This is a genomic window from Acrocarpospora phusangensis, from assembly GCF_016862995.1.
Lineage (GTDB): Bacteria > Actinomycetota > Actinomycetes > Streptosporangiales > Streptosporangiaceae > Acrocarpospora > Acrocarpospora phusangensis.
Genome location: NZ_BOOA01000029.1, coordinates 56,346 through 98,206, shown reverse-complemented (window position 1 = coordinate 98,206; position 41,861 = coordinate 56,346). Strand labels below are relative to the sequence as shown.

At 67.3% G+C, this 41,861-nt stretch carries 45 protein-coding genes; 3 read left to right on the top strand and 42 right to left on the bottom strand.

Going from position 1 to position 41,861, the window contains the following annotated elements:
- Positions 1–107 precede the first annotated feature (107 nt).
- Positions 108–2,015 carry a hypothetical protein gene (locus Aph01nite_RS19050; protein ID WP_204042261.1) on the top strand — a complete coding sequence of 636 codons (1,908 nt, stop codon included), beginning with the start codon at positions 108–110 and terminating at the stop codon, positions 2,013–2,015.
- A 52-nt stretch (positions 2,016–2,067) separates the two neighbouring features.
- Here the strand turns inward: Aph01nite_RS19050 and truA are convergent, their stop codons facing one another.
- From truA to Aph01nite_RS18850, 40 genes are all read right to left on the bottom strand, one after another.
- Positions 2,068–2,874 (bottom strand): tRNA pseudouridine(38-40) synthase TruA, encoded by an 807-nt coding sequence (gene truA / locus Aph01nite_RS19045; RefSeq protein WP_204042260.1) that lies wholly within the window; start codon positions 2,872–2,874, stop codon positions 2,068–2,070.
- Positions 2,875–2,945: 71 nt separating this feature from the next.
- On the bottom strand, positions 2,946–3,491 hold the full coding sequence (rplQ, locus tag Aph01nite_RS19040; RefSeq protein ID WP_204042259.1) for a 50S ribosomal protein L17: 546 nt from the start codon (positions 3,489–3,491) through the stop codon (positions 2,946–2,948).
- Between the two features lie 84 nt (positions 3,492–3,575).
- Positions 3,576–4,592, bottom strand: coding sequence for a DNA-directed RNA polymerase subunit alpha (locus tag Aph01nite_RS19035; protein WP_204042258.1), 1,017 nt, complete (start codon positions 4,590–4,592; stop codon positions 3,576–3,578).
- Positions 4,593–4,696: 104 nt separating this feature from the next.
- Complete coding sequence (gene rpsD, locus Aph01nite_RS19030) at positions 4,697–5,323, bottom strand: 30S ribosomal protein S4 (RefSeq protein ID WP_204042257.1); 627 nt, start codon at positions 5,321–5,323, stop codon at positions 4,697–4,699.
- Positions 5,324–5,340: 17 nt separating this feature from the next.
- Positions 5,341–5,745: a 30S ribosomal protein S11 gene (gene rpsK / locus Aph01nite_RS19025; protein ID WP_020542285.1), complete on the bottom strand. Its 405-nt coding sequence runs from the start codon at positions 5,743–5,745 to the stop codon at positions 5,341–5,343.
- A gap of 34 nt (positions 5,746–5,779) precedes the next feature.
- Positions 5,780–6,160 carry a 30S ribosomal protein S13 gene (gene rpsM, locus Aph01nite_RS19020; protein ID WP_155351297.1) on the bottom strand — a complete coding sequence of 127 codons (381 nt, stop codon included), beginning with the start codon at positions 6,158–6,160 and terminating at the stop codon, positions 5,780–5,782.
- Between the two features lie 212 nt (positions 6,161–6,372).
- Positions 6,373–6,486, bottom strand: coding sequence for a 50S ribosomal protein L36 (gene rpmJ / locus Aph01nite_RS19015; RefSeq protein ID WP_003956441.1), 114 nt, complete (start codon positions 6,484–6,486; stop codon positions 6,373–6,375).
- 42 nt (positions 6,487–6,528) lie between these two features.
- On the bottom strand, positions 6,529–6,750 hold the full coding sequence (infA, locus tag Aph01nite_RS19010; RefSeq protein ID WP_030451477.1) for a translation initiation factor IF-1: 222 nt from the start codon (positions 6,748–6,750) through the stop codon (positions 6,529–6,531).
- 250 nt (positions 6,751–7,000) lie between these two features.
- Positions 7,001–7,426 carry a hypothetical protein gene (locus tag Aph01nite_RS19005; RefSeq protein WP_204042256.1) on the bottom strand — a complete coding sequence of 142 codons (426 nt, stop codon included), beginning with the start codon at positions 7,424–7,426 and terminating at the stop codon, positions 7,001–7,003.
- A 211-nt stretch (positions 7,427–7,637) separates the two neighbouring features.
- On the bottom strand, positions 7,638–8,108 hold the full coding sequence (locus Aph01nite_RS19000; protein WP_204042255.1) for a hypothetical protein: 471 nt from the start codon (positions 8,106–8,108) through the stop codon (positions 7,638–7,640).
- A 134-nt stretch (positions 8,109–8,242) separates the two neighbouring features.
- Entirely contained in the window at positions 8,243–8,677 is a 435-nt protein-coding gene (locus Aph01nite_RS18995) for a DUF1707 SHOCT-like domain-containing protein (protein WP_204042254.1), read from the bottom strand.
- A 92-nt stretch (positions 8,678–8,769) separates the two neighbouring features.
- Positions 8,770–9,582: a type I methionyl aminopeptidase gene (gene map / locus Aph01nite_RS18990; RefSeq protein ID WP_204042253.1), complete on the bottom strand. Its 813-nt coding sequence runs from the start codon at positions 9,580–9,582 to the stop codon at positions 8,770–8,772.
- 100 nt (positions 9,583–9,682) lie between these two features.
- Entirely contained in the window at positions 9,683–10,336 is a 654-nt protein-coding gene (locus Aph01nite_RS18985) for an adenylate kinase (RefSeq protein WP_204042252.1), read from the bottom strand.
- Entirely contained in the window at positions 10,336–11,649 is a 1,314-nt protein-coding gene (secY, locus tag Aph01nite_RS18980) for a preprotein translocase subunit SecY (RefSeq protein ID WP_204042251.1), read from the bottom strand. Before secY ends, Aph01nite_RS18985 begins: the two co-directional genes overlap by 1 nt.
- A 209-nt stretch (positions 11,650–11,858) precedes the next feature.
- Complete coding sequence (rplO, locus tag Aph01nite_RS18975) at positions 11,859–12,314, bottom strand: 50S ribosomal protein L15 (RefSeq protein WP_204042250.1); 456 nt, start codon at positions 12,312–12,314, stop codon at positions 11,859–11,861.
- Between the two features lie 2 nt (positions 12,315–12,316).
- A complete protein-coding gene (gene rpmD, locus Aph01nite_RS18970; protein ID WP_030451484.1) occupies positions 12,317–12,499 on the bottom strand; it encodes a 50S ribosomal protein L30 in 183 nt (60 codons plus the stop codon).
- Positions 12,500–12,501: 2 nt separating this feature from the next.
- Positions 12,502–13,134 (bottom strand): 30S ribosomal protein S5, encoded by a 633-nt coding sequence (gene rpsE / locus Aph01nite_RS18965; protein WP_155351289.1) that lies wholly within the window; start codon positions 13,132–13,134, stop codon positions 12,502–12,504.
- 40 nt (positions 13,135–13,174) lie between these two features.
- The gene (gene rplR / locus Aph01nite_RS18960) at positions 13,175–13,552 is read right to left on the bottom strand and encodes a 50S ribosomal protein L18 (protein ID WP_155351288.1); all 378 of its coding nucleotides are present in this window, start codon (positions 13,550–13,552) and stop codon (positions 13,175–13,177) included.
- Complete coding sequence (rplF, locus tag Aph01nite_RS18955) at positions 13,552–14,094, bottom strand: 50S ribosomal protein L6 (RefSeq protein WP_204042249.1); 543 nt, start codon at positions 14,092–14,094, stop codon at positions 13,552–13,554. The genes rplR and rplF overlap by 1 nt, the downstream gene beginning before the upstream one ends.
- Before the next feature lie 18 nt (positions 14,095–14,112).
- Complete coding sequence (gene rpsH / locus Aph01nite_RS18950) at positions 14,113–14,511, bottom strand: 30S ribosomal protein S8 (RefSeq protein WP_204042248.1); 399 nt, start codon at positions 14,509–14,511, stop codon at positions 14,113–14,115.
- Between the two features lie 94 nt (positions 14,512–14,605).
- Positions 14,606–14,791: a type Z 30S ribosomal protein S14 gene (locus Aph01nite_RS18945; protein ID WP_204042247.1), complete on the bottom strand. Its 186-nt coding sequence runs from the start codon at positions 14,789–14,791 to the stop codon at positions 14,606–14,608.
- A 2-nt stretch (positions 14,792–14,793) separates the two neighbouring features.
- Complete coding sequence (gene rplE, locus Aph01nite_RS18940; RefSeq protein ID WP_204042246.1) at positions 14,794–15,363, bottom strand: 50S ribosomal protein L5; 570 nt, start codon at positions 15,361–15,363, stop codon at positions 14,794–14,796.
- On the bottom strand, positions 15,363–15,677 hold the full coding sequence (rplX, locus tag Aph01nite_RS18935; protein WP_204042262.1) for a 50S ribosomal protein L24: 315 nt from the start codon (positions 15,675–15,677) through the stop codon (positions 15,363–15,365). Before rplX ends, rplE begins: the two co-directional genes overlap by 1 nt.
- Before the next feature lie 12 nt (positions 15,678–15,689).
- On the bottom strand, positions 15,690–16,058 hold the full coding sequence (rplN, locus tag Aph01nite_RS18930; protein WP_204042245.1) for a 50S ribosomal protein L14: 369 nt from the start codon (positions 16,056–16,058) through the stop codon (positions 15,690–15,692).
- A 177-nt stretch (positions 16,059–16,235) separates the two neighbouring features.
- The gene (gene rpsQ / locus Aph01nite_RS18925) at positions 16,236–16,520 is read right to left on the bottom strand and encodes a 30S ribosomal protein S17 (RefSeq protein ID WP_204042244.1); all 285 of its coding nucleotides are present in this window, start codon (positions 16,518–16,520) and stop codon (positions 16,236–16,238) included.
- Complete coding sequence (rpmC, locus tag Aph01nite_RS18920; protein WP_204042243.1) at positions 16,513–16,749, bottom strand: 50S ribosomal protein L29; 237 nt, start codon at positions 16,747–16,749, stop codon at positions 16,513–16,515. The genes rpsQ and rpmC overlap by 8 nt, the downstream gene beginning before the upstream one ends.
- Complete coding sequence (rplP, locus tag Aph01nite_RS18915) at positions 16,749–17,168, bottom strand: 50S ribosomal protein L16 (protein ID WP_204042242.1); 420 nt, start codon at positions 17,166–17,168, stop codon at positions 16,749–16,751. The genes rpmC and rplP overlap by 1 nt, the downstream gene beginning before the upstream one ends.
- A gap of 2 nt (positions 17,169–17,170) precedes the next feature.
- Positions 17,171–18,028: a 30S ribosomal protein S3 gene (rpsC, locus tag Aph01nite_RS18910; RefSeq protein WP_204042241.1), complete on the bottom strand. Its 858-nt coding sequence runs from the start codon at positions 18,026–18,028 to the stop codon at positions 17,171–17,173.
- Positions 18,028–18,381, bottom strand: coding sequence for a 50S ribosomal protein L22 (rplV, locus tag Aph01nite_RS18905; protein WP_204042240.1), 354 nt, complete (start codon positions 18,379–18,381; stop codon positions 18,028–18,030). The genes rpsC and rplV overlap by 1 nt, the downstream gene beginning before the upstream one ends.
- A gap of 28 nt (positions 18,382–18,409) precedes the next feature.
- Positions 18,410–18,688, bottom strand: coding sequence for a 30S ribosomal protein S19 (rpsS, locus tag Aph01nite_RS18900; RefSeq protein WP_026214153.1), 279 nt, complete (start codon positions 18,686–18,688; stop codon positions 18,410–18,412).
- A gap of 11 nt (positions 18,689–18,699) precedes the next feature.
- Complete coding sequence (rplB, locus tag Aph01nite_RS18895) at positions 18,700–19,536, bottom strand: 50S ribosomal protein L2 (protein WP_155351281.1); 837 nt, start codon at positions 19,534–19,536, stop codon at positions 18,700–18,702.
- Positions 19,537–19,690: 154 nt separating this feature from the next.
- Positions 19,691–19,993: a 50S ribosomal protein L23 gene (gene rplW / locus Aph01nite_RS18890; protein WP_204042239.1), complete on the bottom strand. Its 303-nt coding sequence runs from the start codon at positions 19,991–19,993 to the stop codon at positions 19,691–19,693.
- Positions 19,993–20,643, bottom strand: a complete 651-nt coding sequence (gene rplD / locus Aph01nite_RS18885; protein ID WP_204042238.1) for a 50S ribosomal protein L4 — start codon at positions 20,641–20,643, stop codon at positions 19,993–19,995. Before rplD ends, rplW begins: the two co-directional genes overlap by 1 nt.
- Entirely contained in the window at positions 20,640–21,293 is a 654-nt protein-coding gene (gene rplC, locus Aph01nite_RS18880) for a 50S ribosomal protein L3 (RefSeq protein ID WP_204042237.1), read from the bottom strand. Before rplC ends, rplD begins: the two co-directional genes overlap by 4 nt.
- Before the next feature lie 14 nt (positions 21,294–21,307).
- Complete coding sequence (gene rpsJ / locus Aph01nite_RS18875) at positions 21,308–21,616, bottom strand: 30S ribosomal protein S10 (RefSeq protein ID WP_090930460.1); 309 nt, start codon at positions 21,614–21,616, stop codon at positions 21,308–21,310.
- Between the two features lie 160 nt (positions 21,617–21,776).
- The gene (tuf, locus tag Aph01nite_RS18870; protein ID WP_204042236.1) at positions 21,777–22,970 is read right to left on the bottom strand and encodes an elongation factor Tu; all 1,194 of its coding nucleotides are present in this window, start codon (positions 22,968–22,970) and stop codon (positions 21,777–21,779) included.
- Between the two features lie 56 nt (positions 22,971–23,026).
- Positions 23,027–25,114 carry an elongation factor G gene (gene fusA / locus Aph01nite_RS18865; protein WP_373872307.1) on the bottom strand — a complete coding sequence of 696 codons (2,088 nt, stop codon included), beginning with the start codon at positions 25,112–25,114 and terminating at the stop codon, positions 23,027–23,029.
- Positions 25,115–25,159: 45 nt separating this feature from the next.
- Positions 25,160–25,630: a 30S ribosomal protein S7 gene (gene rpsG / locus Aph01nite_RS18860; protein ID WP_137245693.1), complete on the bottom strand. Its 471-nt coding sequence runs from the start codon at positions 25,628–25,630 to the stop codon at positions 25,160–25,162.
- Complete coding sequence (gene rpsL, locus Aph01nite_RS18855) at positions 25,630–26,004, bottom strand: 30S ribosomal protein S12 (RefSeq protein WP_030451506.1); 375 nt, start codon at positions 26,002–26,004, stop codon at positions 25,630–25,632. The genes rpsG and rpsL overlap by 1 nt, the downstream gene beginning before the upstream one ends.
- Before the next feature lie 381 nt (positions 26,005–26,385).
- Complete coding sequence (locus Aph01nite_RS18850; RefSeq protein WP_275419253.1) at positions 26,386–27,150, bottom strand: AfsR/SARP family transcriptional regulator; 765 nt, start codon at positions 27,148–27,150, stop codon at positions 26,386–26,388.
- A gap of 403 nt (positions 27,151–27,553) precedes the next feature.
- On the opposite strand from Aph01nite_RS18850, the gene Aph01nite_RS18845 reads away from it, so the two are divergent.
- Together Aph01nite_RS18845 and Aph01nite_RS18840 are read left to right on the top strand one after the other, a co-directional pair.
- Positions 27,554–33,598: a DNRLRE domain-containing protein gene (locus Aph01nite_RS18845; protein WP_204042233.1), complete on the top strand. Its 6,045-nt coding sequence runs from the start codon at positions 27,554–27,556 to the stop codon at positions 33,596–33,598.
- A gap of 80 nt (positions 33,599–33,678) precedes the next feature.
- Positions 33,679–34,005, top strand: a complete 327-nt coding sequence (locus Aph01nite_RS18840) for a hypothetical protein (protein WP_204042232.1) — start codon at positions 33,679–33,681, stop codon at positions 34,003–34,005.
- 149 nt (positions 34,006–34,154) lie between these two features.
- Here Aph01nite_RS18840 and Aph01nite_RS18835 read toward each other — a convergent pair whose 3' ends face one another.
- Both Aph01nite_RS18835 and rpoB read right to left on the bottom strand, forming a co-directional pair.
- A complete protein-coding gene (locus Aph01nite_RS18835) occupies positions 34,155–38,030 on the bottom strand; it encodes a DNA-directed RNA polymerase subunit beta' (RefSeq protein WP_204042231.1) in 3,876 nt (1,291 codons plus the stop codon).
- A 14-nt stretch (positions 38,031–38,044) separates the two neighbouring features.
- Positions 38,045–41,509 carry a DNA-directed RNA polymerase subunit beta gene (rpoB, locus tag Aph01nite_RS18830; RefSeq protein ID WP_204042230.1) on the bottom strand — a complete coding sequence of 1,155 codons (3,465 nt, stop codon included), beginning with the start codon at positions 41,507–41,509 and terminating at the stop codon, positions 38,045–38,047.
- Positions 41,510–41,861 lie beyond the last annotated feature (352 nt).

The following is a 41,861-nucleotide window of genomic DNA, read 5'->3' as shown; positions in this document are numbered from 1 at the left end:
AGGCCACCTGGCCTGCGACGGAGTCCGTGGGCGATCCAGCCGGGTGGCCGCGAGCCGGGTCTGCCGGCGGGGGCGCAGCGGAATCGGCGGAGGGGTCTCGGTCGGGGATGCCGCCGCTGCCGGCCTGGCCCGCGAGTGCCGCCGCCGAAGCCGACGCCGAGCCGGTACGCGAGCCGGTGCGGACCGGGGAACCCGGAGATGTGCCGGTGTGGCCGCCGCGGCTGCCCGGCGAGGCCGCGCACGCTGAGGACGGCATGGGCGACGACCCGCCGGTGGTTCCCCGGCACTGGCCCACCGCTGAGACAGAGAGGGCCGGGCGGACGCTGCGCCCGTGGTCGGCGCCCGGCAGGGTGCCCGCCACTGTTGCCGAGTCGCAGGCGGAGTCCATTCCCGAGCCGCAGACGCTGGAGACGCCGCTGTGGCCGTCCTCGGTCGGCGCGCACGCGACCTCCGAGGCCGAGGTCGCTGATCTCCCTGAGGCTGCCGCCGCCGCGCCTGCCGAAGCCGGGGCTCCGGCTGCGTCCGACAGCGAACCGGCCGGGGCGCAGTGGCCGGCTTTCGGGTCGTGGCCTTCGGCGCCGGTCATCGGCAGCCAGGCCCAGGGCGTACCGGCGGAGGAGGAGACGGCCGCGCAGCTGCCAGAGACGCTTCCCGAGACGAGCGCCGGGGTGCCTGCCTGGTCGCAGGAACAGGACGGCCGGGACGAGCAGGACCATCTCGGCGGGCAGGACTATCGGGACGGACAGGGCGGCCCAGAAGATCGGGGCGGCCCGGACAGCGCGGACGGTCCGGACGCGCGGGGAGGCCCGGACAGGCTGAGTGGGCGCGAGGCTTCGGATCACGAGGCTTCGGATGAAGCTGAGGCGGCCGAGGACGACCGTGACCAGGTCACCGTGCCCGGGGAGCGGGAAGGCGGCCTCAACTGGCCAGAGGAGCGAAAAAGCAACCTCAACATGCCCGGGGAGCGGGAAAGCGGCCTCAACTGGCCAGGGGAGCGGGAGAGCAACCTCAACATGCCCGGGGAGCCTGCCGAGTGGCCGCCGGGACCGGGCAGGTGGCGGTCCGTGGAGCCGCTGCCGCCGCTGCCCGAGGAGACCGTGGCGGAGACCACGATCCCCCGCCGGGACGTGCTGTACCCGATCAAGGACGCGTCACCCGGGCCGTTGCGACGCCTGCACGGCGAGAACACCCCGGCCGAGGGCATCGTCCTGCCGCCCGTACCGCAGCAGCAGGCCTACCGTCAGCCGCCGCCCCCGGCCAGGATCGAGCAGCCCCCGGCGAGGGTCGAGGAGCCGCCTGCGTCCGGCGGCGCGGGACGCAAGGTCGTGCTCGCGATCTGCTCGGTGATCGTGGTGGGCGCGATGGGCGCGGCGGCCTACTTCGCCTACACCGACGCGGGCGACCCGCTGGCGGCCAGCTCCGCCCCGGCGGCCGCCGAGCCCTCGGCCGTACCGGAGGAGGGCCCGGACCCCGCCCCGGTGACCGCCGCCGTGCTCGACTCCGAAGCCACCGACCCACGCAAACTCACCCTGGCCGAAGCGTTCCCCGACTCGCGGATCAGCGTCGAGGGCCGCACCTTCCGGCGGGTCAAGGTGAACATCACCGACAAGTGCGAGGACGCCGCCGCCGGCGCGTTCGCCGAGGCCCTGGCCCAGCACCAGTGCCGCCGCGTGCTCCGCGCCACCTACGTGGACAGCCGCAAACAGTACGCGATCACCACCGGCATCGCCGTCCTGCCCACCAAGGAAGCCGCCCTGGAGGTCGACAAGACCAAGAACCTGGGCGGCAACCTCTGGTTCCGCGGCCTGGACGGCGAACCCGAGAGCGGCGCCGAGCGGGTCTCCATCTCCGGCGGCTACGCGGCGGGCATGGTCTGGGGCCGCTACATCGTCTTCAGCTACGCCACCTACGCCGACGGCCACACCCCGGTCGAAAAGGAAAAAGACCTAGGCCCGGTCAGCGGCGCCTTCCGCGACCACACCGCCGCCATCATCGAAAAACGCATCACCAGCTGACTCGGTAAGGGCACCGCGGCGGCCACGGGCAGCCAGCTCGACTGACGCTGCGTCAGCTCTTGGCGAGGTCGCGTACCCGGCGGGTCTGGAGGGCGCGCGGCGCCAACTCCTCGTCCGGGGGGTAGCGGACCTCTTCCAGGGTGAGGCCGAGGGCGGGTGCCACGTGGATGCCGGAGTCGCGTTCCGCGCGGGCCAGCGCCTCGGCGGGCCACTCGACCGGGCGGCGGCCCTCGCCGACCGCCAGCAGCGAGCCCACCAGGGCCCGCACCATCGAATGGCAGAAGGCGTCCGCGACCACGGTGGCCACCAGGATGCCGTCAGGCCCGCGCTCCCAGTCCAGCCGCTGGAGCTCCCTGATCGTGGTCGCGCCCTCCCGCTTCTTGCAGAACGCGGCGAAGTCGTGCTCCCCCAGCAGCCCCGCGGCGGCGGCGTTCAGCGAATCCACGTCGAGCGGCCGATTGTGCCAGAGCACGTCCCGCCGCCGCAGCGGGTCCACGCCGCCGGGAGCGTCACCGACCCGGTAGGCGTACCGCCGGGAAAGGGCCGAGAAGCGGGCGTCGAAACCGGCAGGAGCCACGGACAGCCGGTGAACCCTTACATCGGGGCTCAGCACCCCCGCGAGCCGCCGTAAGAGCGCAGAGAGCTCCACATCGGCTTCCAGGTCCACATGCGCGACCTGCCCCCGCGCGTGCACCCCCGCGTCGGTACGGCCCGCGACCGTCAACCCCGGCGGCTCCGCCCGCAGAATCCGGCCGAGCGCCTCCTCGATCTCCCCCTGGACGGTCCGGCGCCCCGGCTGCCGCGCCCACCCGGAGAAATCCGTCCCGTCGTACCCCAGATCCAGCCGCACCCTGACCATCGGAACATCCCCTTCAAAACAAACGGGTCCGGCGCCCTGAGCGGACACCGGACCCATCCACGACCTGAAGATCAGGCGTCGTCCTTCTTCGCCTCGCCGGCCTCGGTGGCCTCCGTGGCCTCGGCCGTCTCGGCGGCCTCGGTCTCCGGAGCCTCCGCGGCTTCGGGAGCCTCGGCGACCTCAGCGGCCTCGTCGGCGACGGCGGGAGCCTCGGGCGCGGCGGCGGCCGGGGCGGCCTTCGCGACCTTGACCGGGTTCAGCGGCTCGGTCACCAGTTCGATGATCGCCATCGGGGCGTTGTCGCCCTTCCGGGGACCGATCTTGGTGATCCGGGTGTAACCACCGGGACGCTCGGCGAACGTCGGGGCGATCTCCGCGAACAGGTGGTGAATGACACCCTTGTCCCGGACGATCGTCATGACCTGGCGACGGTTGTGCAGGTCGCCCTTCTTCGCCTTGGTGATCAGCCGCTCCGCCAGCGGGCGGAGCCGCTTGGCCTTGGCCTCGGTGGTACGGATCCGGCCGTGCTGGAACAGCTGGGTGGCGAGGTTCGCCAGGATCAGCCGCTCGTGAGCCGGGCCGCCGCCGAGACGGGCGCCCTTGGTGGGCTTGGGCATGGAATGCTCCTTGTGGATAACCCGCCCCGGCCGTACCAGGTACCGGGGTCGGGCCGACCGGCGAACCGGTCGTTACGTGATCTTCTAGTACTGCTCGGTCTCGATGAAGCCGCCGTCCTCGTCGTCGTACCCGCCACCGGCGACCGCGGTGGGGTCGAATCCGGGCGGGGAGTCCTTGAGGGCGAGACCCATCTCGTGCAGCTTCTGCTTGACCTCTTCGATGGACTTGGCACCGAAGTTCCTTATGTCCAGCAGGTCCTGCTCGCTGCGCGCCACGAGCTCACCCACGGTGTGGATGCCCTCGCGCTTGAGGCAGTTGTAGGAACGGACCGTCAGGTTCAGCTCCTCGATCGGCAGCGCCAGGTCGGCGGCCAGGGCCGCGTCCGTCGGCGACGGGCCGATGTCGATGCCCTCGGCCTCGACGTTGAGCTCGCGGGCCAGGCCGAAGAGCTCGACGAGGGTCTTACCGGCCGAGGCCACCGCGTCGCGGGGCTTCATGCACGGCTTGGTCTCGACGTCGAGGATCAGGCGGTCGAAGTCCGTGCGCTGCTCGACACGGGTGGCCTCGACCTTGTAGGTGACCTTGAGGACCGGGGAGTAGATCGAGTCGATCGGGATGCGCCCGATCTCCTGGCCCGGCTGCTTGTTCTGCGCGGCGGAGACGTAGCCGCGACCGCGCTCGACGGTCAGCTCCATCTCCAGCTTCGCCTTGCCGTTCAGCGTGGCGATGTGGAGCTCGGGGTTGTGCACCTCGACACCGGCCGGGGGCGCGATGTCGGCGGCGGTGACCTCGCCGGGACCCTGCTTGCGCAGGTACATGACCACCGGCTCGTCGTGCTCCGACGAGACCACCAGGGCCTTCAGGTTCAGGATGATGTCGGTGACATCCTCCTTGACCCCGGGCACGGTGGAGAACTCGTGCAGCACGCCCTCGATGCGGATGCTCGTGACGGCCGCGCCCGGAATGGACGACAGCAGCGTGCGGCGGACCGAGTTTCCGATGGTGTAACCGAAGCCCGGCTCCAGCGGCTCGATGACGAACTTGGACCGGTGCTCTTCGAGGGACTCCTCGACGAGGCTGGGACGCTGTGCGATGAGCATGCGTATCTCCTCTTTCACGGTGGCGCCCGCTATTTGACGCCACTCGCCTACAACCATGATGCCGCACGGCCCCAAATGCGCGGGCCGTGCGGCAAAGACAAGCCTTACTTGGAGTAAAGCTCGACGATGAGCTGCTCCTGGACCAGCGTGTCGATCTGCTGGCGGACCGGGAGCTGGTGCACGAGGATGCGCATGGCCTCCGGCGAGACACCCAGCCACGCCGGGACGGTCTTGTCCCCGGCGGTGGCGCGGGCCACCTCGTACGGCAGCAGGTTGCGCGACTTCTCCCGCACCTCGACGATGTCGTGCTCGCGCACGCGGTACGACGGGATGTCGACCTTCTTGCCGTTCACCAGCACGTGCCCGTGACGGACCTGCTGGCGGGCGGCGTCGCGGGACTCCGCGAAACCGGCGCGGTAGACCACGTTGTCGAGACGGCTCTCCAGGATCTGGAGGAGGTTCTCACCGGTCTTGCCGGCCTTGCGGTTGGCTTCCTCGTAGTAGTTGCGGAACTGCCGCTCGAGGATGCCGTAGATACGGCGGGTCTTCTGCTTCTCCCGGAGCTGGAGCTGGTACTCCGACTCCTTGGGACGGCCTCGGCCGTGCTCACCCGGCGGGTAAGGACGGATCTCGATGGGGCACTTCGCGGACTCGCACTTCTTGCCCTTGAGGAAGAGCTTGGTCTTCTCCCGACGGCAGAGCTTGCAGTCCGCACCCGTGTAACGAGCCATTTCTCTCTATCTCCTGGTCAGACTCGGCGGCGCTTCGGCGGACGGCAACCGTTGTGCGGAACCGGGGTCACGTCCTGGATGGACCCGACCTCGAGCCCGGTCGCCTGAAGCGAACGGATCGCGGTCTCCCGGCCGGAGCCGGGGCCCTTCACGAAGACGTCGACCTTGCGCATGCCGTGCTCCATGGCCCGGCGGGCGGCGTTCTCGGCCGCCATCTGCGCGGCGAACGGGGTGGACTTGCGAGAGCCCTTGAACCCGACGTGGCCGGCGCTGGCCCAGGAGATCACGTTCCCGTTCGGGTCGGTGATCGAAACGATCGTGTTGTTGAACGTGCTCTTGATGTGGGCGTGCCCGTGAGCGACGTTCTTCTTTTCCTTGCGGCGCACCTTCTTGGGCGCGCCCTGGCGGCTCTTCGGCGGCATTTAAGCGCTTCTCCTGAAATGTGGCTGCTAAGGACTACTTCTTGCCCGGCTTCTTCTTGCCGGCCACGGTCTTCTTCTTGCCCTTGCGGGTACGCGCGTTCGTCTGCGTCCGCTGACCGTGGACAGGCAGGCCCTTGCGGTGCCGGATGCCCTGGTAGCAGCCGATTTCGATCTTGCGACGGATGTCCGCCTGAACTTCGCGGCGGAGGTCACCCTCGATCTTGAAGTTCGCCTCGATGTAGTCACGCATGGGCACGAGCTCGGCGTCGCTGAGCTGGTGCACGCGCAGGTCACCGCTGACGCCGGTGGCCTTGAGGATCTCCAGGGCGCGGGTGCGACCGATTCCGAAAATGTAGGTGAGAGCGATCTCCAGCCGCTTGTCGCGGGGGAGGTCGACGCCAACCAGGCGAGCCATGGTCGGGCATTCTCCTTCGTTTGGGCGGAGGTCCTGCGCCTCACTACCCCTCCCCATGCCCGGGGTGAGGGCCCCGGCCTCCGACCGGGGGTCGCCCACGCGGTTCGCCCTCGGACGAGGGCGCCTACGCGGGTGTGACGCGCGTTAACTTTTGCCGACCCACATGCGTCGAGTCCGCCACGACGGACGGACTCATGAGGGCCGGGCGGCGACTAGCCCTGGCGCTGCTTGTGGCGCAGGTTGTCGCAGATCACCATGACGCGACCGTGCCGGCGAATCACCTTGCACTTGTCACAGATCTTCTTGACGCTCGGCTTGACCTTCATAGTCCTTATTCGTTCCTCAGACGGTCACCCGGAAGGGGCGACCTACTTGTACCGGTAGACGATCCGCCCACGAGTCAGGTCGTAGGGGCTCAGTTCGACGACAACCCGGTCGTCAGGAAGGATTCGGATGTAGTGCATCCGCATCCTCCCGCTGATGTGGGCCAGGACCTTATGGCCGTTGTCGAGTTGCACCCTGAACATCGCGTTCGGGAGCGACTCAACCACAGTGCCCTCGATCTCGATGGCGCCGTCTTTCTTGGCCATGTCCCTCGCGTTTCACTGATCGGTCGTCTGAGGCTTCGGAACACTAATCAGCCGCGACCTTCCGCGCTTTCAGAGAGCGGCAGCCGGCCAGGCCGCCTTGCGCAAAGGTCATAGTGAACCGACAGAGCAGTGTACGGCAATCCGCCAGGGAAAGCGAAATGATCGCGCATTCCCCCGTGTTCTGCGGAGCCAGTACACAGCCGTCTAACAGACTACCTCAGTTCGCGAGTCTCCCGTACCTGTCGGCGGTTCAGGGCGCGCGCCGCCGCCGGCGAAGCACGAACGCCGCCACCCCGCCCAGCGCGAGGACCGCGCCGGCCAGCCAGGGTATCCGGCCGCCGGGTGTGCTCCCGCCCGTGCCGACGGTGAACTCCCCGGTGAAGGGCCCGCCCGCGCAGTAGACGTAGACCGTCTTCAGTCCGCCCGCCGAGTACGGGCTGAGCCGGGCGGTGCCGTACCAGGTGGAGCCGGATCTGGTCAGGGTGGTGTAGTCGTCGAACGCGGAGGAGGTGGCGGTCACGCTGGGCGCGCCGGTGGCGCAGCTGCTGGTGCTGACGCGGACCGTGCCGCCCGGTTCGGCCGACACCGGCGAGATCGTCACCCGCCCGATGCCGGGGTCCGCGGCCGGGAACACCGCCACGGCGGCCAGGCAGATCGGCGCGAAATATCCGGACACGCTCCCCTCCTCCTGGCTCGGCACCCTTCGATAGTGATCGTCTACCCGGACCCCGTCCGGGCGACGGCGCGAAGCCGGTAAAGACTCCGTCTGTCCCCCGATATCTGCCCCCGGACATACGGAAGCGGGGCCCGTCCCGAGATTTACGGACCCCGCTGGATTTAGGGATTTAACCCCCCGTTTGTACGGCCTCAGATCAAGTCAGGACGACTTAGAAAGCGTCGCCCCAGCCCCCGCAGTCCTCGAAGCGGTTGTCACCCTCGCAGACCCGGATGTCGAAGTCGTCGAACTTGCCGGACTTGAACTTGGCGAACTTGTTGAAGTCGCCGTGACCCTTGGTCTTGCCGAAGTACTTGGTGTGGAAGCCGCTGCTGTCGTGGTACCGGTACCACACGTAGGAGTACTCGTTGTCGCGGTCGCGGTCGAACAGGTCGCCGTAGAACCAGTAGTAGCCGTCCTTCTTGTACCAGTAGCCCTTGAAGTAGGAGCGGAAGCCGAAGCCCTTGTCCTCACCCGAGTGGTACTTCGAGTAGAAGTTCCCGAAGAAGTGCTTCGTGGGGGCCGACGCCGAGGCGGCGGCGGGAGCGGCGGCGGCCGCGTTGGCCGCGGGGGCGGCCAGGGCACCGGCGGCCAGGGCGCCGGCGAGGGCCGAGCCGACGATGATGCTGCGAAGGTTTCGCATGATGTCCTCCAGGGAGACCCTCCGGGGATGCTGCTCATCTCCGGACACCGCTCAACTTAGGAAGCATCAAGCGAACGTTCTGTGGACGAATACGCATAAGTGGCCGAGGGTGCAATACGGCACATTCAGCCTGGTTAGCGCTTGTCCCCTCCGCCGGACCCGAACAGCGTGCCGACCAGCAGAACCACGCCCCAGGGACCCATCACCCAGAGCGGCCACGGGTAGACCGAGCCGTCCGACGTGGTGCTCACGATCAGCCAGATCACCCAGTTGATGGCGCTGGCCATGGCCCAGATGGCCCAGTTGGCCCGCAGCTCCGCCCGGGCCTTGGCCGGGTCCTTGCGCGGCTCGGGCCGGGGCGTCACCGCGGGCAGCGTGTGCAGGTCGGTGGCCGGCAGATCCGAGGTCAGCCGCTCCAGCTCGCCGTACGTGCGGCTCTTGTAGACCTGCTCCAGGCGCTCGTTGAACTCGTCCACGTCCAGACGCCCGTCGACCATGTGCTCGCGCAGCGCGGCGGCCACCCGCTCCCGATCGCCGTCAGAAGCCCGCATCTCAGGACTAGCCGCCATAGCCATCTCCTTTTACACGGCCGCTTTCCGCCTGTGCCTTCCTTCGTCTCTCAGTCCAGGCACAGGCGCGGCCGAACCAAGACGTGATCCCATTATGTCTCGATTGCGGTGCCGAAACGGGATTCTCCGCCGTCGAGAGCGGTCAGGACCCACGGGCCGTTCTCGGTCACCGCGACGCTGTGCTCGAAGTGGGCGGAGGCCTTGCCGTCGATGGTCACGACCGTCCAGTCGTCGGCCAGCACCCGGGTCTTGTCCGTGCCCAGGTTGAGCATCGGCTCGATGGCCAGGCACATGCCGACCTCCAGCCGGGGGCCCCGGCCGGGCTTCCCGTGGTTGGCCACCCACGGATCCATGTGCATCTCGGTGCCGATGCCGTGGCCGCCGTACTCGTGCGGGATGCCGTAGCGGCCCTGAGAGCGCGCGTAACGCTCGATCTGGTGGCCGATGTCGGACAAGTACCCCCCGGGCCGTAGGGCGCCGATACCGCGCCACATGGCCTCCTCGGTGACCCGCATCAGCTCGGTCAGCTTCGGGTCCACCTCGCCCACCGGCACCGTGATCGCCGCGTCTCCGTGCCAGCCGTCCAGGATGGCGCCGCAGTCGAGGGAGATGATGTCGCCCTCGCGCAGCTCGCGCGCCCGGCTCGGGATGCCGTGCACCACCTCGGCGTTGACCGAGGCGCAGATCGTCGCCGGGAAGCCCTGGTAGCCCTTGAAGGACGGCACGGCGCCCGCGTCCCTGATCGCCTTCTCCGCGATGACGTCCAGATCCAGCGGGGTGAGGCCCGGCTTGACGGAACTCCGCAGCAGCTCCAGCGTGCGGCCCACCACCAAGCCCGCCGCGCGCATGCCGCGCAGCTGCTCGGGGCTCTTGATCTGGATTCCGTGCCTGTTCTTCTTGAACACCTAGCACCCCCTGGGGTGGTTCTCGTGAGTGTGCCCGCAACGACCGAACGCCACCCCACGGAATGGAGTGGCGTTCAGTGTCATCGGTCTGCCAGGGCGCCTAGTCCGCGAACCGGCGCAGTTCCGACATCGCCCGCTGGGTGACCTCCTCGACCGGACCGGTCGCGTCAACCCCGCGGAGAATGCCCTCGTCGGCATAGAAGGAGACTAACGGAGCGGTCTGCTCCTGGTAGACCTCCAGCCGGTGGCGGATGGTCTCCTCACGGTCGTCATCGCGCTGGAACAGCTCTCCGCCGCAGGCGTCGCAGATCCCCTCCGCCTTGGGCGGATCGAAGTCCACGTGCCAGACCTTGCCGCAGGACCGGCAGGTCCGGCGGCCGGCCAGCCGGCGGACGACCTCGTCGTCGTCGACCACCAGCTCCAGCACCAGGTCGAGCCCGGTGCCGAAGTCGGTGAGCATCTTCTTGAGCACTTCGGCCTGAGCCACGTTCCGCGGGAAGCCGTCGAGCAGGAAACCCTCCTGCGCGTCGTCCTCCGCCAGACGGTCGCGAACCATCGCGATCGTCACCTCGTCGGGGACCAGGTCCCCGCGGTCCATGAAGCCCTTGGCCAGCTTGCCGAGCTCCGTGCCCCCCGAGACGTTGGCGCGGAAAATATCACCTGTCGAGATTTTCGGGATCGACAGATGCGATGCGATGAACTGGGCCTGCGTCCCCTTGCCCGCTCCGGGGGGCCCGACCAGGACGACGCGCACTATCTCAGGAAGCCCTCGTAATTACGCTGCTGGAGCTGGCTCTCGATCTGCTTGACCGTGTCCAGGCCCACACCCACCATGATCAGAATGCTGGTTCCTCCGAACGGGAAGTTCTGGCTCGCTCCGGCGAGCGCCAGTGCGAAGATCGGGACCATGGAGATCACGCCCAGATACAACGAACCTGGCGCGGTCAACCGGTTGAGCACGTAGTTCAGGTACTCGGCGGTCGGCCGGCCCGGACGAATGCCCGGAATGAACCCACCGTACTTCTTCATGTTGTCGGCCACTTCAACGGGGTTGAAAGTGATGGTCACGTAGAAGTAGGTGAAGAAGACGATCAGGAGGAAGAACGTCGCCATGTAGATCGGGGTGTCACCCGTGGCGAGGTTCTGCGCGATCCACTCCACCACCACGTTGGGCGTGGTGCTGTTGGCGAACAGCGTGACGACCAGCTGCGGCAGGTAAAGCAGCGAGGAAGCGAAGATGACCGGGATGATGCCGGCCTGGTTGACCTTGAGCGGCACGTAGGTCGAGGTGCCGCCGTACATCCGGCGGCCGACCATGCGCTTGGCGTACTGCACCGGGATACGGCGCTGGGCCTGCTCGACGAAGACGACCGCCGCGACCATGAAGACACCCACGATGAGCACCACCACGAAGGTGAACGCGCCCTTGGTACGGAAGATGTTCATGAGCTCGGACGGGAAGACCGCGATGATCTGGGTGAAGATCAGGATGGACATGCCGTTGCCGACGCCGCGGTCGGTGATGAGCTCGCCCAGCCACATGATCACGGCGGTGCCCGCGGTCATCGTGATGACCATGGTGACGACGGTGAAGACGTCGTCGTTCAGAAGAACGGGAAGATCGGCGCTGTTCTGGAACAGCTGCCCGGACCGGGCCAGCGCGACGAAGGCCGTCGACTGGAGCACCGCGAGCCCGATGGTGAGGTAACGGGTGTACTGCGTGATCTTCGCGGTACCCGCCTGCCCCTCCTTCTTCAGGGCTTCCAAGCGGGGAATGACGACGGTCAGCAACTGGAGGATGATGCTCGCGGTGATGTACGGCATGATGCCGAGCGCGAACACGGAAAGTTTCAGCAGCGCGCCGCCGCTGAACAACTGCACCATCCCATAGATGTTGCCCAGCTCGCCCTGCTGCGCCTGTTCCAAGGCGATACGGACGTTCTCAGCGTTGACACCGGGGGTCGGAAGCACCGAGCCGAGTCGGAACAACGCGATGATGCCCAAGGTGAAGAGCAACTTCTTGCGCAGGTCCGGAGTACGGAATGCCCGGGTGAGAGCGGTTAGCACGGTCCCTCCTGCGCGCCTAAGACGCGTTACGGTCAGCGATGGTCCGGGGGTCGTCCATCAGTCAGGTCTTCTAGTACGTAGTACACACACTGCACTTACTACACAAACTGCACATGTGGGCTGCCAATGCAGCCCACTGTCAGGCGAACTCTAACGCACTACGGGCGCGGAGACTCATTCCGAATCCCCGCGCCTCGTGCCGCGTGTGCCTACAGCTCCGTGACGGAGCCGCCGGCGGCAGCGATCTTCTCCTTGGCGCTGGCGGAGAAGGCGTGCGCCTGCACGTTCAACGCCACGGAGAGCTCGCCCGTTCCCAGCACCTTGACGAGCTGGTTCTTGCGTACCGCGCCCGCCTCGACCAGCGTGTCCACGGAGACGTCGCCGCCGTCCGGGAACAGCTCGCCGAGCCGGTCCAGATTGACGACCTGGTAGGTCGTCTTGAACAGGGAGTTGGAGAAGCCCTTCAGCTTCGGCAGCCGCCGCTGGAGCGGAACCTGGCCACCCTCGAAGCCGAGCGGGACATTCGTCCGGGACTTGGTGCCCTTGGTGCCGCGACCGGCGGTCTTGCCCTTGGAGCCCTCGCCACGGCCCTTGCGGACCTTGGCCTTGTGGGCGCCCGGGGCCGGACGCAGGTCGTGCGGCTTGAGCGGTGCGTTCTCAGTCATGACTAGTCGACCTCTTCAACCTCGACGAGGTGCGTCACCACGGCGACCATCCCGCGGATCTCGGGACGGTCCTCCTTGACGACGACGTCGCCGATCCGCTTCAGGCCCAGCGAGCGCAGCGAGTCCCGCTGGTTCTGCTTGCCACCGATCTTGGACCGGGTCTGGGTGATCTTCAGACGAGCCATGACTAGCTCACCGCCTTGGCCGCCGCGGCGGCCTCGGCCAGGCCCTCGGCGCGAGCCTTGAGCATCGCCTTGGGCGCCACGTCCTCGATCGGCAGACCGCGGCGGGCCGCGATCTCCTCGGGCCGGGACAGGCCCTTCAGGGCCGCCACGGTGGCGTGCACGATGTTGATCGGGTTGTCCGAGCCGAGCGACTTGGACAGCACGTCGTGAATGCCGGCGCACTCCAGCACCGCGCGCACCGGGCCACCCGCGATGACACCGGTACCGGGCGAGGCCGGACGCAGGAGGACGACGCCGGCGGCGTCCTCGCCCTGCACGGTGTGCGGGATGGTGCCCTGGATGCGCGGCACCTTGAAGAAGTGCTTCTTGGCCTCCTCGACACCCTTGGCGATCGCCGCGGGCACCTCCTTGGCCTTGCCGTAGCCGACACCGACGAGGCCGTTGCCGTCGCCGACGATGACCAGCGCGGTGAAGCTGAAGCGCCGGCCACCCTTCACGACCTTGGCCACTCGGTTGATCTTCACGACACGCTCGATGTAAGAAACGCCCTTGTCCTGGGCGCCGCCGCGGCGATCGTCACGACGTTCCCGCCGCTCGCCACCGCCGCCGGCACCGCGACGCGGAGCTCCAGCCATCAGTGGTTCCTCTTCTCGTTGCTCATAAGACGGGTGGTCATCAGAAGTCCAACCCGCCTTCACGGGCGCTGTCCGCGAGCGCCGCCAGGCGACCCGCGTAGCGGTTGCCGCCGCGGTCGAAGACGACCGCGGAGATCCCGGCCGCCTTGGCCCGCTGAGCGAGGAGCGCGCCGACCTGCTTGGCCTTCTCGGTCTTGTCGCCCTCGGCCGTACGGAGCGAGGCGTCCATGGTGGACGCGCTCACCAGCGTGTGCCCGGCGGTGTCGTCCACGATCTGGACGAACATGTGCCGGGTGGACCGGTTGACGACCAGACGCGGGCGCTCGACGGTACCGACGACCTTCTTGCGCACACGACGGTGGCGACGGGCTCGCGAAATGGCGCGAGCGGCGGTGTGCTTGCCGTACTTCGCGGCCATTACTTACCAGCCTTTCCGACCTTGCGGCGAATGACTTCACCCTGGTAGCGCACACCCTTGCCCTTGTACGGGTCGGGCTTGCGCAACTTGCGGATGTTCGCGGCGACCTCGCCGACCTTCTGCTTGTCGATGCCGTCCACGTGGAAAAGCGTGGGGCGCTCGACCCGGAAGGTGACACCCTCGGGTGCGTCGACGATGACGGGGTGGCTGAAGCCCAGAGCGAACTCCAGCTGCGTCGGGCCCTTGGCCTGAACGCGGTAACCCACGCCGACGATCTCCAGCGTCTTGGTGTATCCCTGCGTGACCCCGTTCACCATGTTGGCGATCAGCGTCCGAGACAGGCCGTGCAGCGCGCGGACCTTGTTCTCGTCGTTGGGACGGGTGACGGCGATGGTGCCGTCCTCGGCGCGCGCGACCTCGATGGGTTCGGCGACCGTGTGTGAAAGCGTGCCCTTCGGGCCCTTGACCTGAACATCCCGGCCGTCGATGGCGATCTCGACACCGCTCGGTACGGGGATGGGCAGCCGTCCGATTCGCGACATGCTGTGGTTACTCCCCTCTTACCAAACGTAGGCGAGGACTTCCCCGCCCACTCCGCGCTTGCCGGCCTGCTTGTCGGTCATGAGCCCACCCGACGTCGAGATGATCGCGACGCCGAGCCCACCCAGAACCCGAGGCAGGTTGTCCTTCTTTGCGTAGACCCGCAGGCCGGGCTTGGAAACCCGGCGGATGCCCGAGAGCGAACGCTCCCTGGTCGGCCCGAACTTGAGCTCCACCACGAGGTTCTTGCCGACCTTGGCGTCTTCGACGCTCCAGGCCTGGATGTAACCCTCCTGCTGGAGGATCTCGGCGATGTGCGCCTTGATCTTCGAATACGGCATGCTCACGGTGTCGTGGTACGCCGAGTTCGCGTTGCGCAGACGCGTGAGCATGTCTGCGATCGGGTCGGTCATCGTCATGGCCGGTGGCCCTCCTCACCGCGGTTTCCCTGCGGGACCTACGGTGTGGTCGTGGGCGTTCGAAAGGAACGCCCGGTGAATATGACTTCTTGTCTTACCAGCTGGACTTCGTGATGCCCGGCAGCTCGCCCCGGTGGGCCATCTCGCGGAAGCAGACACGGCACAGGCCGAACTTCCGGTAGACCGCACGCGGACGCCCGCATCGCGTACAGCGAGTGTACGCGCGGACCTCGAACTTCTGCTTACGCGCTGCCTTGACCTTCAGCGACGTCTTCGCCATGATCAGGCCTCCTTGAAGGGGAAGCCGAGGAGCTTCAGCAGCGCCCGGCCCTGTTCGTCGTTGGTCGCGGTGGTGACGACGGTGATGTCCATACCGCGCTGCCGGTCGACCTTGTCCTGGTCGATCTCGTGGAACATGACCTGCTCGGTGAGACCGAAGGTGTAGTTGCCGTGGCCGTCGAACTGCTTGGGCGACAGGCCGCGGAAGTCCCGGATACGGGGCAGCGCCAGCGACAGCAGCCGGTCCAGGAACTCCCACATGCGGTCGCCGCGCAGCGTCACGTGCGCGCCGATCGGCATGCCCTCACGCAGCTTGAACTGCGCGATGGACTTGCGGGCCCGGACCACGGCCGGCTTCTGGCCGGTGATGGCGGTGAGGTCGCGGACAGCGCCCTCGATGAGCTTGGAGTCGCGCGCGGCCTCGCCGACGCCCATGTTCACCTTGATCTTGGTGACACCGGGCACCAGCATGATGTTCTCGATGCCGAACTGCTCGCGCAGCTGCGCCACGATCTCCTCGCGGTAGCGCTGCTTGAGCCGCGGGCTGACCCGCTCTTCCGTCTGGGCAGTCATCAGTCGTCCTCACCCGTCTCGTCCGCAGCCGCCTTCTTGGCCGGCTCCTTCTTGGCGGGCTTGTCGTCGCCGTCCTTAGCGTCATCCTTGAGCTTCTTGACGTTGCTCACGTGGATGGGAGCCTCCAGGGTGGTCACGCCGCCCTCGCGGGCGCCGCGCGGACCGTTGTTGGTCACCTTGGAGTGCTTCTTGATCAAGTTGACGCCCTCGACCACCACGCGGTCCTCACGCGGCAGCGCGACGATCACCCGGCCCTTGGCGCCCTTGTCCTTGCCGGCGATGACCTGGACCAGGTCACCCTTCTTCACATGCAGCTGCTTCGGCATTTACAACACCTCCGGCGCGAGCGAGATGATGCGCATGAACTTCTTGTCACGCAGCTCACGGCCGACCGGGCCGAAAATACGCGTGCCCCGGGGGTCACCGTTGTCCTTGATGATGACCGCCGCGTTCTCGTCGAAGCGGATGTACGAACCGTCCGGCCGCCTGCGCTCCTTGACGGTGCGCACGACGACGGCCTTGACGACGTCGCCCTTCTTCACGCCGCCTGCGGGGATGGCGTCCTTCACCGTCGCAACGATGATGTCGCCGATCCCCGCGTAGCGCCGGCCCGAGCCACCGAGCACGCGGATGCAGAGAATCTCCTTGGCACCCGTGTTGTCGGCGACCTTGAGTCGCGACTCCTGCTGGATCACGTCTAACTCCTGTGTGTCTCGCCGGTTCTCGTGAGGTCACGAGCCTGGCGGAACCAATGTGGTCTTGTTCCCCCGACGTCAGCCCGAGGACCGTCGCCGGAGGCGGGCCCGGGAAGGGCCCCTTGGACACCACCATGGGGGGCGGTCGCCCACCCCCCACGAGGCGCGTCTGTTGTGTTACTTGGCGCGTTCGAGGACTTCCACGACCCGCCACCGCTTGGTGGCGGACAACGGCCGGGTCTCCATCAGGAGCACGCGGTCGCCGACGCCGGCCGTGTTCTCCTCGTCGTGCGCCTTGTACTTGGTGGTACGGCGGATGACCTTGCCGTACAGCGGGTGCTTCACGCGGTCCTCGACGGCGACGACGACGGTCTTCTCCATCTTGTCGCTCACTACCAGGCCCTCGCGGGTCTTGCGGTAGTTGCGGCCGCTCTTCTCGGTGGTCTCAGTTGTGTCAGCCATCGCTCGACTCCTTCTCGACCGTGACGATGCCGAGCTCCCGCTCGCGCATCACGGTGTAGATACGGGCGATCTCGCGGCGGACGGCGCGCAGCCGCCCGTGGCTCTCCAACTGACCGGTCGCCGACTGGAAGCGGAGGTTGAACAGCTCCTCCTTGGCTTCCTTGAGCTTCTGGACCAGGACTTCCTGGTCCTCCACCCGCAGCTCACCAGCGGTCAGGCCCTTAGCCATCACGCCTCACCCACTTCACGCTTAACGAACCGGCACTTCATGGGCAGCTTGTGCATGGCGCGACGCATCGCCTCGCGGGCGATGGGCTCGGCGACGCCGGACAGCTCGAACATGACGCGGCCGGGCTTGACATTGGCGATCCACCACTCGGGCGAACCCTTACCGGAACCCATGCGGGTCTCGGCCGGCTTCTTGGTGAGCGGGCGGTCCGGGTAGATGTTGATCCACACCTTGCCGCCACGGCGGATGTGCCGGGTCATGGCGATACGAGCCGACTCGATCTGGCGGTTGGTCACGTACGAGTGCTCCAACGCCTGGATGCCGAACTCGCCGAACACCACCCTGGTGCCGCCCTTGGCGGCGCCGTGCCGGTCGGGCCGGTGCTGCTTACGGTGCTTGACCCTGCGCGGGATCAGCATGGTCAGCTCCCTTCAGCACCCGGCTGCTCCGCCGGGCCGCTCTCGGGGGCGGCCTGCGAGGCCGCCTCGGTACGGGGTGCGCGTTCGGTACGGCCACCGCCCGCGCCACGACGGGGACGGTCGCCGCCGCCACCGCGACGGGGACGCTCGGCGCCACCGCCACCGCGACGGTCGTCACGCTCGCGACGCTGGCCCGCGCGGGCTCCGGCCGCCGCCGCCTCGCGCTCGGCGCGAGAGGTGGGGGCCTCACCCTTGTAGATCCAGACCTTCACGCCGATCCGGCCGAAGGTCGTCTTGGCCTCGTAGAAGCCGTAGTCGATGTCCGCGCGGAGCGTGTGCAGGGGCACGCGGCCCTCGCGGTAGAACTCCGAGCGGGACATCTCGGCGCCGCCGAGGCGACCGGCGCACTGCACCCGGATGCCCTTGGCGCCGCTCTTCATCGCGGACTGCATCGCCTTGCGCATGGCGCGGCGGAACGAGACACGGCTGGAGAGCTGCTCGGCCACGCCCTGCGCGACGAGCTGCGCGTCGATCTCGGGGTTCTTCACCTCGAGGATGTTCAGCTGGACCTGCTTCTTGGTCAGCTTCTCCAGGTCGCCGCGGATGCGGTCGGCCTCCGCGCCGCGACGGCCGATGACGATGCCCGGCCGGGCGGTGTGGATGTCGACCTGCACGCGGTCGGTGGTGCGCTCGATCTCGACCTTGGAGATGCCGGCCCGCTCCATGCCCTTCTGCAGCATGCGACGGATCGCGACATCCTCGGCCACGTACGCCTTGTACAGCTTGTCGGCGTACCACCGGCTCTTGAAGTCGGTGGTGATGCCGAGGCGGAACCCGTGCGGGTTAACCTTCTGGCCCACTAGCGGGTCCTTCCCTTCGGCTCGCGGGACTCCACGATCACGGTGATGTGGCTGGTCCGCTTGTTGATCCGATAGGCGCGACCCTGGGCCCGGGGACGGAACCGCTTGAGCGTCGGTCCCTCGTCCACCCACGCACGGCTCACGACGAGCGTCTCACGGTCGAGCTTGAAGTTGTGCTCGGCGTTCGCCATCGCGGACGAGAGCACCTTGTAAACGGTCTCGCTCGCCGCCTGCGGGGCGAACTGCAGTACGGCCTGCGCCTCCGAAGCGGGCAGGCCGCGAATGAGGTCCACCACCCGGCGGGCCTTCCGGGGCGTGTGGCGCGCGAACCGCGCCTGTGCCCTGGCTTCCATCGCTGTCTCCTAGTTGCTTATGAAGGCGCTACCGCCGACTGCGGCGGTCTTCCTTGACGTGGCTGCGGAACGTCCGCGTAGGGGCGAACTCCCCGAGCTTGTGACCGATCATCGACTCGGTGATGAACACCGGGACGTGCTTGCGGCCGTCGTGCACGGCGATCGTGTGCCCGAGCATGTCGGGAACGATCATGGAGCGCCGCGACCACGTCTTGATGACGTTCTTGGTGCCCTTCTCGTTCTGGACGTCGACCTTCTTCTGAAGGTGATCGTCCACGAAGGGACCCTTCTTAAGGCTACGTGGCATTTCGGCTGCTCCTACCGCTTCTTCCTCTTGCTCCGACGTCGGATGATCAGCCGGTCGCTGGCCTTGTTCGCCTGCCGGGTCCGGCCCTCGGGCTTGCCCTTGGGGTTGACCGGGTGGCGACCACCGGAGGTCTTGCCCTCACCACCGCCGTGCGGGTGGTCGACGGGGTTCATGGCCACACCGCGGACGGTCGGGCGCTTGCCCTTCCAGCGGTTGCGGCCCGCCTTACCGATGTTGATGTTGGCCTGCTCGGCGTTGCCGACCTGCCCGACGGAGGCCCGGCAGCGCACGTCGACCTGGCGCATTTCGCCGGACGGCATACGCAGCGTGGCGTAGGTGCCCTCCTTGGCCAGCAGCTGGATCTGCGCGCCGGCGCTGCGGCCCAGCTTGGCGCCGCCGCCCGGACGGAGCTCCACCGCGTGGATGAAGGTACCGGTCGGGATGTTGCGCAGCGGCAGGCAGTTGCCCGGCTTGATGTCGGCGCCCGGGCCGTTCTCGATGCGGTCGCCCTGCTTGATCCCGGTCGGCGCGAGGATGTAGCGCTTCTCGCCGTCGGCGTAGTGCAGCAGAGCGATGCGGGAGGTCCGGTTGGGGTCGTACTCGATGTGCGCGACCTTGGCCGGGATGCCGTCCTTGTCGTGCCTCCGGAAGTCGATGATCCGGTAGGCGCGCTTGTGCCCGCCGCCCTGGTGCCGGGCCGTGACCCGGCCGTGGACGTTGCGGCCGCCCTTGCTGTGCAGGGGGGCAAGCAGCGACTTCTCGGGCGTGCTGCGCGTGATCTCGGCGAAGTCCGAGACGCTCGCGCCGCGGCGACCCGGGGTCGTCGGCTTGTACTTACGGATGCCCATCTTTTTCGTTCATCCTTTGTCTATTTGCCGATCCTGCGGATCGGCGGGCTTGGCCGCCTTCAGCCTGTGTCTTCCCTCGTCACGCCGGGCCGCTTCGCGACCCGGCGTTCCTCAGTCCAGACACAGGCGCGGCCAAGCCGCGTGTTACCCAAAATCAGCCGATCTGGCCGAAGATGTCGATGCGCTCGCCCTCGGCCAGGCTCACGATCGCGCGCTTGGTGCTGGGACGCTGGCCATAGCCGAACCGGGTCCGCTTGCGCTTGCCCTGGCGGTTGATGGTGTTGACGCTGGTCACCTTGACACCGAAGATCTGCTCGATGGCGATCTTGACCTGCGTCTTGTTCACCCCCTGCCGAACCAGGAACGTGTACTTGTTGTGCTCGTCGATCAGGCCGTAGCTCTTCTCAGAGACGATCGGCTTGATGATGATGTCGCGCGGGTCGGCGATCTTCTGCATCAGGCCTCTTCCTTCCCGCTCTTCGCGAGCCGGGCCACCACCGTGTCGTACGCCTCCTGCGTGAAGACGACGTCGTCGTGGCACAGCACGTCATAGGTGTTCAGCTGCCCGGCGTCCAGCAGGTGGACCTCCGGGGCGTTGCGCAGGCTCAGCCAGGTCAGCTCGTCGTCCTCGCCGACCACGACGAGCACGCTGCGCGCCTCGGTGATCTTGCGAAGCGCCTGGAGAGCGGTCTTGGTCTTCGGCGTCTCGCCGGTGACCAGCTCGCTCACCACGTGCACCCGGCCGCCGCTCGCGCGGTCGGACAGCGCGCCGCGGAGCGCGGCGGCCTTCATCTTCTTGGGCGTCTTCTGCTCGTACGAGCGCGGCTGCGGGCCGTGCACGGTGCCACCGCCGGTGAACTGCGGCGCCCGGGTCGAACCCTGGCGGGCCCGGCCGGTGCCCTTCTGCCGGTACGGCTTCTTGCCACCGCCGCGGACGTCGCCGCGGGTCTTGGTGGCGTGCGTGCCCTGGCGGCGCGCGGCCAGCTGGGCCACGACCACCTGGTGGATCAGCGGGATGTTGACCTTGACGCCGAAGATGTCCTCCGGCAGGTCCACGCTGCTGCCCGTCTTGGCGCCCGAGGCGTCGAGAACGTCGATCGTGCTCACTTGCCGGCCCCCTTCTTGGCTGCGGTACGGATGAGGACCAGGCTGCCGTTGGCGCCGGGGATCGCACCCTTGATCAGGATGAGGCCCTTCTCGGCGTCCACGGCGTGCACCTTCAGGCTCTGGATGGTGGTACGGACGTTGCCCATCCGACCGGCCATGCGCAGGCCCTTGAAGACGCGGCCCGGGGTGGCGCAGCCACCGATGGAACCGGGCGAGCGGTGCTTGCGCTGAGTACCGTGCGAGGCGCCCAGACCGCGGAAGTTGTGCCGCTTCATGACACCCGCGAAGCCCTTGCCCTTGCTCTTGCCCGTCACGTCGACGTGCTGGCCGGCCTCGAAGGTGTCCGCGAGGACTTCCTGGCCCAGGGTGTAGTCGGAGGCGTCGTCGGTGCGTACCTCGACGAAGTAGCGGCGCGGGGTGATGTCGTGCTTGCGCAGGTAGTCGCCGAGCGGCTTGTTGACCTTGCGCGGGTCGACCTGCCCGTAGCCGAGCTGTACGGCGGAGTAGCCGTCGCGCTCTTCCGTGCGGACCCGGGTCACCACGCACGGACCGGCCTCGACGACGGTCACCGGAACCATCCGGTTGCCCTCGTCGAAGACCTGGGTCATGCCGAGCTTCTTGCCCAGGACGCCCTTGATCTGCTTAGCCATGTCAGTGCGTTCCCTCAGAGCTTGATCGAGATGTCGACACCCGCGGGCAGGTCGAGCCGCATGAGCGAGTCGACGGTCTTGGGCGTCGGGTCGATGATGTCAATCAGCCGCTTGTGCGTGCGCATCTCAAAGTGCTCGCGGCTGTCCTTGTACTTGTGCGGCGAACGGATGACGCAGTACACGTTCTTCTCGGTCGGCAGCGGCACCGGGCCCGCGACCTTCGCGCCGGTACGCGTCACCGTCTCGACGATCTTCTTGGCCGAGGTGTCGATGACCTCGTGGTCATACGCCTTGAGCCGGATGCGGATCTTCTGTCCCGCCATAATGGCCTCGGTGTCCTTCGCTGTCGTCTGAACAAGTAACGTGCGGCAGGTTGCCGCTGTATATCTCCGTGATCCGGCAGCTCCTTCGGACGTGAACCCTCCGAAGGGACTGCGGCATCACGGGGAGCGGCCGGGTCCTGGTGGACCCGGCCGCCGGGTACTACTTGATGATCTTCGTGACTCGACCGGCGCCGACGGTGCGGCCGCCCTCGCGGATGGCGAACTTGAGTCCGTCCTCCATCGCGATCGGCTGGATGAGCTGGACGTTCATCTCGGTGTTGTCCCCGGGCATGACCATCTCGGTGCCCTCGGGGAGGTTCACCACGCCGGTCACGTCCGTCGTACGGAAGTAGAACTGGGGACGGTAGTTGTTGAAGAACGGCGTGTGCCGGCCGCCCTCGTCCTTGGACAGGATGTAGACCTGAGCCTCGAACTCGGTGTGCGGGGTGGTCGTGCCCGGCTTGATGATGCACTGGCCGCGCTCGACGTCCTCACGCTTGATGCCGCGCAGGAGCAGACCGACGTTGTCACCGGCCTGGCCCTCGTCGAGCAGCTTGCGGAACATCTCGACACCGGTGACGGTGGTCGTGGTGTGCTTCTCCTTGATACCGATGATGTCGACGGTCTCGTTGACCTTGACGACACCGCGCTCGATACGGCCGGTGACGACGGTGCCACGACCGGTGATCGAGAACACGTCCTCGATCGGCATCAGGAACGGCTTCTCGGTGTCACGAACCGGCTCGGGGACGTTGTCGTCCACGGCGGTCATGAGCTCGATGATCGAGTCGCCCCACTTCTCGTCGCCCTCGAGGGCCTTGAGCGCGGAGACGCGGATCACGGGCAGGTCGTCGCCGGGGAACTCCTGAGCCGAGAGCAGCTCGCGGACCTCGAGCTCGACGAGCTCCAGGATCTCCTCGTCGTCCACCATGTCGGCCTTGTTCAGGGCCACCACGATGTAGGGCACGCCGACCTGGCGGGCCAGGAGCACGTGCTCCTTGGTCTGCGGCATCGGACCGTCGGTGGCGGCGACCACCAGGATGGCGCCGTCCATCTGCGCGGCACCGGTGATCATGTTCTTCACGTAGTCGGCGTGACCAGGGCAGTCGACGTGCGCGTAGTGGCGCTTCTCCGTCTGGTACTCGACGTGCGCGATGGAGATGGTGATGCCGCGAGCCTTCTCCTCGGGCGCCTTGTCGATCTTGTCGAACGGGGTCGCCTCGTTGAGGTTCGGGTAACGGTCGTGAAGCACCTTGGTGATCGCCGCGGTCAGAGTGGTCTTGCCGTGGTCGATGTGCCCAATGGTGCCGATGTTCACGTGCGGCTTGTTCCGCTCGAACTTGGCCTTGGCCACTGGTCTGTCTCCTTAGAGATTTCTGACTTGACTTTCGTCTTCCAAAAGGCCTGGAGCTACTCGCCCCGGACCTTAGCGACGATCTCCTTGGCGATGCCCGGGGGCACCTCCGCGTAGGAGTCGAACTGCATGCTGTAGCTCGCCCGGCCCTGCGTCTTGCTCCGCAGGTCACCCACGTACCCGAACATCTCGGACAGCGGCACGAGCGCCTTGACGACACGGGCGCCGGCCCGCTCGTCCATGGCCTGGATCTGCCCGCGGCGGCCGTTGAGGTCGCCGATGACGTCACCCATGTAGTCCTCGGGCGTGGTGACCTCGACGGCCATCATCGGTTCGAGGAGCACGGGGTCGGCCTTGCGGGCGGCCTCCTTGAAGGCCATCGAGCCGGCCATCTTGAAGGCCATTTCGGAGGAGTCCACTTCGTGGAAAGCCCCGTCCTGAAGGGTGACCTTCACGCCTACCATCGGGTAGCCGGCGAGAACGCCGAACTCGGCGGCCTGCTGGGCGCCCGCGTCGACCGACGGGATGTACTCCCGCGGGATGCGGCCACCGGAGACCTTGTTCTCGAACTCGTACCCGTCGTTGCCCTCGCCCAGCGGCTCAAGGTCGATGATGACCTTGGCGAACTGGCCGGAGCCACCGGTCTGCTTCTTGTGCACGTAGTCGACCTTCTCCACCTTGCGGCGGATGGTCTCCCGGTACGCGACCTGCGGGCGGCCGACGTTCGCCTCGACCTTGAACTCGCGGCGCATCCGGTCGACCAGGATCTCCAGGTGCAGCTCGCCCATGCCGTGGATCACGGTCTGGCCGGTCTCCTCGTCGCGGCGGACCTGGAAGGACGGGTCCTCCTCGGCCAGGCGCTGGATGGCGGTGCCGAGCTTCTCCTGGTCGCCCTTGGTCTTGGGCTCGATCGCGACGCTGATGACCGGCGCCGGGAACGTCATCGACTCCAGCACGACCTGGTTGTTCGGGTCGCACAGGGTGTCACCGGTGGTGGTGTCCTTGAGGCCCATCACGGCGACGATCTGACCGGCGTGCGCGGACGGGCGCTCTTCGCGCTTGTTCGCGTGCATCTGGTAGATCTTGCCGATCCGCTCCTTCTTGCCCTTGACCGAGTTCACCACGCCGGTGCCGGTCTCCAGGGTGCCGGAGTAGATCCGGATGTAGGTCAGACGGCCCAGGTGCTGGTCGCTCATGATCTTGAACGCGAGCGCCGAGAACGGCTCGGTCACGTCCGACCTGCGCTCGACCACCTGGTCCTCCTTGCCGACCGCGTGGCCCTGGAAGGCCGGGAGGTCGATCGGCGCGGGCAGGTAGGCCACGATCGCGTCGAGGAGCGGCTGCACACCCTTGTTCTTGAACGCGGTGCCGGTCAGGACCGGGTTGATGGCGCTGGACAGCGTGGCGCGGCGGATCGCCGCCACCAGCTGCTCCTCGGTGGGCTCGATGCCCTCGAGGAAGAGCTCCATCAGCTCGTCGTCGTTCTCGGCCACGGTCTCGACCAGCTTGTCGCGCCACTCGCGGGCGATCTCCACGTGGTCGGTCGGGATGTCGACGACGTCGTACATCTCGCCCTTGGCCGCCTCGGCGCTCCAGAGCAGGCCCTTCATCTTCACCAGGTCGATGATGCCCTTGAAGTCGGACTCGACGCCCCAGGGGAGCTGAATGACGGCCGGGGTGGCTCCGAGCCGGCTGACCATCATGTCCACGCAGCGGTGGAACTCGGCGCCGACCCGGTCCATCTTGTTCACGAAGCAGATCCGTGGCACGCCGTAACGGTCGGCCTGGCGCCACACCGTCTCCGACTGCGGCTCGACACCCGCGACACCGTCGAACACGGCGACGGCGCCGTCGAGCACGCGGAGCGAGCGCTCCACCTCGATGGTGAAGTCGACGTGCCCCGGGGTGTCGATGATGTTGATGGTGTGGCCGAGCCACTCACAGGTCGTCGCGGCGGAGGTGATGGTGATGCCGCGCTCCTGCTCCTGCTCCATCCAGTCCATGGTGGCAGCGCCCTCATGAACTTCACCGATCTTGTAGTTGATCCCGGTGTAGAACAGGATGCGCTCGGTCGTGGTGGTCTTGCCCGCGTCGATATGAGCCATGATCCCGATGTTGCGGACCTTGGCCAGGTCAAGAGCCATTTGGGTGGCCACTTCTCTGCGTCCTTTGCTTGGTGGAGCGCCCGACTACCAGCGGTAGTGAGCGAAGGCCTTGTTGGACTCGGCCATCTTGTGGGTGTCCTCGCGCTTCTTGACGCTCGCGCCGAGGCCGTTGCTGGCGTCGAGGAGCTCGTTCATGAGGCGCTCGGTCATGGTCTTCTCACGGCGGGCGCGGGAGTACTGCACCAGCCAGCGCAGGGCCAGGGTGGTGCTGCGCGCGGCGCGCACCTCGACCGGGACCTGGTACGTGGCGCCACCGACACGACGGCTGCGGACCTCGAGGGTCGGCTTGACGTTGTCGAGAGCGCGCTTGAGCGTGACGACCGGGTCGTTGCCGGTCTTGTCCTTGCAGCCTTCCAGGGCGCCGTACACGATCGACTGGGCGATCGAGCGCTTGCCGTCCAGGAGGACCTTGTTGATCAGAGCGGTGACCAGCGGCGAGTTGTGCACCGGGTCGGCCATCAGCTGGCGACGCCCAGGAGAACCCTTGCGAGGCATTACTTCTTCTCCTTCTTGGCGCCGTAGCGGCTGCGGGCCTGCTTGCGGTTGCGGACACCCTGGGTGTCCAGCGAGCCGCGAATAATCTTGTATCGGACGCCGGGAAGGTCCTTCACACGACCGCCGCGGACGAGCACGATCGAGTGCTCCTGAAGGTTGTGACCCACACCGGGGATGTAGGCCGTGACCTCGATGCCGTTGGTCAGGCGAACACGCGCGACCTTCCGAAGCGCCGAGTTCGGCTTCTTCGGGGTGGTGGTGTAGACGCGGGTGCAGACGCCGCGCCGCTGAGGGCTGCCCTTGAGCGCAGGAGTCTTGGTCTTGGAGACCTTGTCCTGCCGGCCCTTTCGGACCAACTGCTGAATCGTGGGCACTACAACTCCGTTTCGTGCCTATGCCGGTGATACGTGGACGTGCGATTTCGCAGGTGCTGCCGGTGTCATGACCTGCTGGTTTTCCCTCTCCGCCGACCCACGCGGTCGGGCGTGTCGCGATCTGATCGCTCTACACCCCTGCTGGGATTGGAGAGAGCCACACGGCGCGACCTGCGCGCACGCGTGCAGACCCACGAACAGTGGGCACGGAGAGCAAGACTACCCAGCCCCGCGCAACACGTCAAAACGGCCGCGCACAGCGGGTATCGGGATCCCATGCCCGGGTCCCCGGCCCACCTTTCCCACGCAGGCCGATATCGAGTCCGCGTCTAGTGTACCGCTACAAAACGGCCCCCCGAACCGTTTACAACATGCCCGGCTCTACGTCGCCACCCATGTCAGCCGGGACGGGCATACGGGGTCCGAGAGCAGGATCACCTGCTGTATCTCCCGCAGCCTCGTCGTCGGCTCCACGCCGACGTCACGGATCAGCGCCGTCCGCAACCGCCGGTAGATGTCGAGCGCCTCAACCTGCCTGCCGGACCGGTAGAGGGCGAGCATCAGCAGGCCATGCGCCCGCTCCCGGAGTGGGTGGCGCATCGTCCAGCTCAGCAGGCCATGGATCAGCTCGTCATGCTGCCCGAGCGCCAGGCGCGCCTCATAGAGATCTTCGCTCGCCACCAGCCGCTGCTCCTGGAGCTCCTCCTGCCACCCGGTCAGGTCGCCCCGAAGATCGTGCCCGTGCAGGAAATCGCCCCGCCACAGGGACAGCGCGTAATCCAAGGCGGCAGCGGCGGCCAGCGGGTCGCCCGCGCGCAGGGAATCGCCGCCTCGTTCCGCCAGCGTCTGGAAGACCCGGACGTCCAACGCGCCCACGCCCAGGCGTAGCGCGTACCCCTCGGCGCTGGTACTGATCGGCGAATCCCCGTCCTCGGCGAGCAGCCGGCGCAGCTGCGCGATGTAGGTCTTGAGGTTGCTCCTGGCCGAGGCCGGCGGGTGGCCGTCCCACACGCTGTCGATCAGCCGGGAGGTGGAGATCCACTCGTTGGATCGCAACAGGAGGTGAATGAGTAGCCGGCTGGGTTTGGGGGTCAGTGATCCCACCGGCCGACCATGAGCAGTGGTGATCAGCAAAGGACCGAGCATTTGGTAGAGCACCGCGTCGCCCCCGTCAGGTGATCGGCAGTCTGTCAAATACCATGTGAATTCTAGAGATTTCTGAGACCCCTAGCAAGGAAGGGGCTGAATGGGCGTATTGGCAGCATATTTCCGATGTGCCGCCAATATGCCATCGAGTCGTACGGTCTCCACTGTATGTCCCTACGGGATCATCGGAGACATAATGCCCTTCCAACGCATCAAACGGTCACGACCACTTCTCGCCTCCGCGGGCACCTCAATCGTCCTAACAGCTGCCTTGCTGGTGGGGTTGCCCGCCGAAGCGGCCCCAGCGCGAATCCCAGCAGCAGCGGTCCCCGCCGCCGAACGCGTAACCGAGCGACCCGACATGGTTTCGGCGGGAACGTCGGCACGCCTGCAGAATGCGCCGGTGGAGGTGCTCAGCGAACGCACCAAGGACTCCAAATCGTGGATCAACCCTGACGGCACCATGACGACGCAGATTTACGCGGGACCAATCCAGGTCAGGCAACGCGGCGACTGGGTGCCGATCGACACCACGCTGGTGGCCGATGGCGGCCGACTGGTACCCAAGGCCGCCGACGCCGACGTGACGGTGTCCGCCGACGGGACCGGCGCGTTCGCGGCGATATCCGAGGTGGTCGACGTCAAGGGCAAGAAGCTGAGCCGCAGATTCGGCATCAGATGGCCGTCGGCGCTCGGCCGTCCCGAGGTCGCCGGAAACACCGCCACCTGGCGGGACGTGATCCCCGGGGTGGCTGACCTGGTAGTCCAGGCCCAACCGCAGGGTTTCGTGCACTTCGTGGTATTTCGGCAGCGGCCGGTCGGGCCCGTCGAACTTCGCTTTCCCATCGAGCTGTCGGGGATGTCCTTCGAGCGGCGCAAGGACCGCAGACTGGAGTTGACCGACGCCACATCGGGCAAGTCAGTGGCCGCGGCTCCGCCGCCCCACATGTGGGACGCTCTCGCCGAGACCTCCCCCGAGGCGGGCAGCCGAGCCGAGGTCACCTCTGAGATCGTCAGCGGTGCGAACGGCCCCGAGCTGGTGCTGCGGCCCGATCCGGCGTTCCTCGCGGATCCGGCCGTCCGGTATCCGGTCACCGTCGACCCGTGGATGCAGCTCACACTGCAGACCGACACGTTCGTGTCCACCGACTACCCCGGTTCGCAGACGGGCGGGACGTGGCTGCACGCGGGCAAATTCGGCTCCGGGGCGAAAACGGCGCGAACGTTTCTGCAGTACAACATGGGCGGAATGTTACGCAAGCACATTCTCAACGCCGATCTAACGCTGTGGAACTACAAATCCAACGCCTGCGGCGCCGCAGCCGGCGGTATCCGGGTGGGGCGTAATGGAAGCGCGTGGACGCCGTCCACGCTGACCCTGTCCAACATGCCGGGCATCGACCTGTCAACCGACGTCACCACCAACCTGGCATACGGCTTCACCGGCTGCGGTGAGGGCGACATCCTGTGGTCGATCGAGGACATCGTTCAAGCGTGGACCGACGGCGGCTCCAACTACGGACTGCAGATCCGCGCCGCCGACGAGTCCGTCGCCACCAACTGGCGCATGTTCCGCTCCTCGGAGAACACGGTCGGCGCGCATCCGCCGCAGCTCACCGTCCAATGGAATTCATATCCAACGGTCCCCACGAACCTGTCGATCACACCGTCTGCGGGCGGCACCAACGGCGGCCTGTACGTCACCTCGCTCACGCCCGCACTGACCGGCCTGGTCGGCGACGGCGAGTGGGACACGGAGCGAATCGACTTCGTAATCGAACGCGACCCCGCCTACCCCGCCGAGGGCAGCGGTACGGTGTGGACCGGCTCGGTGAACAACCTCATGCAGGGTGAGCTCGGCACGATCGCGGTCCCGGCCGGAGCCCTCGCCAACGGCAACCACTATCGCTGGCGGGCACGCGGCTACGACGGGACCGACTATTCGCGGTCCTGGTCGGCATGGCAGACCTTCGCCGTCGACACCACCGATCCCGCCGCGCCCACGGTGAGCCTCCCCGCCTACGCGGCCAACGTGTGGTCGGCCAAGCAGACCTCGCCGGTTCCGATGACGCTGGACACCACCTCCGCCGACGGCTCTGGCTACCACTGGGGGCTGGACGATCCGTCAACCCCGAACCTGGCCGCCGACGACAACGGCGGCGGTGACGCCCTCACTGTGAACATCGACCCGAAGCAGGGCTGGCACACCCTCTACGTCAAGAGCAGGGATCTCGCCCGGCGCTCATCGACGGTGACGACCTACACCTTCGGCGTGGGTGTGGGCGAGGTCATCAAGCCCTCGAACGAGGAGCGCACCCAGGCCGCGGTCACGCTCGCCTCCCGTGCCGCCCCCGATCGCACCGGCGTCCGGTACGAGTACAAGGCCGACGTGTCCTCCTCCGGCACGTGGACGCCGGTCCCCACCGCCGACGTCACCGTTCCCGGCTCGCCCACCCCGATCCCGGCCTGGCCGCAGTCCCGGGCCGACACGTCCCTGCCCTTCGCCGACCTTTACTGGGACGCCGCTCAGACCATGCAGACCGTCGGCCGAGGCGACGGACCCGTGAGTTTACGAGCCTGCTTCGTCAGCGGCACCGCCGACAACTGCTCCGACCCCGTCACCTTCACATTGGAGCAGAGCGCCTTCGGATCCACGTACGCCACCGGAGCGGTCGGACCCGGCCAGGTCGCACTGCTGACCGGCGACTATTCGGTCACGGCCACCGACGTGAACGTCTTCGGGCTGACGGTCGGCCGCGGCCACACCACGCTCTTCCCGCCGACCGAGACCGGCGCCGGCGGAGTGTTCGGGCCGGGCTGGCGTGCGTCGCTGCCAGCCGGTAGTTCCGCCGTCTCCGGCATGAAGTTCGGCGACTTCTCCGCCCATGGGTACGTCACCTTCACGGGGACAGACGGCGCGCAACTGACCTACACCGTCCAGCCTGACGGGACGTTCAAGGGCGTCTCCGACGCCAGCGACGAGTCCAAAGTCGTCAAGAACTCCAGCACCCAGTTCACTCACACCGACGCGACCGGGGTCACGACCGTCTTCACCCTCGTCGGCACGGAGTGGACCGTGAATTTGATCGACGAGCCGGGCACCGAGAACACCATCACATATACCCACGACGCCGCAGGCCGGGTCACCCGCATCCTCGCACCCGTCCCCGCCGGGGTGACCTGCTCGGGAACTCTCGTCGCAGGGTGCCGGGCGCTGGCCGTCACGTACGCGACGACCACCACGGCCACGGGAGTGGCCAACGGCTGGGGAGACTACGCCGGCCTGGTGAAATCGATCTCCTACACCGCGTACGACCCAGCGACGTCGGCCATGAAAACCACGACCATCGCGACCTACGCCTACGACTCCACCAGCCACCTGCGCACCGCGACCGATCCGCGTTCCGGCCTGACCAACACCTATTACTACAACGGGCAGGGCCGCCTCTCCCAAATCACGCCACCGGGGCTGGTGCCGGTCCAGTTGGACTACGACAGCACCGGCCGAATCGCGCACACCACCCGGACGAGCCCGCAGGGCCAGCTCACCGAGGCCATCGTGTACGGTGTGCCGATCTCGGCCCCGGTGAACCTCACCCTGAGCGAGACCGAGAAGTGGGGGCAGGCCGTTGACCTGCCGCGCGTCGGTGCCGCCATCTTCCCCGCCTGGCGCGTTCCCCCACGAAACGCCAACGGCGCTTACCAGCCCGCCGCCAGCGACTGGGAGTACGCCAAGCTGACCTACCTGGACGTGAACGGTCGTGCGGTCAATACGGCCAGCTACGGCGCCGGCGCCTGGCAGGTCGGCTCCACCCGATATGACGAGGACGGCAACGTGGTGTGGGAGCTCGGGCCGGGCAACCGGCTGCAGGCGCTCACGCCCACCGCGGACACCGACTCGTATGTGGCCGGCCGAACCTCGACGGCCGAGCGGGCCCATCTCCTGGCCAGCCGGACGACGTTCTCGCCCGACGGGCTCGTCCTGACCGAGGAGGCGCCCGTGCATCGGGTGATGCTCCGCTCGGGTGCCATCGTCTCCGCCCGGCAGCGAGCCGAGCACACCTACGACGAGGGCAAACCGGCCGGTTCTGACGATTACAACCTGCTCACGACGACACGCGTGCTGCCCGCCGTCGTGGACGGGACGGCGACGCCGGCCGCGGCGGACATCCGGACCATGCGGACCGGCTACGACCCCGTCGAGCCCGGCGACCCCTCCGGCTGGGATCTCCTGACCGCCACCCAGCAGACCACGGTCATGGCAAGTGGCGGCGACATCGTCCGCCGGACTCGCTATGACGAGAGCTGGCGTGAGTTCGAACGGCGTATGCCGGCATCCAATGGCGCCGACGCCGGGACGACGACCACCGATTACTTCACCTCGGGTGCTCATCCGTCGGTCGCCGCCTGCGGCAACAAGCCGCAGTGGGCGGGCCTGGCCTGCCGGACGGGACCCAAGGCACAGCCACCGGGCAAGTCCCTTCCCATCTCGACGACCACCTACGGGTACTTCGGGCAGATCACGTCCGTCACCGAGACCTCAGGCGCCGCCACCCGTACGTCCACGTTCGGCCACGACACCGCGGGCCGCACGACCACGCGCCAGACGACCGCTACCCCCGCCGCCGAGGGCGGCACGGCGGTGCCCGACGCGACGGTCACCTACGACGCCGCCACCGGGCTGCTGACTCAGGTCAGTGCGGGCGGGGCGAGCATCACCACCGGCTACGACACCCTGGGCCGGGTGATCTCCAAGACCGACGCCGATACCGGCAGTGCCGCCATCACCTACGACGCGTACGGGCGGGTCGCCACAACCAACGACGGCAAGGGGCTCTACGCCTACACCTACGACGGCACCGACGCCGCAGGTAAGGCGGAACGCCGGGGCCTGGTCACCGGCGTCAACGCGGGCAGCCCGGGAACCTTCACCGGTGCGTACTCGCCGGACGGGCGGCTGCTGACGCGAACCTTCCCGGGCGGCCTGGTCTCGACCAGCCGGTTCGACAACGCCGGGAAAGAGGTCGTGCTCACGTACGCCAAGTCCGGCTCCACCTGGCTGGCCTTCACCGCGCTTCCCGATGCGGACGGCCGGGTCCGGCAGAACACGGGTCCGAGCGGCAGCGTCCAGAGTTACGAGTACGACGGCGGCGGCAGGCTCTCCGCCGTCAAGGACATCTATGCCTCTACGTGCGTCACCCGGCTCTACGGCTTCAACCTCAACAGTAACCGAACGAGCCTCACCACCTATCTCGCCGACGATGACGGCCTCTGCTCCACCTCCACCGGCGCCACCGCGGTCTCGCACAGCTATGACGCCGCCGACAGGATCGTGGACGCCGGATACACCTACGACGCCTTCGGCCGCACGTTGACGATCCCCGCCGACCAAGCCGGGAGCGGAGGGACCACGACCGTCGGCTACTTCGCCAACGACATGATCGCCAGCCTGGCGCAGAGCGGTGTGACAAAGACGTTCACGCTCGACCCGGTCGGCCGCCTGCGCGCCGCCACCCAGACCGGGGGCAGCGGCGCGGGAACGGTGGTCAACCACTACGCCGACGACAGCGACTCGCCCACGTGGATCGCCGAAGCCGACGGGAGCTGGACCAGGAACATCCTGGACGTGGGCGGCTTGGGCGCCATCCAGAAGAGTGATGGCACAGTCACCCTCCAGCTGAGCAACCTGCACGGCGACATCGTGGCGACCGCGTCCAGCAGCGCGGGCGCGACCGGCGTGACAGCGTACTTCGAACAGACGGAGTACGGTCGGGCACGGCCAGAGAACTCCGTCAACCCGCAGCGCTATGGGTGGCACGGTGACGCGCAGCGGTCGGGTGACGCGCTGGCCGGGCTGGTACTGATGGGCGCCCGCGTCTACAACCCGTCCACAGGCAGGTTCCTGCAGCTGGATCCGGTTCCCGGCGGCGGGGCCAACGCCTACTCCTATCCCACCGACCCCGTGAACGGCTCCGATCTCGACGGCCGGTGCTGGGGCTACGAATGGGGTCTCTACGATTTCGACTACTGCTACCTGACCTACGCCGACCATCCGCTGCATCAGCTCACCACGCACCACTTCTGGTTCTGGGGAAAGGTGACCGTCGAGTTCTCGCCCTTCATTAACAAAACCGGATTCGTCAAGTTCATGCGGGTGCTGAGGGTGATCGCCGGTCGGCTCGCGCAGGTGCGCAGCAAACCGTACAAGGCGATCACGAGCATCAGGAACGCCATCAGGACGGCGTGCGGCAAAGCCTTCTCGAAAGCTGCGGCCTGCATGATTCGCCTGGGAATGCCAGCCGAAATCGCCAAGAGCTTTGGCGACTACGTGAAAACCATCGAGTACTGGTATCACTATTCGGGCGCACTGACCTTCCAGGTAAGGTGCAGTACGATCCGTAAATACATGGGGACGCGCGGGCCGCTGTACGCGAAGATCTGCATATAGAGGAGTGGACGGCGATGTCCGGACCGACGGATCGGGAGCAGCCCCGGAATTCTCGCGGCTCCCGGGGCGAGCCTTGGTACATGGTCGGCGCTCTCCTGGCCTGCAGCGTGGCGATCGCGCTGAGCGACTGGGCCGGCCCCGCCGTGCGGGTGGTCTTCTGGGCGATGGCCGCGATTCTGGCCGGGCGGTTGGTGATGTTGCTGCTCGGCCGCTCCCCGCAGGGGTCCGCGCCGAGAAAATGGCAGCCCATCCTGACTCCAGGCATCCTGGCGGTGGGCACGACGGCGCTGGCCATCAGCACCTGGGAGTCCATCGGGGCTCGGATCGCCTACTCGCTGCTCACCACGATATTCGTGGTGGCCTTCGTCGCAGCGGTCGTCATGTACCGACGGTCGAAAGCTGAATGACCCTCGAAGGAGTCCGAATCGAGTAGGAGGGGTGAGGTCGCCTCACCCCTCCTCTCGCGCCACCGGACATGCGGGCCCGTGCCAAAGCCAGGCCGGTCGTACCATGACGAAGCACCCGGGTCGGTGACCCGGGTGCTTCGTCACAAGGACTAGCGGCCGTACTGGCCGAAGTCGTACTCCTCCAGCGGGACGGCCTCGCCGGAGCCCGAGCCGAAGGTGTAGTCGGACGCGGAGCCGTCGTAGCCGCCGACCGTGTACATCGCGGCCTTGGCCTCCTCGGTCGGCTCGACCCGGATGTTGCGGTACTGGGGCATGCCCGTACCGGCCGGGATGAGCTTACCGATGATGACGTTCTCCTTGAGGCCCAGGAGCGAGTCCGACTTGGCGTGGATCGCCGCGTCGGTGAGCACCCGGGTGGTCTCCTGGAAGGACGCCGCCGACAGCCAGGACTCGGTGGCCAGCGACGCCTTGGTGATGCCCATCAGGACCGGACGGCCGGAGGCGGGGGTACCGCCCTCGGCGACGCACTCGCGGTTGATGCGCTCGAACTTCGGCCGCTCCACGAGCTCACCGGGGAGCATGTCGGCGTCGCCGGACTCCAGCACGTTCACGCGCTTGAGCATCTGGCGGACGATGACCTCGATGTGCTTGTCGTGGATGGACACACCCTGCGAGCGGTACACCTGCTGGACTTCCTCCACCAGGTGCAGCTGCACGGCGCGCGGGCCGAGGATGCGGAGCACCTCGTTGGGGTTGCGGGCACCGGCGATCAGCTGCGTGCCGACGTCGATGTGCTGCCCCTCCGAGACCGCGAGCCGCGACCGCATCGACACCGGGTACGCGATCTCGTCCGAGCCGTCGTCCGGCGTGATCACGATCTTGCGGGTCTTGTCGGTCTCGTCGATCCTGACCCGGCCGGTGACCTCGCTGATCGGGGCCACACCCTTGGGGATGCGGGCCTCGAACAGCTCCTGCACACGCGGCAGACCGTGGGTGATGTCGGCGCCCGCCACACCACCGGTGTGGAAGGTCCGCATGGTCAGCTGGGTGCCGGGCTCGCCGATGGACTGGGCGGCGATGATGCCGACCGCCTCGCCGACGTCGACCAGCTTGCCGGTGGCCAGCGACCGCCCGTAGCAGGTGGCGCAGACACCGATCTTGGCCTCGCAGACCAGCGTGCTGCGGGTCCGCACGGTCGCGATGCCGGCCTCGACCAGCGCCGTCACCGTGGCGTCGTTGATGTCCGTGCCGGCCGTGGCGATCAGCTTGCCGTCGACCTCCACGTCCTCGGCCAGGATCCGGCCGTGGATGTTGCTCTCCGCGTTCTCGGCCTTCACCAGGTTCCCGGCGTGGTCGCGCTCCGCGGTGTGCAGCGGGACCGCGCGGTCGGTGCCGCAGTCGATCTCGCGGACGATGACGTCCTGGGCCACGTCGACCAGACGACGGGTCAGGTAGCCGGAGTCGGCGGTCCGCAGCGCGGTGTCCGCCAGACCCTTCCGCTGGCCGTGGGTGGAGATGAAGTACTCCAGCACCGACAGGCCCTCGCGGAAGGAGGACTTGATCGGCCGCGGGATCGTCTCACCCTTGGTGTTGGACACCAGGCCGCGGATGCCGGCGATCTGCCGGACCTGCATCAGGTTTCCACGCGCGCCGGACTGCACCATCATCCAGATCGGGTTCGTCTTGGCGAACGCGTTCTGCATGTCCTCGGTGACGTCGCTGGTGGCGTGGGTCCAGATCTCGATGAGCTCCTGACGGCGCTCCTCGTCGGTGATCAGACCGCGGTCGTACTCGCGCTGCACCTTGTCGGCCCGCTTCTCGTACGACTCCATGATCGCCGCCTTGTTCGGCGGGGCGATGACGTCGTCGATGGAGATGGTGACCCCGGCCCGGGTCGCCCAGTGGAAGCCAGCGTCCTTGAGCGCGTCCAGAGCGTTGGCCACCTCGACCTTGGGGTAGGTCTCGGCCAGCTCGTTGACGATCGCGGACAGCTGCTTCTTGCCGACCTGGTAGTTCACGAACGGGTAGTTCGCGGGCAGCGTCTGGTTGAACAGGCAGCGGCCGAGGGTGGTCTCCAGCCGCAGCGGGTCGCCGACCTCCCAGCCGTCGGGCGCCTCCCAGCCGCGCGGCGGGGCGACGTCCTTCAGCCTGACCTGGATCTTGGCCTGCAGGTCCAGCTCGCGCCGGTCGAAGGCCATGAGGGCCTCGGAGACCGAGCCGAACACGCGCCCCTCACCGGCGGCCTCGTCGGCCTGGGTGGTGAGCGAGTACAGCCCGATGACCATGTCCTGGGTGGGCATCGTCACCGGCTTGCCGTCGGCCGGCTTGAGGATGTTGTTGGTCGAGAGCATCAGGATGCGCGCCTCGGCCTGGGCCTCGGCCGACAGCGGCAGGTGCACGGCCATCTGGTCGCCATCGAAGTCCGCGTTGAACGCGGTGCAGACGAGCGGGTGGATCTGGATGGCCTTGCCCTCGACCAGCTGCGGCTCGAAGGCCTGGATGCCCAGGCGGTGCAGCGTCGGCGCCCGGTTGAGCAGCACCGGGTGCTCGGTGATGACCTCTTCCAGCACGTCCCACACGACCGGGCGGGCCCGCTCGACCATGCGCTTGGCGGACTTGATGTTCTGCGCGTGGTTGAGGTCCACCAGCCGCTTCATCACGAACGGCTTGAACAGCTCCAGCGCCATCTGCTTGGGCAGGCCGCACTGGTGCAGCTTCAGCTGCGGGCCGACCACGATGACCGAACGGCCGGAGTAGTCGACTCGCTTGCCCAGCAGGTTCTGCCGGAACCGGCCCTGCTTGCCCTTCAGCATGTCGCTGAGGGACTTCAGCGGGCGGTTGCCGGGCCCGGTGACCGGGCGGCCGCGGCGGCCGTTGTCGAACAGCGCGTCGACGGCCTCCTGCAGCATGCGCTTCTCGTTGTTCACGATGATCTCGGGCGCGCCGAGGTCGAGCAGCCGCTTGAGGCGGTTGTTCCGGTTGATGACCCGGCGGTACAGGTCGTTCAGGTCGGAGGTCGCGAACCGGCCACCGTCCAGCTGCACCATCGGGCGCAGGTCCGGCGGGATGACCGGGATGCAGTCCAGGACCATGCCGGCGGGCGAGTTCCTGGTGTTCAGGAACGCCGCCACGACCTTGAGCCGCTTGAGCGCGCGGGCCTTCTTCTGCCCCTTGCCGCTGCGGATGGTCTCGCGGAGGTTCTCCGCCTCCTGGTCCAGGTCGAAGCTCTGCAGCCGCTCCTGGATGGCCTGCGCGCCCATGCCGCCCTTGAAGTAGCGGCCGAACCGGTCGCGCATCTCGCGGTAGAGCATCTCGTCGCCCTCGAGGTCCTGGACCTTGAGGTTCTTGAAACGGCTCCAGACCTCGTCCAGCCGGTCCAGCTCGCGCTGGGCCCGGTCGCGGAGCTGGCGCATCTCGCGGTCGGCGCCCTCACGCACCTTGCGGCGCGCGTCGCCCTTGGCCCCGGCGGCCTCCAGCTCGGCCAGGTCGCCTTCCAGCTTCTTCTGCCTGGCCTCGATGTCGGCGTCGCGGCGCTGCTCGACGTGCTGCCGCTCGACGGAGATCTTCGCCTCCAGCGAGGGCAGGTCGCGGTCGCGCATCTCCGCGTCCACCTGCGTGATCATGTACGCCGCGAAGTAGATGACCTTCTCCAGGTCCTTCGGGGCGAGGTCCAGCAGGTAGCCGAGGCGCGACGGGACACCCTTGAAGTACCAGATGTGGGTGACCGGCGCGGCCAGCTCGATGTGGCCCATGCGCTCACGCCGCACCTTGGCCCGGGTCACCTCGACGCCGCAGCGCTCACAGATGATGCCCTTGAAGCGGACGCGCTTGTACTTGCCGCAGTAGCACTCCCAGTCCCGGGTCGGGCCGAAGATCTTCTCGCAGAAGAGGCCGTCCTTCTCGGGCTTGAGGGTCCGGTAGTTGATGGTCTCCGGCTTCTTGACCTCGCCGTGCGACCACTGACGGATGTCGTCCGCGGTCGCCAGGCCGATCCTGAGCTCGTCGAAGAAGTTGACGTCCAGCATGTGCTATCTCCCCCTCAGACTTCTTCCACGCTGCTCGGCTCGCGCCGGGACAGATCGATACCGAGCTCCTCCGCGGCGCGGAAGACGTCCTCGTCGGTGTCGCGCATCTCGATGGACATGCCGTCGCTGGAGAGCACCTCGACGTTGAGGCAGAGCGACTGCATTTCCTTGATGAGGACCTTGAAGGACTCCGGAATGCCCGGCTCCGGGATGTTCTCGCCCTTGACGATGGCCTCGTACACCTTCACGCGGCCGAGGACGTCGTCGGACTTGATGGTGAGCAGTTCCTGCAGCGCGTAGGCGGCGCCGTACGCCTCCAGGGCCCACACCTCCATCTCGCCGAAACGCTGCCCGCCGAACTGCGCCTTACCACCCAGCGGCTGCTGGGTGATCATCGAGTACGGACCGGTCGACCGGGCGTGGATCTTGTCGTCGACCAGGTGCAGCAGCTTGAGGATGTAGATGTAGCCGACCGAGACCGGGTGCGGGAACGGCTCGCCGGAGCGGCCGTCGAACAGCCGGGCCTTGCCGTTCTCGCCGACCATGCGCGAGCCGTCCCTGTTCTTCAGGGTGTTGCTCAGCAGGCCGACGATCTCCTCTTCCTGGGCGCCGTCGAACACCGGGGTCGCGACCTTGGTGAACGGATCGACCTCGGCGAGGCCCTTCTCGCGAAGGCGCTCGGCCCAGGCCTCCTCGATCCCCGAGACGTCCCATCCTCGGGCGGCGATCCACCCCAGGTGGGTCTCCAGGACCTGGCCGACGTTCATTCGGCCGGGCACGCCCAGCGGGTTGAGCACGATGTCGACAGGCGTGCCGTCCTCGAGGAACGGCATGTCCTCGACCGGGAGGATCTTGGAGATGACGCCCTTGTTGCCGTGGCGGCCCGCCAGCTTGTCGCCGTCGGTGATCTTGCGCTTCTGCGCCACGTAGACCCGGACCAGCTCGTTCACGCCGGGGGGAAGCTCGTCGCCCTCCTCGCGGCTGAACACGCGGACGCCGATGACCTTGCCGGACTCGCCGTGCGGCACCTTCAGCGAGGTGTCGCGGACCTCGCGCGCCTTCTCACCGAAGATCGCGCGGAGCAGGCGCTCCTCGGGGGTCAGCTCGGTCTCACCCTTGGGGGTGACCTTGCCGACCAGGATGTCACCGGTCACGACCTCGGCGCCGATGCGGATGATGCCGCGCTCGTCCAGGTCGGCCAGGACCTCCTCGGAGACGTTCGGGATGTCCCGGGTGATCTCCTCGGGGCCCAGCTTGGTGTCGCGGGCGTCGACCTCGTGCTCCTCGATGTGGATCGAGGAGAGGACGTCATCCTGCACCAGACGCTGGGAGAGGATGATCGCGTCCTCGTAGTTGTGGCCCTCCCACGGCATGAACGCCACGAGCAGGTTCTTGCCGAGCGCCATCTCACCGGTGTCGGTGCACGGCCCGTCGGCGATCACCTGGTTGACCTCGACCCGGTCGCCCTCGGCCACGATCGGCTTCTGGTTGAAGCAGGTGCCCTGGTTGGAGCGCTTGAACTTGGCGACCCGGTAGGTGGTCCTGGTGCCGTCGTCGTTCATGACGGTGACGTAGTCGGCCGAGACCTCCTCGACCACACCCGCCTTGTCGGCGTTGATCACGTCGCCCGCGTCGGTGGCGGCGCGGTACTCCATGCCGGTGCCGACCAGCGGGGCCTCGCTCTTCAGCAGGGGCACCGACTGGCGCTGCATGTTGGAGCCCATCAGGGCGCGGTTGGCGTCGTCGTGCTCCAGGAACGGGATCATGGCGGTCGCCACCGACACCATCTGGCGCGGCGAGACGTCCATGTAGTCGACCTCGCTGGGGTGCACGGCCTCGAACTCGCCGCCCTTGCGGCGGGCCAGCACGCGCTCCTCGGCGAAGGTGCCGTCCGAGTGCAGGCGCGTGTTGGCCTGCGCCACCACGTGCCGGTCCTCCTGGTCGGCGGTGAGGTAGTCGACCTGCTCCGACACCTTGCCCTCGATGACCTTCCGGTACGGCGTCTCGACGAACCCGAAGGAGTTGATCCGGCCGAAGGAGGCCAGCGAGCCGATCAGACCGATGTTCGGGCCTTCCGGCGTCTCGATCGGGCACATCCGGCCGTAGTGGGACGGGTGCACGTCACGGACCTCGAAGCCGGCCCGCTCACGGGACAGACCGCCGGGGCCGAGGGCCGACAGGCGCCGCTTGTGGGTCAGACCCGCCAGCGGGTTGGTCTGGTCCATGAACTGCGACAGCTGCGAGGTGCCGAAGAACTCCTTGATCGACGCCACCACGGGGCGGATGTTGATCAGGGTCTGCGGCGTGATCGCCTCGACGTCCTGGGTGGTCATGCGCTCGCGGACGACGCGCTCCATCCGGGCCAGGCCCAGCCGGACCTGGTTCTGGATGAGCTCGCCCACGGTACGCAGACGGCGGTTGCCGAAGTGGTCGATGTCATCGGTCTCGATGATCACCGAACCGTCGGGGCCCATGGTCTCCTCGCCGGCGTGCAGCCGGACGATGTACTCGATGGTGGAGACGATGTCCTCGTCGGTGAGAGTGCCCTGAGTGATCTCAGAGTCCACCCCGAGCTTCTTATTGATCTTGTATCGGCCGACCTTGGCCAGGTCGTACCGCTTGGGGTTGAAGTACAGGTTCTCCAGCAGCGTCTGCGCGGACTCCTTGGTGGGAGGCTCGCCCGGGCGCAGCTTGCGGTAGATGTCCAGCAGCGCGTCGTCCTGGCCGGAGGTGTGGTCCTTCTCCAGGGTGGCGCGCATCGACTCGTACTGGCCGAAACGCTCCAGGATCTGGTCGGTCGTCCAGCCGAGCGCCTTGAGCAGGACCGTGACGGCCTGCTTGCGCTTGCGGTCGATGCGGACGCCGACGCTGTCGCGCTTGTCGATCTCGAACTCGAGCCACGCGCCCCGGGACGGGATCACCCGGCAGCCGTACAGGTCCTTGTCGGAGGTCTTGTCGACGCTGCGGTCGAAGTAGACGCCCGGGGACCGCACCAGCTGCGAGACCACGACACGCTCGGTGCCGTTGATGATGAAGGTGCCCTTCGAGGTCATGAGCGGGAAGTCGCCCATGAACACGGTCTGGCTCTTGATCTCACCGGTGGTGTTGTTGATGAACTCCGCCGTCACGAACATCGGCGCGGAGTAGGTCATGTCCTTGTCCTTGCACTCGTCGACCGAGTACTTGGGCGGCTCGAACCGGTGATCCCGGAACGAGAGGGACATGGTTCCGGAGAAGTCCTCGATGGGACTGATCTCCTCAAAGATCTCTTCTAGGCCCGACTGGGCTGGTACGTCCTTCCGTCCGGCCAGCCTGGCCGCCTCGACCCGAGCCTTCCACTTCTCGTTACCGAGCAACCAGTCGAAGGACTCGGTCTGAAGAGCTAGAAGATCAGGAACTTCGAGCGGCTCCTGAATACGTGCGAAAGACACGGTACGGGGACCGGCGGGTACGGCGGAGGCGTTGCGCGAGGCTGCCAACAGATGTCCTTCCGAGGGCTCGCGGACTGACTACACGCACGCCAGACGACCATGCAGCAAGGTTACTGAGAGAAGCGGTCGTCAAAGGGCAGCGCAAAGGGGCAGTGTAGCCGATGGGCATACACCTGTCCACTCCGCTCTCGCTCTGCGCTCCACGTTGCTGGCAGCATCACCCGTCTGCGCCGAAACGTCAAGCCCGAGAGCCGACATTTCCGCTAACCAATGGCCACCACGCTGGGTTTTTCCCCTCCGCGCCACATTCGAAAGCCGCGAGACCCTGTCGATACCCTGGACCGGGTGCAGCTAACGCTCTGTCACGCGCAGGACCGAACGTTGACCGACGGTCGACCGC

Coding starts and splice junctions, on each gene's coding strand:
- Aph01nite_RS19050 (WP_204042261.1), top strand. CDS start 108: ATGCCGCCGCTGCCGGCCTGGCCCGCGAGTGCCGCCGCCGAAGCCGAC.
- truA (WP_204042260.1), bottom strand. CDS start 2,874: ATGGTCAGGGTGCGGCTGGATCTGGGGTACGACGGGACGGATTTCTCC.
- rplQ (WP_204042259.1), bottom strand. CDS start 3,491: ATGCCCAAGCCCACCAAGGGCGCCCGTCTCGGCGGCGGCCCGGCTCAC.
- Aph01nite_RS19035 (WP_204042258.1), bottom strand. CDS start 4,592: ATGCTCATCGCACAGCGTCCCAGCCTCGTCGAGGAGTCCCTCGAAGAG.
- rpsD (WP_204042257.1), bottom strand. CDS start 5,323: ATGGCTCGTTACACGGGTGCGGACTGCAAGCTCTGCCGTCGGGAGAAG.
- rpsK (WP_020542285.1), bottom strand. CDS start 5,745: ATGCCGCCGAAGAGCCGCCAGGGCGCGCCCAAGAAGGTGCGCCGCAAG.
- rpsM (WP_155351297.1), bottom strand. CDS start 6,160: ATGGCTCGCCTGGTTGGCGTCGACCTCCCCCGCGACAAGCGGCTGGAG.
- rpmJ (WP_003956441.1), bottom strand. CDS start 6,486: ATGAAGGTCAAGCCGAGCGTCAAGAAGATCTGTGACAAGTGCAAGGTG.
- infA (WP_030451477.1), bottom strand. CDS start 6,750: ATGGCCAAGAAAGACGGCGCCATCGAGATCGAGGGCACTGTGGTTGAG.
- Aph01nite_RS19000 (WP_204042255.1), bottom strand. CDS start 8,108: ATGCGAAACCTTCGCAGCATCATCGTCGGCTCGGCCCTCGCCGGCGCC.
- Aph01nite_RS18995 (WP_204042254.1), bottom strand. CDS start 8,677: ATGGCGGCTAGTCCTGAGATGCGGGCTTCTGACGGCGATCGGGAGCGG.
- rplO (WP_204042250.1), bottom strand. CDS start 12,314: ATGACTGAGAACGCACCGCTCAAGCCGCACGACCTGCGTCCGGCCCCG.
- rpmD (WP_030451484.1), bottom strand. CDS start 12,499: ATGGCTCGTCTGAAGATCACCCAGACCCGGTCCAAGATCGGTGGCAAG.
- rpsE (WP_155351289.1), bottom strand. CDS start 13,134: ATGGCTGGAGCTCCGCGTCGCGGTGCCGGCGGCGGTGGCGAGCGGCGG.
- rplR (WP_155351288.1), bottom strand. CDS start 13,552: ATGGCCGCGAAGTACGGCAAGCACACCGCCGCTCGCGCCATTTCGCGA.
- rplF (WP_204042249.1), bottom strand. CDS start 14,094: ATGTCGCGAATCGGACGGCTGCCCATCCCCGTACCGAGCGGTGTCGAG.
- rpsH (WP_204042248.1), bottom strand. CDS start 14,511: ATGACGATGACCGACCCGATCGCAGACATGCTCACGCGTCTGCGCAAC.
- Aph01nite_RS18945 (WP_204042247.1), bottom strand. CDS start 14,791: ATGGCGAAGACGTCGCTGAAGGTCAAGGCAGCGCGTAAGCAGAAGTTC.
- rplE (WP_204042246.1), bottom strand. CDS start 15,363: ATGACTGCCCAGACGGAAGAGCGGGTCAGCCCGCGGCTCAAGCAGCGC.
- rpsQ (WP_204042244.1), bottom strand. CDS start 16,520: ATGGCTGACACAACTGAGACCACCGAGAAGAGCGGCCGCAACTACCGC.
- rpmC (WP_204042243.1), bottom strand. CDS start 16,749: ATGGCTAAGGGCCTGACCGCTGGTGAGCTGCGGGTGGAGGACCAGGAA.
- rplP (WP_204042242.1), bottom strand. CDS start 17,168: ATGCTGATCCCGCGCAGGGTCAAGCACCGTAAGCAGCACCGGCCCGAC.
- rplV (WP_204042240.1), bottom strand. CDS start 18,381: ATGGAAGCCAGGGCACAGGCGCGGTTCGCGCGCCACACGCCCCGGAAG.
- rpsS (WP_026214153.1), bottom strand. CDS start 18,688: ATGCCACGTAGCCTTAAGAAGGGTCCCTTCGTGGACGATCACCTTCAG.
- rplB (WP_155351281.1), bottom strand. CDS start 19,536: ATGGGCATCCGTAAGTACAAGCCGACGACCCCGGGTCGCCGCGGCGCG.
- rplW (WP_204042239.1), bottom strand. CDS start 19,993: ATGCAGAAGATCGCCGACCCGCGCGACATCATCATCAAGCCGATCGTC.
- rplC (WP_204042237.1), bottom strand. CDS start 21,293: ATGGCTAAGCAGATCAAGGGCGTCCTGGGCAAGAAGCTCGGCATGACC.
- rpsJ (WP_090930460.1), bottom strand. CDS start 21,616: ATGGCGGGACAGAAGATCCGCATCCGGCTCAAGGCGTATGACCACGAG.
- fusA (WP_373872307.1), bottom strand. CDS start 25,114: ATGGCTCTTGACCTGGCCAAGGTCCGCAACATCGGGATCATGGCTCAT.
- rpsG (WP_137245693.1), bottom strand. CDS start 25,630: ATGCCTCGCAAGGGTTCTCCTGGGCGTCGCCAGCTGATGGCCGACCCG.
- Aph01nite_RS18850 (WP_275419253.1), bottom strand. CDS start 27,150: ATGCTCGGTCCTTTGCTGATCACCACTGCTCATGGTCGGCCGGTGGGA.
- Aph01nite_RS18840 (WP_204042232.1), top strand. CDS start 33,679: ATGGTCGGCGCTCTCCTGGCCTGCAGCGTGGCGATCGCGCTGAGCGAC.
- Aph01nite_RS18835 (WP_204042231.1), bottom strand. CDS start 38,030: ATGCTGGACGTCAACTTCTTCGACGAGCTCAGGATCGGCCTGGCGACC.